General features: G+C 61.9%; 55 protein-coding genes (2 of these 55 running past the window's edge). 34 read left to right on the top strand and 21 right to left on the bottom strand.

All coding sequences use genetic code 11. The features are described 5' to 3' along the window. The 10 genes from mraZ to murD form a co-directional block, all read left to right on the top strand. Positions 1-485, top strand: partial view of a division/cell wall cluster transcriptional repressor MraZ gene (gene mraZ / locus Q1A32_RS13910; protein WP_299654235.1) — the 3' portion only. It extends 40 nt beyond the left edge of the window; 485 of the gene's 525 nt are visible here — the last part of the coding sequence; its start codon lies off the left edge, out of view; the stop codon is at positions 483-485. Beyond that, entirely contained in the window at positions 486-1451 is a 966-nt protein-coding gene (rsmH, locus tag Q1A32_RS13905) for a 16S rRNA (cytosine(1402)-N(4))-methyltransferase RsmH (RefSeq protein ID WP_299654232.1), read from the top strand. Next, on the top strand, positions 1451-1798 hold the full coding sequence (locus Q1A32_RS13900; RefSeq protein WP_299654229.1) for a cell division protein FtsL: 348 nt from the start codon (positions 1451-1453) through the stop codon (positions 1796-1798). Before rsmH ends, Q1A32_RS13900 begins: the two co-directional genes overlap by 1 nt. Continuing rightward, the gene (locus Q1A32_RS13895) at positions 1795-3582 is read left to right on the top strand and encodes a penicillin-binding protein 2 (RefSeq protein ID WP_299654226.1); all 1788 of its coding nucleotides are present in this window, start codon (positions 1795-1797) and stop codon (positions 3580-3582) included. Before Q1A32_RS13900 ends, Q1A32_RS13895 begins: the two co-directional genes overlap by 4 nt. 34 nt (positions 3583-3616) lie before the next feature. After that, the gene (locus tag Q1A32_RS13890; RefSeq protein ID WP_299654223.1) at positions 3617-5092 is read left to right on the top strand and encodes a UDP-N-acetylmuramoyl-L-alanyl-D-glutamate--2,6-diaminopimelate ligase; all 1476 of its coding nucleotides are present in this window, start codon (positions 3617-3619) and stop codon (positions 5090-5092) included. Then, positions 5089-6537, top strand: coding sequence for a UDP-N-acetylmuramoyl-tripeptide--D-alanyl-D-alanine ligase (gene murF, locus Q1A32_RS13885; RefSeq protein WP_299654220.1), 1449 nt, complete (start codon positions 5089-5091; stop codon positions 6535-6537). Before Q1A32_RS13890 ends, murF begins: the two co-directional genes overlap by 4 nt. A gap of 11 nt (positions 6538-6548) precedes the next feature. Beyond that, positions 6549-7631 (top strand): phospho-N-acetylmuramoyl-pentapeptide-transferase, encoded by a 1083-nt coding sequence (gene mraY, locus Q1A32_RS13880; protein WP_299611959.1) that lies wholly within the window; start codon positions 6549-6551, stop codon positions 7629-7631. A 168-nt stretch (positions 7632-7799) separates the two neighbouring features. Further along, entirely contained in the window at positions 7800-9014 is a 1215-nt protein-coding gene (locus Q1A32_RS13875) for a tetratricopeptide repeat protein (protein WP_299654217.1), read from the top strand. A gap of 455 nt (positions 9015-9469) precedes the next feature. Continuing rightward, positions 9470-10123 (top strand): SDR family NAD(P)-dependent oxidoreductase, encoded by a 654-nt coding sequence (locus tag Q1A32_RS13870; RefSeq protein ID WP_299654214.1) that lies wholly within the window; start codon positions 9470-9472, stop codon positions 10121-10123. 64 nt (positions 10124-10187) lie between these two features. Next, positions 10188-11582 carry a UDP-N-acetylmuramoyl-L-alanine--D-glutamate ligase gene (murD, locus tag Q1A32_RS13865; RefSeq protein WP_299654211.1) on the top strand — a complete coding sequence of 465 codons (1395 nt, stop codon included), beginning with the start codon at positions 10188-10190 and terminating at the stop codon, positions 11580-11582. A 674-nt stretch (positions 11583-12256) separates the two neighbouring features. Here murD and Q1A32_RS13860 read toward each other — a convergent pair. Then, positions 12257-13429 carry an NAD(P)/FAD-dependent oxidoreductase gene (locus Q1A32_RS13860; protein ID WP_299654208.1) on the bottom strand — a complete coding sequence of 391 codons (1173 nt, stop codon included), beginning with the start codon at positions 13427-13429 and terminating at the stop codon, positions 12257-12259. 106 nt (positions 13430-13535) lie between these two features. On the opposite strand from Q1A32_RS13860, the gene Q1A32_RS13855 reads away from it, so the two are divergent. The 18 genes from Q1A32_RS13855 to Q1A32_RS13770 all read left to right on the top strand — a co-directional run bounded on the left by Q1A32_RS13855 (position 13536) and on the right by Q1A32_RS13770 (position 30672). Further along, the gene (locus tag Q1A32_RS13855) at positions 13536-14063 is read left to right on the top strand and encodes a peroxiredoxin-like family protein (protein WP_299654204.1); all 528 of its coding nucleotides are present in this window, start codon (positions 13536-13538) and stop codon (positions 14061-14063) included. A gap of 121 nt (positions 14064-14184) precedes the next feature. Further along, on the top strand, positions 14185-15348 hold the full coding sequence (gene ftsW / locus Q1A32_RS13850) for a putative lipid II flippase FtsW (protein ID WP_299654201.1): 1164 nt from the start codon (positions 14185-14187) through the stop codon (positions 15346-15348). After that, positions 15345-16445 carry a UDP-N-acetylglucosamine--N-acetylmuramyl-(pentapeptide) pyrophosphoryl-undecaprenol N-acetylglucosamine transferase gene (locus tag Q1A32_RS13845; RefSeq protein WP_299654198.1) on the top strand — a complete coding sequence of 367 codons (1101 nt, stop codon included), beginning with the start codon at positions 15345-15347 and terminating at the stop codon, positions 16443-16445. Before ftsW ends, Q1A32_RS13845 begins: the two co-directional genes overlap by 4 nt. After that, complete coding sequence (murC, locus tag Q1A32_RS13840) at positions 16442-17848, top strand: UDP-N-acetylmuramate--L-alanine ligase (protein WP_299611974.1); 1407 nt, start codon at positions 16442-16444, stop codon at positions 17846-17848. Before Q1A32_RS13845 ends, murC begins: the two co-directional genes overlap by 4 nt. Continuing rightward, a complete protein-coding gene (locus Q1A32_RS13835) occupies positions 17849-18112 on the top strand; it encodes a hypothetical protein (protein WP_299611975.1) in 264 nt (87 codons plus the stop codon). 30 nt (positions 18113-18142) lie between these two features. Next, on the top strand, positions 18143-18373 hold the full coding sequence (locus tag Q1A32_RS13830; protein ID WP_299611976.1) for a hypothetical protein: 231 nt from the start codon (positions 18143-18145) through the stop codon (positions 18371-18373). Further along, positions 18373-18633: a DUF2484 family protein gene (locus tag Q1A32_RS13825; RefSeq protein WP_299654195.1), complete on the top strand. Its 261-nt coding sequence runs from the start codon at positions 18373-18375 to the stop codon at positions 18631-18633. The genes Q1A32_RS13830 and Q1A32_RS13825 overlap by 1 nt, the downstream gene beginning before the upstream one ends. Next, positions 18630-18878 carry a DUF2484 family protein gene (locus Q1A32_RS13820; RefSeq protein WP_299654192.1) on the top strand — a complete coding sequence of 83 codons (249 nt, stop codon included), beginning with the start codon at positions 18630-18632 and terminating at the stop codon, positions 18876-18878. Before Q1A32_RS13825 ends, Q1A32_RS13820 begins: the two co-directional genes overlap by 4 nt. After that, positions 18875-19132, top strand: a complete 258-nt coding sequence (locus Q1A32_RS13815; protein ID WP_299611979.1) for a hypothetical protein — start codon at positions 18875-18877, stop codon at positions 19130-19132. The genes Q1A32_RS13820 and Q1A32_RS13815 overlap by 4 nt, the downstream gene beginning before the upstream one ends. Before the next feature lie 31 nt (positions 19133-19163). Next, on the top strand, positions 19164-20087 hold the full coding sequence (gene murB / locus Q1A32_RS13810; RefSeq protein ID WP_299654189.1) for a UDP-N-acetylmuramate dehydrogenase: 924 nt from the start codon (positions 19164-19166) through the stop codon (positions 20085-20087). Positions 20088-20162: 75 nt separating this feature from the next. Continuing rightward, the gene (locus tag Q1A32_RS13805) at positions 20163-21083 is read left to right on the top strand and encodes a D-alanine--D-alanine ligase (protein ID WP_299654186.1); all 921 of its coding nucleotides are present in this window, start codon (positions 20163-20165) and stop codon (positions 21081-21083) included. Continuing rightward, on the top strand, positions 21071-21937 hold the full coding sequence (locus tag Q1A32_RS13800) for a cell division protein FtsQ/DivIB (protein ID WP_299654183.1): 867 nt from the start codon (positions 21071-21073) through the stop codon (positions 21935-21937). Before Q1A32_RS13805 ends, Q1A32_RS13800 begins: the two co-directional genes overlap by 13 nt. 5 nt (positions 21938-21942) lie before the next feature. Continuing rightward, positions 21943-23277 (top strand): cell division protein FtsA, encoded by a 1335-nt coding sequence (ftsA, locus tag Q1A32_RS13795; protein ID WP_299654180.1) that lies wholly within the window; start codon positions 21943-21945, stop codon positions 23275-23277. A 175-nt stretch (positions 23278-23452) separates the two neighbouring features. After that, entirely contained in the window at positions 23453-25096 is a 1644-nt protein-coding gene (gene ftsZ, locus Q1A32_RS13790) for a cell division protein FtsZ (protein WP_299654177.1), read from the top strand. Between the two features lie 196 nt (positions 25097-25292). Continuing rightward, complete coding sequence (lpxC, locus tag Q1A32_RS13785) at positions 25293-26216, top strand: UDP-3-O-acyl-N-acetylglucosamine deacetylase (RefSeq protein ID WP_299611985.1); 924 nt, start codon at positions 25293-25295, stop codon at positions 26214-26216. A gap of 111 nt (positions 26217-26327) precedes the next feature. Continuing rightward, positions 26328-27197, top strand: a complete 870-nt coding sequence (locus Q1A32_RS13780) for an outer membrane protein assembly factor BamD (protein WP_299654174.1) — start codon at positions 26328-26330, stop codon at positions 27195-27197. Between the two features lie 40 nt (positions 27198-27237). Continuing rightward, on the top strand, positions 27238-28887 hold the full coding sequence (gene recN, locus Q1A32_RS13775) for a DNA repair protein RecN (protein ID WP_299654170.1): 1650 nt from the start codon (positions 27238-27240) through the stop codon (positions 28885-28887). 96 nt (positions 28888-28983) lie between these two features. Continuing rightward, positions 28984-30672 (top strand): chloride channel protein, encoded by a 1689-nt coding sequence (locus Q1A32_RS13770; protein ID WP_299611988.1) that lies wholly within the window; start codon positions 28984-28986, stop codon positions 30670-30672. Here the strand turns inward: Q1A32_RS13770 and Q1A32_RS13765 are convergent. From Q1A32_RS13765 to cobS, 5 genes are all read right to left on the bottom strand, one after another. Further along, positions 30669-31013, bottom strand: coding sequence for a DUF427 domain-containing protein (locus tag Q1A32_RS13765; protein WP_299654167.1), 345 nt, complete (start codon positions 31011-31013; stop codon positions 30669-30671). The genes Q1A32_RS13770 and Q1A32_RS13765 overlap by 4 nt on opposite strands. A 76-nt stretch (positions 31014-31089) precedes the next feature. After that, positions 31090-32880 (bottom strand): aminopeptidase P family protein, encoded by a 1791-nt coding sequence (locus tag Q1A32_RS13760; RefSeq protein ID WP_299654164.1) that lies wholly within the window; start codon positions 32878-32880, stop codon positions 31090-31092. Between the two features lie 46 nt (positions 32881-32926). Continuing rightward, on the bottom strand, positions 32927-34804 hold the full coding sequence (cobT, locus tag Q1A32_RS13755) for a cobaltochelatase subunit CobT (RefSeq protein ID WP_299654161.1): 1878 nt from the start codon (positions 34802-34804) through the stop codon (positions 32927-32929). Further along, positions 34801-35505, bottom strand: a complete 705-nt coding sequence (locus tag Q1A32_RS13750) for an aspartate/glutamate racemase family protein (protein ID WP_299654159.1) — start codon at positions 35503-35505, stop codon at positions 34801-34803. The genes cobT and Q1A32_RS13750 overlap by 4 nt, the downstream gene beginning before the upstream one ends. A gap of 15 nt (positions 35506-35520) precedes the next feature. Beyond that, positions 35521-36507 (bottom strand): cobaltochelatase subunit CobS, encoded by a 987-nt coding sequence (gene cobS, locus Q1A32_RS13745; RefSeq protein ID WP_299612943.1) that lies wholly within the window; start codon positions 36505-36507, stop codon positions 35521-35523. Between the two features lie 190 nt (positions 36508-36697). On the opposite strand from cobS, the gene Q1A32_RS13740 reads away from it, so the two are divergent. Further along, complete coding sequence (locus tag Q1A32_RS13740; protein WP_299654156.1) at positions 36698-37171, top strand: hypothetical protein; 474 nt, start codon at positions 36698-36700, stop codon at positions 37169-37171. On the opposite strand, the gene Q1A32_RS13735 is transcribed toward Q1A32_RS13740, so the two are convergent. Next, positions 37164-37790, bottom strand: coding sequence for a J domain-containing protein (locus Q1A32_RS13735; protein ID WP_299611996.1), 627 nt, complete (start codon positions 37788-37790; stop codon positions 37164-37166). The genes Q1A32_RS13740 and Q1A32_RS13735 overlap by 8 nt on opposite strands. An 87-nt stretch (positions 37791-37877) precedes the next feature. On the opposite strand from Q1A32_RS13735, the gene Q1A32_RS13730 reads away from it, so the two are divergent. After that, a complete protein-coding gene (locus Q1A32_RS13730; RefSeq protein WP_299655593.1) occupies positions 37878-38135 on the top strand; it encodes a BolA family transcriptional regulator in 258 nt (85 codons plus the stop codon). Positions 38136-38143: 8 nt separating this feature from the next. On the opposite strand, the gene Q1A32_RS13725 is transcribed toward Q1A32_RS13730, so the two are convergent. After that, positions 38144-38632: a DUF4177 domain-containing protein gene (locus Q1A32_RS13725; protein WP_299654153.1), complete on the bottom strand. Its 489-nt coding sequence runs from the start codon at positions 38630-38632 to the stop codon at positions 38144-38146. Between the two features lie 66 nt (positions 38633-38698). Continuing rightward, the gene (locus Q1A32_RS13720; protein WP_299654150.1) at positions 38699-39169 is read right to left on the bottom strand and encodes a thioesterase family protein; all 471 of its coding nucleotides are present in this window, start codon (positions 39167-39169) and stop codon (positions 38699-38701) included. Between the two features lie 81 nt (positions 39170-39250). Between Q1A32_RS13720 and Q1A32_RS13715 the strand changes: the two genes are divergently transcribed. Next, positions 39251-40429, top strand: a complete 1179-nt coding sequence (locus tag Q1A32_RS13715) for a bifunctional 2-polyprenyl-6-hydroxyphenol methylase/3-demethylubiquinol 3-O-methyltransferase UbiG (RefSeq protein WP_299654146.1) — start codon at positions 39251-39253, stop codon at positions 40427-40429. Positions 40430-40538: 109 nt separating this feature from the next. Here the strand turns inward: Q1A32_RS13715 and gatB are convergent, their stop codons facing one another. Continuing rightward, a complete protein-coding gene (gatB, locus tag Q1A32_RS13710) occupies positions 40539-42053 on the bottom strand; it encodes an Asp-tRNA(Asn)/Glu-tRNA(Gln) amidotransferase subunit GatB (protein WP_299612002.1) in 1515 nt (504 codons plus the stop codon). A 104-nt stretch (positions 42054-42157) separates the two neighbouring features. Here gatB and Q1A32_RS13705 point away from each other — a divergent pair, with 104 nt between their 5' ends. Next, entirely contained in the window at positions 42158-42661 is a 504-nt protein-coding gene (locus tag Q1A32_RS13705; RefSeq protein WP_299654143.1) for a hypothetical protein, read from the top strand. On the opposite strand, the gene Q1A32_RS13700 is transcribed toward Q1A32_RS13705, so the two are convergent. Beyond that, positions 42649-43956, bottom strand: coding sequence for a hypothetical protein (locus Q1A32_RS13700; protein WP_299654141.1), 1308 nt, complete (start codon positions 43954-43956; stop codon positions 42649-42651). The two genes, Q1A32_RS13705 and Q1A32_RS13700, sit on opposite strands and share 13 nt — an antisense overlap. A gap of 139 nt (positions 43957-44095) precedes the next feature. On the opposite strand from Q1A32_RS13700, the gene Q1A32_RS13695 reads away from it, so the two are divergent. Beyond that, a complete protein-coding gene (locus Q1A32_RS13695; protein ID WP_299654139.1) occupies positions 44096-45049 on the top strand; it encodes a transglycosylase SLT domain-containing protein in 954 nt (317 codons plus the stop codon). 91 nt (positions 45050-45140) lie between these two features. Here Q1A32_RS13695 and Q1A32_RS13690 read toward each other — a convergent pair whose 3' ends face one another. The 10 genes from Q1A32_RS13690 to Q1A32_RS13645 form a co-directional block, all read right to left on the bottom strand. After that, the gene (locus tag Q1A32_RS13690; protein ID WP_299654137.1) at positions 45141-46040 is read right to left on the bottom strand and encodes an alpha/beta fold hydrolase; all 900 of its coding nucleotides are present in this window, start codon (positions 46038-46040) and stop codon (positions 45141-45143) included. Beyond that, positions 46037-46468 carry a hypothetical protein gene (locus Q1A32_RS13685; RefSeq protein ID WP_299654135.1) on the bottom strand — a complete coding sequence of 144 codons (432 nt, stop codon included), beginning with the start codon at positions 46466-46468 and terminating at the stop codon, positions 46037-46039. The genes Q1A32_RS13690 and Q1A32_RS13685 overlap by 4 nt, the downstream gene beginning before the upstream one ends. After that, the gene (locus Q1A32_RS13680; RefSeq protein ID WP_299654133.1) at positions 46465-47208 is read right to left on the bottom strand and encodes an SDR family oxidoreductase; all 744 of its coding nucleotides are present in this window, start codon (positions 47206-47208) and stop codon (positions 46465-46467) included. Before Q1A32_RS13680 ends, Q1A32_RS13685 begins: the two co-directional genes overlap by 4 nt. 19 nt (positions 47209-47227) lie before the next feature. Further along, a complete protein-coding gene (locus Q1A32_RS13675) occupies positions 47228-47743 on the bottom strand; it encodes a DUF1993 family protein (RefSeq protein WP_299654131.1) in 516 nt (171 codons plus the stop codon). 80 nt (positions 47744-47823) lie between these two features. Next, on the bottom strand, positions 47824-50367 hold the full coding sequence (gene pepN / locus Q1A32_RS13670; protein ID WP_299654128.1) for an aminopeptidase N: 2544 nt from the start codon (positions 50365-50367) through the stop codon (positions 47824-47826). Between the two features lie 157 nt (positions 50368-50524). After that, positions 50525-51520, bottom strand: a complete 996-nt coding sequence (locus tag Q1A32_RS13665; RefSeq protein WP_299654125.1) for an ABC transporter ATP-binding protein — start codon at positions 51518-51520, stop codon at positions 50525-50527. Further along, positions 51517-52464: an ABC transporter ATP-binding protein gene (locus Q1A32_RS13660; RefSeq protein ID WP_299654122.1), complete on the bottom strand. Its 948-nt coding sequence runs from the start codon at positions 52462-52464 to the stop codon at positions 51517-51519. The genes Q1A32_RS13665 and Q1A32_RS13660 overlap by 4 nt, the downstream gene beginning before the upstream one ends. 42 nt (positions 52465-52506) lie before the next feature. Then, entirely contained in the window at positions 52507-53445 is a 939-nt protein-coding gene (locus Q1A32_RS13655) for an ABC transporter permease (RefSeq protein WP_299654119.1), read from the bottom strand. Continuing rightward, positions 53442-54374, bottom strand: a complete 933-nt coding sequence (locus tag Q1A32_RS13650) for an ABC transporter permease subunit (RefSeq protein WP_299612018.1) — start codon at positions 54372-54374, stop codon at positions 53442-53444. The genes Q1A32_RS13655 and Q1A32_RS13650 overlap by 4 nt, the downstream gene beginning before the upstream one ends. A 77-nt stretch (positions 54375-54451) precedes the next feature. Continuing rightward, the gene (locus tag Q1A32_RS13645; RefSeq protein ID WP_299612949.1) at positions 54452-56017 is read right to left on the bottom strand and encodes a peptide ABC transporter substrate-binding protein; all 1566 of its coding nucleotides are present in this window, start codon (positions 56015-56017) and stop codon (positions 54452-54454) included. Positions 56018-56497: 480 nt separating this feature from the next. On the opposite strand from Q1A32_RS13645, the gene Q1A32_RS13640 reads away from it, so the two are divergent. Beyond that, on the top strand, positions 56498-56727 hold the start of the coding sequence (locus tag Q1A32_RS13640) for an ABC transporter ATP-binding protein (protein ID WP_299654116.1). 799 nt of this gene lie beyond the right edge of the window; only the first 230 of its 1029 coding nucleotides appear in the window; the start codon lies at positions 56498-56500; its stop codon lies off the right edge, out of view.

Raw genomic sequence — 56727 nt, 5'->3', positions numbered from 1 at the left:
GCAGGTTCAGAGGCGAAAGCGACCACAAGGTGGACGCAAAGGGGCGGGTGTCTATCCCGGCCTCGTTTCGTCGTGTGATCGAAGCCTGCGACCCTGACTGGACCGACGGCCTGCCACCCCGCATCATCATCGTCTATGGCGGCGCTACACGCGACTACCTTGAAGGCTTCACCATTGAGGCCATGGATGAGGTGGACGACAAGATTGCAAAATTCCCGCGCGGCTCGGCCAAGCGGAAGGCGATGGAGCGGTTGTACTCCGCGCAATCCATAGAGACTGTTGTGGACGACACGGGCCGCATCGTGCTGCCCGCCAAGCTGCGCCAAAAGATTGGTCTGGACGGCATGGCGCGTTTTGTGTCCTCGGGCGATACGTTCGAGATTTGGCAGCCCGACGCCTATGACGAGAGCATCGCGGCGCTGGACGATGACGGGTTCGACCCGGATCTGGACCCGTCCGCCTATTTGGACGGGGATCTGGGTTAAATGTCGGCTGGGGGGCCACATATTCCGGTTCTGATCAACGCGATCCTGAAGGAATGCGCGCCCATCGAAGGCGTTTGGCTGGATGGCACCTTTGGGGCCGGGGGCTATACCCGAGCATTGCTGGAGGCCGGTGCGGACCGCGTGATTGCGGTGGATCGCGATCCTTTGGCCTTTGAGATGGCGGCAAGCTGGGCGGATGCTTATGGCGACCGGATCACCATGCAGCCCGGCGTGTTTTCCAAGCTGGACGAGTACGGTCAGGTTCTTGATGGTGTGGTCTTGGACCTTGGCGTGTCCTCCATGCAGTTGGATCAGGCAGAGCGTGGGTTCTCCTTCATGAAGGACGGGCCACTGGACATGCGCATGTCACAGGACGGGCCGTCGGCTGCGGATATTGTCAATGAAGCGGATGAGGGTGTTTTGGCCGACATCCTGTTTCAGTATGGCGAGGAACGCGCCTCGCGTCGCATCGCGCGGGCGATCATCACGGCGCGTCCGATCACCACCACACTGGAATTGGTGGCTGTGGTCGAAAAATGCCTGCCGCGCCCCAAACCCGGCCAGTCGCATCCCGCCACGCGCAGTTTCCAGGCTCTGCGCATTGCGGTGAACAATGAATATGATGAGCTGTATCAGGGGCTTATGGCCGCGGAGCGCGCGTTGAAACCCGGTGGCAAGCTGGCTGTCGTGACCTTTCATTCGGTTGAGGACCGGATGGTCAAACGGTTCATGACCGCGCGCGGCGGACGGCAGGCCAATGCCAACCGCTATGCGCCAGAGGTGGAAAGCGCCCCGGCTCAGTTCGAATTGCGGACCCGCAAGGCGATTGGTCCGGACAAGGACGAGTTGGAGATGAACCCGCGCAGCCGGTCGGCCAAGTTGCGGGTGGCGGTGCGCACGGACGCAGCACCCGGAGAGATTGACGCGAAGTCTATTGGTATGCCGCAGGTCAGAGGGGCCATTTGATGCGCACGGTTTTGTATATTTTGACCACGTTGGGTGTGATCGGTCTGGCGTTCTGGGCCTACCGCGAGAACTACGCCACGCAGGAGTCGCTGGCTGAAACAGACCGGCTGCACCGCGATATCCGTGCGGCGCACTCTCGTTTGGCCGTGCTCAAGGCCGAGTGGGCGTATCTGAACCGCCCCGACCGTTTGCGCGATCTGGCCGACATCAACTTTGACAGCCTTGGCCTGTTGCCGTTCCGGCCTGATCAGTTTGGTCACGTGGATGAGGTGGCATACCCCGCGCCGCCCACGTTGATCATCGACAATGCCGTCGAAGTGTCCGGCGAGTTGGAGCAGCAACCATGACCCGCACCCCCCTGCGCCCTCTGGCCCGTATCCTGCCTGCCCGTGCGGCGGGTGAAAGCACCGAAGCCATCGAGCGTGAGAACCTGCGCGCCCGCCATGAAGAGATGCGCGACCGGTCACGCCAGCGCGCCGAGGGGCGGCTTCTGGTCCTAGGTCTGTTTTTCTTTTGCGCCTTTGTCACGGTCGCCGTGCGCATGGGGCTATTGGCCACGTCCGAGCCGGTTGAGCCGCGCGCCAGTGCCCAAGGGGCGGCCATTTCTGCGGCCCGTGCCGACATCGTAGACCGCGATGGGCGGCTCTTGGCGACGAATTTCGAAACCCACGCTTTGTATGCCCAGCCGCCGCACATGGTGGACCCTGCGGCTGCGGCCAAGGGGTTGGCGGCGGTCTTTCCCGATCTGAAGGAAGAGGACCTGCTGAAGGATTTCACCGGCAAGCGTAAGTTCCTGTGGATTCGCAAGAAAATTAGCCCCGAGCAGATGCAGGCCGTGCACGAGATCGGCGATCCCGGCCTGCTGTTTGGCCCGCGTGACATGCGCCTTTATCCCAACGGCTCGCTCGCGGCGCATGTGCTGGGTGGCGCGTCCTTTGGCAAAGAGGGCGTGAGTGCCGCCGAGGTGATCGGCGTGGCCGGTGTTGAAAAGCAGTTTGATGACTATCTGCGCGATCCCGCCAATGGGCAAAAGCCATTGCAGCTGTCCTTAGATCTGACGGTGCAGGCCGCGTCCGAGCGGGTGCTGTATGGTGGCATGAGGCTGATGAACGCCAAGGGGGCGACGTCTGTTCTGATGGATGTGCATACGGGTGAGGTGATCTCGGTCGTGTCGCTCCCGCATTTCGACCCGAACAACCGCCCACGTCCTGCCACCAAGGGCGATCAAAGCGACAGCCCTCTGTTCAACCGATCGGTGCAGGGAGTGTACGAGCTGGGTTCGGCCTTCAAGATCTTTACCGCGGCGCAGGCTGTGGATTTGGGGCTGGTGTCCCCGTCGACCATCATCGACACGTCGGGTCCGATGCGCGTGGGCGGCCACCGGATTGGTGAGTTCCGCAACAAGAATTACGGCAAGCTGAGCGTGGCCGATATTATCGTGAAGTCGTCGAACCGGGGGACAGGCCGCATGGCCTTGCAGATCGGGATCGAGCGGCAACAGGAATTCCTGAAATCACTGGGCTTCTTTGAGGCCACGCCGTTCGAGATTGTCGAGGCGCGCACTGGTAAGCCGTTGCTGCCGAAACGCTGGACCGATCTGAGTGCGGTGACGGTGAGTTACGGGCACGGACTGTCGTCGTCGCCCATGCATCTTGCGGCGGGCTATGCGGCCATTGCCAATGGCGGGCATGTGGTGGCGCCTACGATCCTGAAACAGCACGGCCCCCGTCTGGGCGAACGCGTGATGAGTGAGGGCGCTGCCCGCGCAGCACGTGACATGCTGCGCAAGGTCGTGACCTCTGGCACCGCCAGCATGGGCGAGGTGCCGGGCTATGCTGTCGGTGGCAAGACCGGAACCGCGGACAAGCCAAAGCCACGCGGTGGGTACTATGACGACAAGACCATCGCGACCTTTGCCACGATGTTCCCCGCGCATGATCCGAAATATGTGCTGGTGGTGACGCTGGATGAGCCGGTGGAAACCTCCGGCGATAAGCCGCGCCGCACCGCTGGTTGGACGGCTGTGCCAGTGGCTGCTGAAATGATTGGCCGGATTGCACCGCTTCTGGGCCTGCGGCCAAGCGTTGAACCTGCCACCCTCGCTGATATAACGCTGACCAGCAGCAACTGAGGTGCGCATCGCACCCAAAACCTAGGGCCAAGACATGGGCGCGCAGGCACGATCACTTTCATCGCTGGGCCTGACGGCCCGGGGTGGGGCCAATCCCGACATCACCGGCATTGCCGTCGACAGCCGCGAGGTGAAGGACGGGTTCCTGTTCGCCGCCATGCCCGGCAGTCGCGTGCATGGGGCGGAGTTTATTCAGTACGCGGTGCGCATGGGCGCGTCAGCCGTTCTGACCGATGCCGAAGGGGCCGCTTTGGCCGCCGATTGGCTGGGGGACGTGGCCGTTGTCATCACCGACGCCCCGCGCGAGGTATTGAGCCGGACGGCAGCGCTGTGGTTTGGTGGACAGCCCGAGGTTATGGTCGCCGTGACCGGCACCAATGGGAAAACCTCCGTGTCCACGTTTGTGCGCCAGATCTGGCTTGAGATGGGTCTGCCTGCGGTGAACCTTGGCACGACGGGGGTGGAAGGGGCCTGGACTGCGCCGCTGGCCCATACGACGCCCGAGCCGATCACCTTGCACCGAACCTTGGCCGAAGCAAAGGCAAACGGGATCACCCATGCCGCGATGGAGGCATCCTCGCACGGGCTGGACCAGCGGCGGCTCGATGGTGTGACGTTGAAGGCAGCTGGGTTCACAAACTTTACCCAGGACCACTTGGACTATCACGAGACGTTCGAGGCCTATTTTGACGCCAAAGCGGGGCTGTTTGCACGTGTGCTGCCCGAGGATGGCATAGCGGTCATCAATCTGGACGATGCGCGCGGCGTGGACATGGCGGCCATTGCGCGGGCGCGCGGTCAGACCGTGCTGGCCGTGGGCCGCGATGGTGGTGATCTGCACCTTACGGCGCAACGTTTTGACGCGACCGGGCAGGACGTGCGGTTTGAATATGAGGGCAAGGCCTATACCGCGCGGTTGCCGCTGATCGGCGGCTTTCAGGCCGACAACGTGATGCTGGCCTGTGGCTTGATCATTGCCTGCGGGGCGGAGCCTGCGCGTGTGTTCGAAACCCTGCCGCATCTGGGCACTGTACGGGGGCGGATGCAACTGGCCGCCACGCGTGAAAACGGCGCGGCGGTGTTCGTGGACTACGCCCACACGCCGGATGCGGTCGCGACTGCGCTTAAGGCGATGCGCCCGCATGTGATGGGCCGTTTGGTTGCCGTCGTGGGCGCGGGTGGCGACCGGGATGCAGGCAAGCGACCCCTCATGGGGGCGGCGGCGGCAGAAAACGCCGACCTCGTGTTCGTGACGGATGATAACCCGAGGTCCGAAGATCCGGCTCTGATCCGGGCTGCGGTGATGGAGGGTTGTCCTGACGCGACCGAAGTTGGCGACCGGGCCGAGGCGATCCTGCGCGCAGTCGATGCGCTTGGCCCCGGCGACGCACTGCTGATCGCGGGCAAGGGGCATGAGACCGGGCAGATCGTGGGCGATGATGTGCTGCCCTTTGACGATGTTGAGCAGGCCAGCGTGGCGGTGGCCGCTTTGGAAGGACGACTGACATGACGCTTTGGACAGCGGCTGAGGCTGCGGACGCAACGGGTGGGCGCGCGACGACCGATTGGGCCGCAACAGGCGTGTCGATCGACACACGCACCTTGCAACCGGGCGATCTGTTCGTGGCCTTGAAAGCCGCGCGCGACGGGCACGATTTTGTGGCGCAGGCGTTGGAGAATGGTGCGGCGGCCGCCCTTGTCACCCATGTGCCTGAAGGTGTGGCCGAAGATGCGCCGCTTTTGATCGTGGAGGACGTGCTGGCGGGTCTGGAGGCATTGGGCCAAGCAGCTCGCGCCCGGACAGAGGCGCGCGTAGTGGCGATCACGGGGTCCGTGGGCAAGACATCAACCAAGGAAATGCTGCGCGCGATCCTCTCGGATCAGGGGCGCACACATGCGAGCGTGGCGAGCTACAACAACCATTGGGGTGTGCCGCTGACACTCGCGCGCATGCCTGCCGAGACTGAATACGCGGTGATCGAGATCGGGATGAACCACCCCGGAGAGATTGCACCGCTTGCAAAAATGGCGCGGCCCCACGTGGCGATGATCACCACCGTTGCGGCGGCACATCTGGAGGCGTTCGAGAATATCGAAGGGATTGCGCTGGAAAAGGCGTCGATCATCGATGGGCTGGAATATGGCGGCACGGCAGTGCTGAACAACGACTGTTCCACGGCGGCCATCCTGCAGGCCAAGGCTCATGATGCCAAGCGGCGCGACATTGGCTTTGGCGAACACGGCTTTGATTTCAAACTGAAATCGGTTGATCTCGGGCGTGACACAACCGTGGTGCAGGCAGAGGCGCATGAGGCGCCGCTCCTGTTCAAGATAGGGGCGGTTGGCAAGCACTATGCCATGAACGGCCTTGGCGCATTGGCCGCAGCAGAGGCGTTGGGCGCCGATTTGGCTTTGGCTGCGCAATCGCTGGGCCGGTGGTCGCCCTATGAGGGACGCGGGGCGCGCGAGGTGATCGTGCTGGACCCGGTGGAAACGCATCTGACACTTGAGTTGATCGACGACAGCTACAATGCCAACCCGACGTCCATGGCGGCGGCATTGGAGGTGTTGGCGGCGGCAGAAGTCACCCACGACATCGGCCGCGTCAGCAAAGGGCGGCGCATCGCTTTTGTGGGCGATATGAAAGAGTTGGGCAATGATGGTCCAGCGATGCATGCAGAGATCTCGGCGCTTGAGGCGGTCGCGGCAATAGACATGATCCACTGCGTTGGGCCGCTGATGAAACACCTGCACGATGCTTTGCCTACGGAAAAGCGGGGCCTTTGGACCGAAACCTCGGACGAGATGGCGGCAGAGGTGCGGAGGCGTCTGGACAGTGGAGATGTGGTTTTGGTCAAGGGTTCGCTCAGCATGAAATTGGCCCGCGTCGTTGACGCGATCCGTAAAATGGGCCATCCGGTGGACAAGGGCGAAGACCCACAAGATAAAGCGTAGGACAGGCAGGCATGCTCTATTGGTTGACGGCACTTTCGGATGGCGGGGACTTTTTCAACCTTTTCCGCTACATCACGTTCCGGGCCGGGGGCGCATTTCTGACGGCTCTGATCTTTGGGTTTCTGTTTGGTCGTCCACTGATTGCAGTGCTGCGGCGCAAGCAGGGCAAGGGGCAGCCCATTCGCGATGACGGTCCTGAAGGGCATTTTTCCAAGGCGGGCACTCCGACCATGGGGGGCTTGTTGATTGTAGGAGCTTTGGCGACATCCACGCTCTTGTGGGCGCGGTGGGACAACCCGTTCATGTGGATTGTCATCGGCGTCACACTGGCCTTCGCGCTGATCGGTTTTGCCGATGACTATGCCAAGGTGTCGAAGCAAACCACAGCCGGGGTGCCGGGCAAGGTACGGCTGCTGCTGGGGTTCTTGATTGCTGGCATAGCCGCCTATTTCGCCACGATCAGCCACCCTGAGGCGCTGCAGAACCAGTTGGCGGTGCCCGTTCTCAAGGACGTGCTGATCAATATGGGTGTGCTGTTCATCCCGTTCTCCATCATCGTGATCGTGGGGGCTGCAAATGCGGTCAACCTGACGGATGGGCTGGATGGTCTGGCGATCATGCCGGTGATGATTGCGGGCGGCACGCTGGGGATCATTGCCTACGCTGTGGGGCGGGTGGATTTCACCGAGTATCTGGATGTGCATTACGTGCCGGGAACGGGCGAATTGCTGATCTTTGCGGCCGCCTTGTTTGGCGGGGGGTTGGGGTTCCTGTGGTACAACGCGCCGCCTGCGGCCGTGTTCATGGGCGACACCGGGTCGCTGGCGCTTGGCGGGGCATTGGGGGCGATCGCGGTGGCGACCAAACATGAACTGGTGCTGGCGATTGTGGGCGGGCTGTTCGTGGTCGAGGCGCTGTCGGTGATCATTCAGGTCCTCTATTTCAAGCGGACGGGCAAGCGGGTGTTTTTGATGGCACCCATCCACCACCACTATGAAAAAAAGGGCTGGGCGGAGCCTCAGATCGTGATCCGGTTCTGGATTATTTCGCTGATCCTCGCGATGATTGGGCTGGCCACTTTGAAGGTCCGATAAGGGTGCGTCCCACGCTGGGACAGCACGCGCCATATTGAATTTCAAGGACTTACGGCGGCGTCTTTAGACGTTGTTAAGGATTGGGGCCCCGGAGAACGCGGGTTGAAAACGGCTTTGCGGTGCGCGTTATGCTGGTATGGTGCCTTTGGGGAATTGAGGGCGTTACAAGTGGATTGGTTCGTAGAATTTGGCTTGGCCGTTTGGTCTTGGTTCGGTGTTGAAGACAACCAGAACCGTGTCTCGGCAATCGCAGCCGCATTTGGTGTATTCGCGGTTGTTGCAGGGGCAATCCTGTCTGCGATTTGGTGGCTTGTTCAACGAAAACCATCTGGTGAACGCGGCAGTGACACAGGCGGCAACCCACTAAACTCCTCCAATGGTCCGATTGTGACCTTATCACTGGAAGAATTCGAACGCCGTTTGGACGCCCGCGCAGAGGAAGTTCGAAAAGAGATCGCAGAGTCGCCGGATGGGCAAGGTGAAGTATTGCGCCAACAGTTGGCCGAACTGGAGCGCCAGATTGCCGATCCTGAACCGGCTTTGGCCGAAGCCAAGGCGCGCATCGCTGACTTGGAAACCCGGCTGGAGCGGCTGGGCAACGAGATTGGCGGGGATCGGTTGGCAGAGGCGCGGGCTGCGTTGGAGAAGGGCGACTATTCCGTCGCGGATGACCTTTTTGCCGAGGTCGAAGCGCGCGCTGATCTGGAGGTGCAGAACGCAGCACGAGCTGCGTTCGGGCGGGGAGAGATTGCCGAGGCCGAGGTGCGGTGGGGCGAGGCGGCGGAGCATTACGCAAAGGCGGCGCGGTTAGACCCATGCTATGACACGCTGATCGCGGCAGGCAGGCTTCTGCAGTGGTCGGGGCGCAGCGTGGAAGCCGTGGCAGTGGAGGAGATGCTTGTTTCACTGGCGCGACTAGAATTTGGAGAGCAAGACCCCAAGACCGCCACTGCGCTGAACAACCTTGCGGAAAGCTACCGGTCGCTTGGACGGTTTGAGGAGGCGGAGCCGCTCTACCGTGAGGCGCTGGAGATTGATCGAGACGTATTGGATGAGCGGCATCCGGACTATGCGATCCGGCTCAACAACCTTGCGGGTCTGCTCCGGGACACGGGGCGGTTTGAGGAGGCGGAGCCGCTCTTTCGTGAGGCGCTGGAGATTGGCAGGGAGGTGTTGGGTGGTCGGCATCCTGATGTGGCGGTCCGGCTCAATAACCTTGCGGATTTGCTTCAGGACACAGGACGGATTGAGGAGGCGGAGCCGCTCTTTCGTGAGGCGCTGGCGATGTCCGAGGCGGTATTTGGATCGGACCATCCGCAGACGCAGACCGTTCGGAAAAACCTCGACATTCTGTTGGCCGGGCGCGCAGGTGGTGGCGCTTGACCTGTGTGGGGGTCGCGATTTTGCACTGTCGCGGCGGGCTGAAGCCCGCCCTACTGACTTAAGCGGGGTTGCGCTGGGGTGTTAAGGCGCACCCTGCGTGAGGTCGTTTGCCTGTTTGGCACCGCGCGGATGGTGGGCTGAAAGCCCACCCTACGGGGTTGCGCGGGGTTGCGCTGGGGGGCGTGAAGCGCGGTGGTGTGGTGGCTTGCGTACAGAACGCCTGTTGTGGGGGCGTTTTGCTGTTTGGTGTCTGGTGGATGGCGGGCTGAAGCCCGCCCTACGGGTTGATGTTTTGAATGAGTGGCGTGTTTTGCACCGGGGGGATGGTGGGCTGAAAGCCCACCCTACGGACCTTCCGGAAAACACATTGGGCCTGCGTGCCGCTGCCGCCCCCTCTTGCCGAGGCGCGGGTTTCGTGAGACCTCTGACATCCAAATAAACGACGGGACGACATCATGCGGGCATTGGTGACCGGGGGCAATCGGGGGATTGGCTATGCCATGGCCCAAGGCCTGATCGCGCGGGGCTGCGATGTGGTCATCGGTGCGCGCGATGCGCAGGCCGGGGCCAGCGCTGCAGCCGATCTGGGCTGCACTTCAGTGCATCTGGATTTGGAAGCGCCTGACACGTTTGCCCCGGCCATCGACGCGGCAGGCCCGGTGGATATTCTGATCAACAATGCCGGTATCCTGATCGAGGACAGCATGATTGCGTATCCCGAGGGGCTGCGCCGATCCATGCAGGTGATGTTTCACGCACCCTTCGAGCTGATCCTGTTGTGCCTGCCGCATATGGCACAGGCCGGGCAAGGGCGGATCATCAATGTCAGTTCCGGGTGGGGCGCCTATGACGAGGGGCTGGAAGGCCCCGGCGGGTACGGTGTGGCCAAGGCGGCGCTGAACGCGTTGAGCCACGCTTTGCCCCGTGATCTGCCCAAAGGTGTCAGCGTCAATGCCATGTGCCCCGGTTGGGTGCACACGCGCATGGGGGGTCAGGCCGCGCCGCGCACGCTGGAAGAGGGTGCTGATACGGCCCTGTGGCTTGCCTTGGATGCCCCTGCGGACCTGACCGGCAAGTTCTTTCGCGACCGGCACGAAAAGGCGTGGTGATGATGTTTCTTCTGACTGGAAATACCATGGGGGTCTGGGGGCAAAGCCCCCGGGGGCTGCTGCGATGATCCCTGTCCTTGGTTTGTCGGGCGCCAAGGTTGCGGTGCTGGGGCTGGGCCGGTCCGGTCTGTCGGCGGCGCGGGCGCTGGAGGCCGGGGGTGCTGTGCCGATCTGTTGGGACGACAACCCGGATGCGCGCGCGAGGGCCGAGGCCGAGGGCTTTGCCTGTGCCGATCTCAGGACCCACGGTGCTTTTGAGGATGTCGCGCGGCTGATCGTGTCGCCCGGTATCCCGCATTTGTACCCGGCTCCGAACCCGGTGATTGTGGCGGCCTGGGCGGCTGGTGTGCCGGTGGACAACGATATTGGTCTGTTCTTTCAATCCTTTGCGACGTCCGAGTGGAACCGCTTTGACACCGCCCCGCGCGTGATTGCGGTGACCGGGTCGAACGGCAAGTCCACCACCTGTGCGTTGATCCATCACATCATGGAGGTGGCGGGCCGACCCAGCCAGTTGGCCGGCAATATCGGGCGCGGTGTGCTGGATATCGAGCCGCCCCATGATGGCGAGGTCGTGGTGCTGGAGTTGTCCAGCTATCAGACCGATCTGGCCCGGAGCCTGACCCCCGATGTGGCCGTTTTTACCAACCTGTCCCCCGATCATCTGGATCGTCATGCGGGCATGGGCGGGTATTTTGCAGCCAAGCGTCGGCTTTTTGCCGAAGGGGGGCCGGACCGCGCTGTCATCGGTGTGGATGAGCATGAGGGGCGGTTCCTGGCGGGGCAGTTGTCCGAGGGCAATGGCGATGACCGGGTTATCCGTGTGTCGGTTGAGGAGAAGCTGACCGGGCCGGGGTGGCAGGTCTTTGCGAAGAAGGGGTTTTTGGCCGAGTTTCGCAAGGGTCGTCAGGTGGCGTCGGTGGATTTGCGCGGTGTTGCGGGCTTGCCGGGGGCGCACAACCATCAGAATGCCTGTGCCGCTTATGCCGCTGCCCGTGCCGTGGGGGTGGCGCCAAAGGTGATTGAGCAGGCGTTTCATGAGTTTGCAGGTCTGCCGCATCGCAGTCAGACCATCGCTGAGGCGGCGGGCGTGCGGTATGTGAACGACAGCAAGGCTACGAATGTGGACAGTGCGGCCAAGGCTTTGTCCGCCTTTGAGAACATTCGGTGGATTTGTGGCGGGTTGCAGAAAGAGGGCGGGTTGGACCCGTTGAATGCTGTGTCGGGTCGAGTGAAGAAGGCCTATGTCATCGGGCGCGAGGCGGCGCAGTTTGCGATGCAGTTGGATGTTGAGGCGCAGGTGTGTGGGACGATGGCGGAGGCTGTCGCTGCTGCCATGGATGATGCGGAAAGCGGCGACGTGGTGTTGTTGGCGCCTGCGGCTGCGAGTTTTGATCAGTATGACAGCTTTGAGCGGCGCGGTGAGGATTTCGTGGATCAGGTGACGCGGCGGTTGTGACAGCCCCTTTTCGCGTCGCGAAAAGGGGGCGGTGGGGTGAGCGTATGCGCGAGGCGCATGCGCGGCCCCACACCATTGATCTGTAGAAAGAGACGGATGTGATCCAGCGGAGCGCGCTTCGCGCGCACGACATTATTGATTTGGGATGAGCTTCACGCTCACCAAGACAGAACTCTGCCTCGTATCCACGCCCGCCTGATCCGTGCCTGACTGGGGCTGGTCTGCCGCTCAAGCTGAAATACGGTTTCCGCTTGCACGGACCCTCCGCATTTCAGCTTGCCCGTCAGCCCATCCCCAGTCTGTTCGGTCTCAGGCGAACGCGGCTCCGAGACAGATCGATTGCGACTGCGTAGGCAGGCGCAATCAGTGGCAGGGACTGCTTTTGCTTGCAAAAGCTGTCAGCCACACTGTGGAGCTTCCGGGTGCACCGGCTCCCGACTGCGAAGGCAGACGCAATCAGTGGCAAGGACTGCTTTGCATGCAAAAGCTGTCAGCCACACCGTGGAGCATCTGGGCGCATAGTCTCCCGACTGCGAAGGCAGGCGCAATCAGTGGCAGGGACTGCTTTTGCTTGCAAAAGCTGCCAGCCACACCGTTGATCCGACGGGCGCAGCGCGGCAAAAGCTACCAGCCGCACCGTGGAGCAACCGGGTGCTGCGCGCTTTCGCGGCCGGTCAGTTTTGCGAGGCGAGATGGCGGGCGGTGGCCATGGCGGACGACCAGGCCCATTGGAAATTGTAGCCCCCCAGCCAGCCTGTCACGTCGAGCGCTTCGCCGATGAAATAGAGACCGGGCGTCGTTTGGGATTCCATGGTCTTGGAGCTGATCTGGTCTGTGGCCACACCGCCGCGGGTGACCTCTGCCGTGCGGTAACCTTCGGTGCCGCCGGGGGTGAGGTGCCAGTGGCTGAGGTCGTGGGAGAGCGCGTCGATGCGGGCATCGGACAGGTCACCCAAGCGGCCCGAGAGGTCCATCTGCGTGCTGAGATGATCGACGAGGCGGGCGGGCAGGTGGCGGGAGAGTTCGGTTGTCAGGGCCTTCTTGCCGTCGCTGGTGCGTTTGTCGCGCAGGATCGCGGCGAGGTCGGTGTCCGGGGCGAGGTGGACGGTGATCGGATCGCCCGCATCCCAGTAGCTGGAGGCTTGCAGGATGGCAGGACCGGACAGGCCGCGATGGGTGAAAAGCAGTGCTTCGTCGAAACCGGGGCCGTTTGCAGTGACACGGGCCGGACAGGCGACGCCCGAGATGTCGGCGAAGCGGCGGTCGGGGAAGGTGAAGGGCACTAGTGCGGGGTCCGTGGGCGTGACCCGGTGGCCAAACTGGCGGGCGATGTCATAGGCAAAGCCGGTGGCGCCCATCTTGGGGATGGACTTGCCGCCCGTGGCGATGACCGCATTGCGGGCAGTGAGTTCTCGGGTGCCGTTGAGGGTAAATGTGAAGCCTTCGTTACTCTTTGCAAATTCCGTAACCTCGGTTTGCAAATGCGTCTCGACCCCTGACGATTGCAGCAGGCCGCGCAGCATGGCGATGATGTCCTTGGCGGAGGTGTCGCAAAAGAGCTGGCCCAGCGTTTTTTCATGCCAGGGGATGCCGTGCTGGTCCACCAGCGCGATGAAATCCCATTGGGTGTAGCGGGCAAGGGCGGATTTTGCGAAATGGGGGTTCTCGCTGATGAACGCATTGGCGTCGCAATAAATGTTGGTGAAATTGCAGCGCCCGCCGCCCGAGATGCGGATTTTTTCGCCCGGCGCCTTGGCGTGATCCACAAGCAAAACGCGCCCGCCCGCGTGGGCGGCGCACATCATGCCAGCCGCTCCGGCCCCGATGACAAGCGTGTCGTAGTCCATGACGTCCCCGTGCAGCATCGCACAGAAAGGGTCAAGCGGATGGGGTTGCAGCCTTGGGATGTCCGCATAGGTGGGATGCAACGCAAATTTACACGGGGTTCCCGATATGACTGCTTTGGCCGCTGGCTCTGACTTTCCGAAATTCGAGGTTGCCCAATTGGGCGGCGGGACGTTGACATTGGGTGCGCCGCAAGGTGGGCACGATTGGCAATTGGTGGTCGTGTACCGCGGTCTGCACTGCCCCTTGTGCAAGAAATATCTGGCGCAGTTGCAAGAGCTTGAGAGCCAGTTCAATGAGGCGGGTGTGGATGTTGTGGCCGTATCGGGCGATCCGCAAGACAAGGCGCAGACCATGGCCGAGGAAAAGGGGCTGAGCATCAGGCTGGGCCATGGGATGTCCGTGGAGCAGATGAAGACGCTGGGACTGTATGTGTCCGACCCGCGCAGTCCGAACGAAACCGACCGCCCGTTTGCGGAGCCCGGCCTGTTTGTCGTAAACGGGGAGGGCAGCATCCAGATGGTCGATGTGTCCAACGCGCCGTTCCTGCGCCCCGACCTGCAAGGCGTGCTGAACGGCATCAACTTTGTGCGTGCCAATGACTACCCGATCCGGGGCACCCACAAGGCGGCGTAAGCCTGCCTGCGGGCCAGTAAACTAAGGCTGGCCCGCGCGGCTGTTTGTCGCTATGCTGCGCCCCATGCACGTCGGGTCAACCGTCGGCATGAGGCAGAGACAGGCAGCAAGGCGGCAGATCATGACTGAGATGGTCTATGGTGCGGTTCCGGTTCGGGACGGCGAACCCATTCTTCCAAAGTGGTGGCGCACAGTCGACAGGTGGACGTTGAGCTGCGTGCTTTTTCTGTTCGCCATTGGCCTGTTGCTGGGTTTGGCGGCATCCGTGCCGTTGGCCGAGAAGAACGGCTTTCCCCCCTTTCACTATGTGACCCGGCAGGCGTTTTTTGGTGTTGTCGCGCTTGTCGTCATGATCATCACGTCGATGATGTCGCCCGTTGTGGTGCGCCGTCTGGCGGTGCTGGGGTTCTTGGTGTCCTTTGTGGCCCTTGCCCTGTTGCCGTTCTTTGGCACCGATTTTGGCAAGGGGGCTGTGCGGTGGTATTCCATGGGCTTTGCATCGATCCAGCCGTCGGAGTTTTTGAAGCCCGGTTTTGTTGTCGCTGCTGCATGGATGCTGGCCGCCAGTCAGGATCTGAATGGCCCGCCGGGGCGGACGTGGTCCTTTGCCCTGTGTATTTCCATTGTTCTCATGCTCGCCCTGCAGCCGGATTTTGGCCAAGCCTGTCTGGTCCTGTTTGGCTGGGGTGTGATGTATTTTGTGGCCGGTGCGCCCATGGTTCTGCTGGTCGGTATGGCCGGTTTGGTCGTGGCTGCGGGCACCATCGCCTATTCCAATTCGGAGCACTTTGCCCGCCGCATTGATGGCTTTCTGAGCCCCGATGTCGATCCGCGTACGCAGCTTGGCTATGCCACCAATGCAATTCAGGAAGGTGGGTTGTTTGGCGTCGGTGTGGGCGAGGGGCAGGTGAAATGGTCCTTGCCCGATGCCCATACGGATTTCATCATTGCCGTGGCGGCGGAGGAGTATGGTCTGATCCTCGTTCTGTGTATCATTGCGCTTTATTCCGGCATCGTGGTCCGGTCGTTGATGCGTCTGATGCGCGAGCGTGATCCGTTCATTCGGTTGGCGGGCACGGGCCTTGCCTGCATGTTTGGGGTGCAGGCCATGATCAATATGGGCGTGGCCGTGCGGTTGCTGCCAGCCAAGGGCATGACCTTGCCCTTTGTCAGCTATGGTGGGTCCTCTGTGATTGCGTCGGGCATCGCCGTGGGCATGTTGCTGGCCTTTACGCGGTCGCGTCCGCAGGGCGAGATTTCGGATTTGCTGGGGCGGCGCAGATGAGCCAGCCGCTTCTTCTGATCGCTGCGGGCGGCACGGGCGGGCATATGTTCCCGGCCCAGGCGCTGGCCGAGGCGATGCTGGCGCGGGGCTGGCGGGTGAAGCTGAGCACCGATGCGCGGGGCGCGCGCTATACCGGGGGCTTTCCCCATACCACAGAGATCGAGCAGGTGTCTTCGGCCACGTTTGCGCGTGGCGGTTTGGTCGCAAAGGCCGCCGTGCCGTTTCGCATTGCGGGCGGTGTGCTGGGGGCTGTGACCAAGCTGATGCGCGATAAGCCTGCGGTCGTGGTGGGCTTTGGCGGGTATCCGACCATTCCGGCGATGGCTGCGGCGACGGTGCTGCGCCTGCCGCGTATGATCCATGAGCAGAACGGGGTGCTGGGCCGGGTGAATGAGCTGTTGGCCAAGCGTGTCGATGCCGTCGCCTGCGGGACGTGGCCCACGGCCTTGCCCGAAGGGGTTGAGGGTGTGCATGTGGGCAACCCGGTGCGTGGTGCTGTGCTGGAGCGGGCGGGGGCCGCCTATATCCAGCCGGGCGACTATCCGATGGAAATACTGGTCATTGGCGGCAGTCAGGGCGCGCGCATCCTGTCCGATGTCATTCCACCTGCCATTGCCAGCCTATCTATGGAGCGCCTTCGCAATATCCGTGTGAGCCATCAGGCCCGGGGTGAGGATGAGGAGCGGGTGCGGGCGTTTTATGCCGAGAGCGGGATCACGGCCGATGTGCAGCCGTTCTTTCAGGATGTGCCGCGGCGGATGTCGGAGGCGCAGTTGATCATCAGCCGGGCGGGGGCGTCGTCAGTTGCGGATATCTCTATTATTGGGCGTCCGTCTATTCTGGTGCCGTTGGCGTCCGCCATTCGCGACGAACAGACCGCCAATGCGCGGGGGCTGGTGGACGCAGGCGCGGCCATTCTGATCCCGGAAAGTCACATGAACGTTCAGAACGTCACGGAACAGATCAATGCGGTGCTGGACAATCCCGGTGGCGCATTGCAGATGGCGAACGCCGCGTTGAGCGTGGCAAAGCCCGACGCCACAGAACACCTTGTCCATATGGTCGAAACCCTCAGCCAGAAAGGGAATGCCGAATGAATGCCGCAACCAAACTGCCCGGAGACGTGGGGCCCATTCATTTTGTCGGCATCGGCGGGATCGGCATGTCGGGTATTGCAGAGGTGCTGTTGAACCACGGGTACAACGTGCAGGGCTCGGACCTGAAGCGGACACCCATCACGGACCGGTTGCAGGAACTGGGTGCGCATATCTTTGTCGGTCAGAACGCCAAGAATGTTGAAACAGCCGAGGTTGTCGTGATCTCGTCCGCGATCAAGCCGGGCAATGCGGAACTGGATGCGGCGCGGGCGCTGGGCCTGCCCATTGTCCGGCGGGCCGAGATGTTGGCGGAACTGATGCGGCTGCGGTCGAATATTGCCGTGGCTGGAACACACGGCAAAACCACCACGACCACCATGGTCGCGGCCCTGCTGGACGAGGGCAAGTTTGACCCCACGGTCGTGAATGGCGGCATCATCCATGCCTATGGATCGAACGCGCGCAAGGGGGACGGCGAATGGATGGTGGTTGAGGCCGATGAGAGTGACGGCACCTTCAACCGGCTGCCCGCGACCATCGCCATCGTGACCAATATCGACCCCGAGCATATGGAGCATTGGGGCACCGAAGAGGCGCTGCATCAGGGCTTCTATGACTTCGTGTCCAACATTCCCTTCTATGGTCTGGCCGTGTGCTGCACCGATGATCCGGATGTGCAGGCGCTTGTGGGCAAGATCACCGACCGCCGTGTGACCACCTATGGGTTCAACGCGCAAGCGGACGTGCGGGCGATGAACCTGACCTATGAAAATGGCGTGGCGCATTTCGATATCGCGTTGCAGGCTGAGGATCAGGTGATCGAAGGGTGCAGCCTGCCCATGCCCGGCGATCACAACGTCTCCAACGCCCTGTCTGCCGTCGCCGTTGCCCGACATTTGGGCATGAAAGCAGATGAAATTCGCACCGCTTTGGCCAATTTCGGGGGCGTTAACCGCCGGTTTACCCGTGTGGGCGAAGTTGAGGGCGTTACGATCATCGACGATTACGGCCACCATCCAACCGAGATTGCCGCCGTGTTGAAAGCTGCACGTCAAGCCACATCAGGCCGCGTTATCGCGGTTCACCAGCCGCATAGGTATACGCGGCTGCACCATCATTTCGAGGATTTCTGTTCCTGCTTCAACGACGCGGATGTCGTAGGCATTGGGGATGTGTTTGCTGCTGGCGAAGACCCGATCGAGGGTGCCAGCCGGGACGATCTGGTGGCGGGCCTGATCCGTCACGGCCACCGCCATGCGCGCGCCGTCGTGGACGAGAACGATCTGGAGCGGCTGGTCCGCGAACAGGCGCGGCCCGGTGATATGGTCGTGTGCCTTGGGGCCGGGTCGATCAGCGCCTGGGCGAATGGTTTGCCCGCGCGGTTGCACAAGGGGGCTGCTTAGGTGACCCTAGGCTTGGAGCATGTATTGATAATGGGCATTGGTTCACTTGGGTTCGGATATTTTTTCCGTCTGAATGGCGCGCGGGCATGGCTCAAGCTTTTACTGCTCGTGTGGGGTGCTGGCATTGTCATGGTCAGTTTGATCGCCTTGTTGGCTACGAAAGTTGATGAGCACGCATGGACGTTTGTCAGCATGCTTGCGATTTCGATTGTCGGGCTGCTGGTGGGCTGGCATCGGAGTTGGCGCTTTTGGACGTGGCCGTGATGAAACCATTCATGTGTTTGGATCGGTGACATGATCACCTTGGCAATCATATTCGCCCTCTTGATGCTGCCGATTGGCATCCTGCTGCGTATGCGAAATCTGCCCATGGTTCTTGGCGCTCTTGTCGTGCTGTGTCTGATCCTGAGCGTCTACAACCTGATCGCGGGCACGCAGGGATCGCCCCTGTTTTTCGCAGGCCCTGCGGCCCTTGCGCTGATGGTGGGCTGGACGTTGGGCAAACGGTTTGGCGGGGGTGTGTGATGCTGTTGTGGGCGTGTATCGCATGGGTGTTTGCCGCCACCGTCGTGGCCATGCTGCCGATGCGGCATCAGTATTTTCCGGGCATTGCGTTGCTTGTTGCGGCGCCTGTCCTGATCCTTTGGGTTGGCATCAGCATTGCGTGGTGGGCGGGTCTGTTGGCCCTGGCTGCGTTTGTGTCGATGTTCCGCAACCCGCTTCGTTACCTCTGGGCCAAGGCCCGTGGTCAAAATCCATCTCTTCCGCCGGAGCTGCGCTCATGAGCATTTCCCTTATTCTTGCATGCCTTTGGGCCGTGATTGCCAATGTGCTTGCCATGATGCCAAGCCGGGACAACCATTGGACCAACGCCTATGTCCTGATTGCAGTCGGTATTCCAATCATCGGCTACGTGACATGGCAACACGGGCCGTGGGCTGGCATTGCCGTCATGGTGGCCGGCATGAGCATTCTGCGCTGGCCCGTTATTTATCTGAGCCGCTGGGTGAAAGGGAGAATGGTCCGATGATCTATGTCGTGACGTTGAGTGCGTTGGCCATTGGCATTGCAGGTGGCTGGATGCTGGCCAGCAAGGCGATGTTGCGCACGCTTGGTGTGGTTGTGATCGCTTTGGCGACGACCATCGTGTTGATTTTGAACATTCCTTCGGAGGATTGGGGTGCGCCGTATCTGGCCGCAATCCTGTGCACGCCGCCGCTTTTGGCGGGTGTGATCGGGGGCTCTGTCTTCCGTTGGCTGGCGCGGCAACGCAGCACGGCTTGACCTTGGCCTGACGGCGCGGCATTGCGGCGCCATGAGCTATGACCTGCCTGCCGTGCGCGGAACCCTGACCCCCGACAAGGACCTGTCCGGCCTCACTTGGTTGCGTGTGGGCGGCCCGGCTGACTGGTTTTTCCAACCTGCCGATGTTGAGGATCTGAGCGCTTTTCTGAGCGCCCTTGATCCATCCGTGCCGGTGTTTCCCATGGGCGTGGGCAGCAATCTGATTGTCCGCGATGGTGGTTTGCGGGCTGTGGTGATCCGCTTGGGCCGTGGGTTCAACGGGATCGAGGTCGAGGGCGATACTGTGACGGCCGGGGCTGCCGCGCTGGATGCTCATGTCGCCCGCAAGGCGGCTGATGCCGGTGTGGACCTGACCTTTCTACGCACCATTCCCGGTGCCATTGGTGGCGCTGTCCGGATGAATGCGGGGTGCTATGGCAGCTACACCGCGGATGTGTTTGTCGAGGCCCGCGTGGTGTTGCGTGACGGGACTGTGACCACCATCAGCGCGAGGCAGTTGAATTTTCAATACCGTCAGAGCGATCTGCCCGAGGGCGCTGTGTTGACCCATGTGACTTTGCGTGGGCCCAAGGCCGACCCTGAGGCACTGCACGCGCGCATGGCCGATCAGTTGGCAAAGCGTGATGCGACCCAGCCCACCAAGGACCGCAGCGCGGGCTCGACCTTTCGCAATCCGGCGGGGTTCTCGTCTACCGGGAAGGACGACGATGTGCATGATCTCAAGGCCTGGAAGGTCATTGATGATGCGGGTATGCGCGGCGCGCGGCGGGGTGGGGCGCAGATGAGCGAGAAGCATTCCAACTTCCTGATCAACGCGGGCGGGGCCACCGCTGCCGATCTGGAAGGATTGGGCGAAGAGGTGCGAAAAAAGGTTTACGATTCAAGCGGTATCACGCTAGAATGGGAAATTATGCGGGTTGGTGATCCTGAATAGGATCTGACGCGCAGGCAGGCCGAAAATCGGCACATAATTGAGGGTCCGCAAAAGGGCTCCGGGACTTAGAGGCACATGGCGGGTCAGTCGAGCAGGGCTCCCAAAGTGGCGGTGTTAATGGGTGGACCCTCGGCGGAACGCGAGGTGTCCTTGTCGACGGGACAGGCCTGCGCAGCCGCGCTACGGGACATGAAACATGAAGTGGTCGAGGTCGATGCTGGCCCCGACCTGTGCGCTGTTTTGCAATCCATTGCCCCCGATGCCGTTCTGAACTGCCTGCATGGCCGTTGGGGCGAGGATGGCTGTGTGCAGGGCATGCTTGAGTGGTTGGGCATCCCCTATTCCCATTCGGGTGTTCTGTCGTCGGCTTTGGCGATGGACAAGCAGCGCACGAAGGACGTGTACCGCGCCGCGGGTCTTCCGGTCGTGGACAGCGTGATCCGCGCGAAGGACGAGGTGATGGCGGGCCATGTGCTGCCGCCCCCTTATGTCGTCAAGCCCAACAATGAAGGATCGAGCGTCGGCGTCTATCTGGTGGAGGAGGGGGCCAATTCCCCGCCACATCTGGATGATGACATGCCCGAGTTCGTGATGGTCGAGGCATTTGCCCATGGCCGCGAGTTGACCACCACCGTGATGGGCGACCGGGCTTTGGGCGTGACGGACATCATCACCGATGGCTGGTACGACTATGACGCCAAGTACAAGCCCGGCGGGTCGCGCCATGTGATCCCCGCCGATGTGCCGACCGAGATTGCCGAGATGTGCCTCGACTTTGCCATCCGCGCCCACAATGCGCTCGGGTGCCGTGGAGTGAGCCGCACTGATTTCCGTTGGGATGAAGCCAAGGGGCCTCAGGGCCTGATCCTGCTTGAGACCAACACGCAACCCGGCATGACGCCCACATCGCTGACGCCGGAACAGGCGGAGGCGGCGGGTGTGTCCTTTGGTGAGCTGTGCGCCTGGATGGTGGAGGACGCGTCATGCCCACGATAAAACGCTCCGATCCCGCCCCGTCGCGCTGGTCCTGGCGCTTTCAGCGGATGATGCTGACGCCGGGCATCCGTTTGCTTTTGCGTGCGGGCATCCCGTTTGCCCTTTGTTTCGGGACGGCAAGCTGGTGGTTGTCCGATCCTGACACCCAAGCGGCCATTCAGGCCACGGTGGCCGAGGCGCAGGCGAGCATCGAGGAACGCCCTGAATTCATGGTCAACCTGATGGCCATTGACGGCGCCGACACTGAACTTTCAGAAAACATCCGCACCGCTGTCCCGCTGCATTTTCCGATCTCTTCGTTCGACCTCGACCCGGCGGCCATTCGCGCCACGGTGCTTGAGATGCCGCCGGTCAAGGAAGCCTCCGTCCGCATCCGTCCGGGCGGGGTCTTGCAGGTGGACATCACGCCGCGCGTGCCCGTTGCGATCTGGCGGCGTCCCGAAGGCTTAACCCTGATTGATGATGGTGGCGCTTTGGTGCGCCCGATTGCGCGGCGTGGCCTGCGCACCGACCTGCCTGTGATTGCAGGCGACGGGGCGGACAAGCATGTGGACGAAGCCATGGCCCTGATCGACGCCGGTGCGCCTTTGGGTGACCGGTTGCGCGGGCTGGTGCGCTTGGGCGACCGCCGCTGGGACGTGGTGCTGGACCGCAATCAACGCATCATGCTGCCCACCGAAGGGGCCGTGCAGGCGTTGGAGCGTGTGATTGCGCTGGACGGCGTGGACGAGGTGCTGAAGCGCGACATCGCGCGGATCGACCTGCGTCTGCCGGACCGTCCTACCGTCCGCATGACAGAACATTCCACCGAAGAATGGTGGCGTATCAGACAGTTGAATACCGGGACCGAGTGACAGTGATGACCGACCTTTATGCCAGCCAACGCAGTATGCGGAACATGCGCAAGATCGCGATGCAGCGGGGTGTGGTGGCCATTCTGGACGTGGGCAGTTCCAAGATCGCGTGCCTTGTGCTGCGCTTTGACGGCACGACGCAACTGGGCGAGGAGGGCGAGATCGGCTCGCTTGCCGGTCAGTCGGGGTTTCGTGTCATTGGTGCGGCGACCACCCGGTCGCGCGGTGTCCGTTTCGGTGAAATCTGTGCAATGCAGGAAACCGAGCGTGCCATTCGCACCGCCCTTCAGGCCGCGCAAAAGATGGCCGGTATCCGCGTCGATCATGTCATTGCCTGTTTTGCGGGGGCCGAGCCACGCAGCTACGGCCTTGATGCGCGGCTTGAGCTGGAAGGGGACATGGTCAGCGAGCAGGACGTGGCGCGTGTGTTGTCGCGTTGCGATGTGCCGGATTATGGCGAAGGGCGCGAGGTGCTGCATGCGCAGCCTGTGAATTTTGCGCTCGATCACCGCTCGGGCCTGTCGGACCCGCGCGGGCAATTGGGCAATGAATTGGCGGTGGATCTGCACATGCTGACGGTCGAAGCCTCTGCCGTGCAACACCTGGCCCACTGCATCAAACGCTGTGATCTGGAACTGGCGGGCATTGCATCGTCGTCTTACGCGTCGGGCATTGCCGCTTTGGTCGAGGACGAGCAGGAACTGGGCGCGGCCTGCATTGATCTGGGTGGCGGGTCGACCGGCGTGTCGATCTTTATCAAGAAGCACATGATCTATGGCGATGCGGTGCGCATGGGCGGCGATCATGTCACCAGCGATATCTCCATGGGCCTGCAGGTGCCCATGACCAATGCCGAGCGGATCAAGACATTCTATGGCGGTGTGCATGCCACGGGCATGGATGATCGCGAGATGATCGAGATTGGCGGTGATACGGGCGATTATGAACATGACCGGCGCACAGCAAGCCGCGCCGAATTGATCGGCATCATGCGCCCGCGTGTGGAAGAGATTCTGGAAGAAGTACGCGCCCGTCTGGATGCGGCAGGCTTTGACCATCTGCCGAGCCAGCAGATCGTGCTGACCGGCGGTGGCAGCCAGATCCCCGGCCTTGATGGGCTGGCGTCGAAAATTCTGGGCCAGCAGGTGCGTCTGGGCCGGCCCTTGCGCGTGCATGGTTTGCCGCAGGCGGCCACGGGCCCCGGCTTTGCCTCTGCCGTGGGCCTCGCGCTGTTTGCAGCGCATCCGCAGGACGAATGGTGGGACTTTGACATCCCGCACGACCGCTACCCGGCCCGCAGTCTGCGCCGCGCGGTCAAATGGTTCCGCGACAACTGGTGATCCCCATATCTGGGGTCCGCGTGGACATCCGGTAAAAAACAGCAAGAAATCGCCCATATTTTGCGGTAAAATCGCGATTAATAGGTGACGTTGGGGCGTTGAATCGCTAGGATTGGGGCGATTTAGGCACAAAAACACCCGCGAATGCGGCAAACCAGACAGGCGGACCTGACCTATGACCCTCAATCTCTCCATGCCCGGACATGACGAGCTGAAACCGCGTATCACCGTCTTTGGTGTTGGTGGCGCAGGTGGCAACGCCGTCAACAACATGATTGAAAAACAACTGGATGGCGTTGATTTCGTCGTGGCCAACACCGATGCGCAGGCGCTGCAGCAGTCGGCCGCAACGAACCGGGTCCAGTTGGGCATCAAAGTGACCGAAGGTCTGGGGGCAGGGGCGCGCGCAAGCGTCGGTGCCGCCGCGGCCGAAGAATCAATCGAACAGATCGTCGATCATCTGGCGGGCGCGCACATGTGCTTTATCACCGCCGGGATGGGCGGGGGCACCGGTACCGGAGCCGCGCCCATCATCGCCCAAGCCGCCCGCGAGCTGGGTGTTCTGACCGTCGGCGTTGTGACCAAGCCCTTCCAGTTCGAGGGGGCCAAGCGGATGCGTCAGGCCGAGGACGGCGTGGACAGCCTGCAAAAGATGGTCGACACGCTGATCATCATTCCGAACCAGAACCTGTTCCGTCTGGCCAATGAAAAGACGACCTTTACCGAGGCGTTCAGCATGGCCGACGATGTCCTGTATCAGGGCGTCAAAGGTGTGACCGACCTGATGGTCCGTCCGGGACTGATCAACCTCGACTTTGCGGACGTCCGTGCCGTGATGGACGAGATGGGCAAGGCCATGATGGGAACGGGCGAGGCGGACGGCGACGATCGCGCCATTCAGGCCGCCGAAAAGGCCATCGCGAACCCGCTGCTGGACGAAATCTCGCTCCGCGGGGCGAAAGGCGTGCTGATCAACATCACTGGCGCGCACGACCTGACCCTGTTCGAACTGGACGAAGCCGCCAACCGCATCCGCGAGGAAGTGGATCCGGACGCCAACATCATCGTGGGGTCGACGCTGGATACCGAGATGCAGGGCATGATGCGCGTGAGCGTGGTCGCCACAGGCATCGATGCGACCGACGTGCAAAGCGACATTCCCGTGCCGCGCCGTTCGATGGCCGCGCCCTTGACGCAGACAGTTGCAGTGGAAGAACCGGCGCAAGCTCCGGTCGCCGCCCAACAGCCCGTGCCCGAAGCGGTTCCGGCCCCCGTCGCAGCCGCTGCCGAAGAGCCGTCGCTGTTCCAGGGTCTGGATGTGCAGCAGGCCGCAGCACAGGACATGGCCGAAGATATCTTTGCAGAAGAAGCGCCCGTCGCCGCGACTGACGACCTGCCGCCCCCGGCCTATCAGCCGCAGGTCGCGGCGTTTGAACCGACGCAGGACACCGACATGCCCCCGGCGGAAGAGTTTGTAGCCCCCCGTGCCCCGGCACCGGGCACGCCATCCCCCGAAGCATTGGCGCGCCTGCGTGCCGCAACGCAAAAGGCGGCACCCTCCGCAGCGCCGCAGCAGCCTGCGCCCGAAGCGCATACAGCAGCGGACAAGCCGCGCTTTGGCATCAACTCCTTGATCAACCGCATGACGGGTACAACCGAGGGTGGCCAACCCGCTGAACGCCCCGCGCGCCAGCAGCCACCGGTACAGGCGCGTGCCGCCGCACCAGCGCCCGCACCGGCCCCACGGCCCACCGAAGCGGTGGACCCAGATCAGGAGCGGATTGAAATTCCAGCCTTCCTGCGCCGTCAGGCGAACTAAATTCCGGTCACAAACTAAGCCAAGGGTCGCGATTTCGCGGCCCTTTTTACGTCATTATTTCAAATGCTTGGCTGGTTGTGCGCGCATTGCCGCGCACCTGTTACACCCATGTTTCAGACCGTTGCAAAGAGTGAGTTGAGTGTTTGGCCGCATCCGCTTAGCTCTCAGTCCAACGAAATAGAACTGGGTGAGGCCCGTGCAAACAACTGTCAAAAGCGCTGTCGTATTTACCGGATGCGGACTGCATTCCGGTAAGCCTGCGCGTTTGACCATTCGTCCAGCGATGGCCGAGCACGGTATCTGGTTCCGCCGCACCGACATCACGGACCGCGATGCCCTGATCCCGGCCCGCTATGACGTGGTCCGTCAGTCGCCGCTTTGCACGACATTGGTGAACGACGCAGGCGTGTCCGTCAGCACCGTGGAACATATCATGGCGGCCATCGCAGGCTGCGGCGTGCACAACGCATTGATCGAAATCGACGGCCCCGAAGTGCCGATTGTTGACGGGTCGGCCTTGCCGTTCGTGCGTGGCATCATGCAGCGCGGATTGCGCCGCCTTCCGGCACGTGTGCGCGCGTTCGAAGTGCTCAAGTCCGTGACCGTGACCCAAGGCGATGCGACGGCGACAATCTCGCCATCCGAGGTGATGCGCATTGATTTCCAGATCGACTTTGCCGATCAGGCCATTGGCCGTCAGGCGAAGTCGCTGAACATGTCAAATGGCAGCTTTGCCCGCGAACTGAGCGACAGCCGCACCTTCTGCCGTCAGGATGACGTGAAGAACATGCAAGCCAACGGGCTGGCCCTTGGCGGCGCGCCCGGTGTGAATGCTGTCGTATTCGATGGCGACCGTGTGTCGAGCCCGGGCGGTCTGCGCCATTCGGACGAGCCTGTGCGCCACAAAATGCTGGACGCGCTGGGTGATTTGGCCTTGGCCGGGGCACCGTTGATCGGGCATTACTCGGGGACACGGGCAGGGCACACCCTGACCAACCAATTGTTGCGCGAACTTTTCGCGACACCGGATGCGGTGCGCATGGTGACGTGTGATCCGGAAATGACGGCACGCCTGCCGGGGTCTGGCCTTGTGTGGGATGAAATTCCTGAAGTCGCCTGATCCGACCGGCTCACACGTGAAATCGTCATTTCATCCTACCAAAGCTTTATGCTAGAGACAGGCAAACAGCCCGGAATGGGCGGTGCCAAAGCATCTTGGGGGTGGCAAGGGATGATCCGCGGAAAATCCATCGCGCGACTTGCGGCGATCGTGACAGTCACGGCGCTGGTAGCGGCTTGCAGCAACGGCAACGGGCGTCCGACCACGGGCAGCTTCTTCAATCGTCAGGAAGTGCCGCTGGAGAACTTCAGCGCCGAACAGATCTTCGAACGCGGTGAGTTCGAGCTTGAGCAGGGCGATCTGCCCGAAGCGGCATTCTACTTCTCGGAAATCGAACGTCTTTATCCGTATTCCGATTTCGCGCGTCGTGCCCTGATCATGCAAGCCTTTGCGCATCACCGCGACAAGGATTATCCCAACAGCCGGTCCGCGGCGCAGCGCTTTATCGATTTCTATCCGGATGACGATGATGCGGCCTATGCGCAGTACCTGCTGGCGCTCAGCTATTATGATCAGATTGACGAAGTGGGGCGGGATCAGGGGCTGACATTTCAAGCGCTCCAGTCCCTGCGCGAAGTGATCGAACGCTATCCCGACAGTGAATACGCCAAATCGGCGATCCTGAAATTCGACCTCGCCTTTGACCACCTTGCGGGCAAGGAGATGGAGATCGGGCGCTATTACCTGCGTCGCGACAACTTCTCGGCTGCGATCAATCGCTTCCGCGTTGTGGTTGAGGATTTCCAGACCACCAGCCATACGCCCGAGGCGTTGCATCGTCTGGTAGAGGCGTATCTGTCACTTGGCCTGACCGACGAGGCACAGACCGCAGGTGCGATCCTGGGTTACAACTACCAGTCGACCGAATGGTATCAGGACAGTTTCGCCCTGTTGACCGGCGCAGGCCTTGATGCGCGTCCGCGTGGCAACAACTGGCTGAGCCAGGTCTATCGTCAGATGATCAAGGGCCGGTGGCTGTAACCGCTCGGGCGGGCACGCCGCACCGTTCAAGGGGCCACTGATGCTGCGTGGGTTGGACATTTCCGACATGCTGATCATCGATCGGCTGGAATTGCAGTTCCAGCCGGGTCTGAACGTGTTGACCGGCGAGACGGGCGCGGGAAAATCCATTCTGCTGGACAGCCTTGGCTTTGTGCTGGGCTGGCGTGGGCGTGCTGATCTGGTTCGCCAGGGGGCCGCACAGGGTGAGGTGACGGCGTGGTTTGACCTGACCGATGACCACCCCGCCCGCGCTGTCATGGAAGAGGCGGGGCTGCCGGTGGATGACGAGTTGATCCTGCGCCGTGTCAACGCCGCGGACGGCCGCAAGACGGCATGGGTCAATGATCGACGCTGTTCGGGCGAGGTACTGCGTGCCCTGTCCGAAACGTTGATCGAATTGCATGGGCAGCATGATGATCGCGGCCTTTTGAACCCGCGCGGGCACCGTGCCATTCTGGATGAGTTTGCCGTTCTGGACGGCGCGCGGGACAAGACCCGCAAGGCGTGGCGGGCCATGGGACAGGCCCGCAAGGCTCAAGGAGAGGCCGAAGCCGCAATGGCCGCAATCCGGGACGAAGAGGAGTTCCTGCGCCATGCGGTGGCAGAGCTTGATACGCTTGATCCGAAGCCGGGCGAGGAAGCTGCGCTCGATACAAAACGTCGGTTGATGCAAGGGGCGGAGCGCATTCGCGAGGATGTGCAGCGCGCCCATCAGATCCTGGGTCACAATGGCGCCGAAGGGGCCATGGGCGATGCGATCCGTTGGCTGGATGGGGTGGCCGAAAGCGCCGAAGGCCAGCTTGATGCGCCGCTGGCCGCGTTGGCGCGTGCCATGGTGGAACTGGACGAGGCGACCGATGGCATCGTGTCGGCGCTTGAGCATCTGACCTTTGATCCGACGGAGCTGGAAGACACCGAGGAACGGCTTTTTGCCATTCGCGGACTGGCCCGCAAGCACAGTGTGGCACCGGACGAGCTTGCCGATTTTGCCGAAGGTCTGCGCACGAAACTGTCGGCGCTGGATGCGGGTGATGCTGATCTGGGTCGCTTGCGTGCTGCTGTGGCCGAGGCCGAAGCGGCCTATGACACCGCCGCCGAAAAGCTGGGCGCTGCGCGGCGCAAGTCTGCCAAGGCGCTGGACAAGGCCGTAATGGCCGAGCTTGCCCCGCTCAAGATGGAGCGGGCGGTATTTGAGACCCAGATCACCGACGACGATCCCGGCCCGGATGGGCGTGATGCGGTGGCCTTTACCGTCGCCACCAACCCGGGCGCACCGGCAGGGCCACTGAACAAGATCGCATCGGGCGGTGAACTCAGCCGCTTTTTGTTGGCGTTGAAGGTCTGCCTGACCCGCGAACAGACGGGCCTGACCATGATCTTTGACGAGATTGACCGCGGTGTGGGCGGTGCCACGGCAGATGCGGTGGGGCGCAGGCTCAGTCAGATTGCCGAGAACGGGCAGGTTCTGGTGGTCACTCATTCACCGCAGGTCGCAGCCCTTGGCGCGCATCATTGGCGGGTGGAAAAACAGGTGGCCAAGGGGATGACCACGTCGCAGGTGGTGCCGCTCGCGGCCCCTGACCGCGTGGACGAGATTGCGCGCATGCTGGCGGGTGACACCATCACGGACGAGGCACGCGGCGCGGCCCGTGCCCTTCTGGGCGGTTAGGGCCACACTTGCGTCCCTGTGACATCACGGGGGCTTTCGCAGGCGCAGCAAGTGACATAATGCTGGGAAATACCCTGTAATTTGCGACTGTTCCGCATGTCTGCCCCGCAACGACCCATCCTTTCCAAGCAACTCGACCTCGCGGTCACCGCGTGCAAGGACGGCTGGCACGTGCTGCGGCACCGGGGGCCGAACCAGCTTCAGTTCTGGTTCATCGCTCTGGCCATCGGGATTGCGGCGGGCGTGGCGGCCTTGTTCTTTCGCAAGGGGATCGAGGCGTTGCAGGCCTGGCTCTATGGCACTGATGATGTGCAACACCTGCACAGCTTCGCGTCGTCCCTGCCGTGGTACTACATCCTTGTCATCCCCATTGTCGGCGGCTTGTGCACGGGCCTGATCCTGCACAACTTCACCAAGGATGGCGTGGCGCGCAGTGTGGCCGACGTGATCGAAGGGGCCGCCTTGCGCGATGGACGCGTGGGCACCAAGGCGGGGGTCGCCTCGGCCTTTGCCAGCTTCATCACCCTGTCCACAGGCGGCTCAACGGGGAGAGAGGGGCCGGTGGTCCACATCGCGGCCGTCATCTCGACCAAGGTGTGCCGGTTCATCAAGGCCGATGGGGTTACGGGGCGTGATCTGCTGGGCTGTGCGGTGGCCGCTGCCGTGTCGGCCAGCTTCAATGCGCCCATTGCGGGCGCGCTCTTTGCGCTCGAAGTGGTCCTGCGCCATTTCGCAGTGCACGCCTTTGCGCCCATCGTGATTGCGTCTGTCGCAGGCACCGTCATCAACCGATTGCAGTTCGGGGACGTCACCGAATTCATGGTGCCCGATACCAACGAATTGGTGTTCTACCAGGAACTGCCGGCCTTCCTGCTGCTTGGGCTGATGTGCGGTCTTGTGTCCGTGGTGCTGATGCGCGCGATCTTCTGGACAGACGACATCGGCTCGTCCTTTCAACGGCGCACGGGGATGCCACGCTGGCTGCGCCCCGCTGTGGCGGGGGCGCTGTTGGGCGGCATGGCGATTTTCTATCCTCATATCATCGGCGTCGGGTACGAAACGACGTCGCTGGCACTGACCGGACAACTGGCCCTGAACGAGGTGATGGTCTTTGTGATCCTGAAAACCGCTGCTGTGGCCATCACCATGGCCGGACGGATGGGGGGCGGGGTGTTTTCGCCGTCACTTATGATCGGAGCGCTGACGGGGCTTGGCTTTGGCCTTGTAGCAACGGGGCTGTTTCCGGATGTGTCCGGTTCGGTCACGCTCTATGCGCTGGCAGGCATGGGGGCCGTGGCCGCCGCCGTGTTGGGCGCGCCCATTTCGACCACGCTCATTGTCTTTGAACTCACGGGCGACTGGCAGACGGGTCTGGCCGTCATGGTGGCCGTGTCCATGTCCACCGCCTTGTCATCGCGCCTTGTCGACCGGTCCTTTTTCCTGACGCAGCTCGAACGGCGCGGTGTGCATCTTGCTGCGGGGCCGCAGGCCTACCTGCTGGCCATGTTCCGCGTGGGAACGGTGATGCGCAAACCCGATGATCCTAGGGCCGCGGACGAAGACGAGTGTTGGGAGATGATCGCGGATGGCATCTATGTGGACGAGAAGGCAACCCTTGAAACCGCAATGCCCGTGTTCGACCGCACCATGGTCCGGTTTATTCCGGTGGTCACACTGACAGGCGAAAACGCAGCACCCGAGTTACAGGGCGCGCTGTTTCATGTTGATGCGTTGAAGGCCTACAACCGCGCACTGGCCGCCACTGCAGCCGAAGAGCACAGTTAGATCTGTTCGACCGCGATCCCGTCACCGACGTAGAATGCGAGGTGGTCCTTGATCCGTGCCACACCATCCTTGGGCGACTCGTAGGTCCAGACGGCATTGGTCAGGGTCTGCGATTTTGTCACCACGGAATAGTAGTTGGCGTCACCCTTGTGCGGGCAATGCGTGGTCTTGTCCGTCCGGTCGAGGAAGGCGGTCGCGATATCTTCGCGCGGGAAATAGATCACAAAGGGATAATCGCCTTCGCTCAGTTCAAGCGCGTTGCTGCTTTCGCCCAGAACGGCCCCACCTGCGCGCACGGTCCATGTGCCGGGTGCTTTGCGGATCGTGATGTGATCAGCCATGGCTGAGCCTCCTGTCTTGCGTCTGTCTTCAGTGATGAAGCGTCGGTGTACCAGATCGGTGAGGGTGGTGCCAGTGTCAGAGCGGCGCACAGGCCTGCGCCAGCCAGGCCCTTGCCTCGTCCGACACACGCGGCCCAATTTTCTCAATCGTTTCGGCGTGATAGGCATTGAGCCATGCGCGCGAGGGCGCATCCAGCATGTCCACCACAATCAGCCGCCGGTCGATGGGCGCAAAGGTCAAAGTGCGCCAGGACAGCATCTCGCGATGGGCGTCACCGCCGGGCGGGCACTCGGCCTGTTCCACGACAATCAGGTTCTCGATCCGGATACCGAACCCACCCTCGCGGTAATACCCCGGCTCGTTCGACAGGATCATGCCGGGCAGGAAGGGCACGGTGCTGATCCGGCTGAGCCGTTGCGGCCCCTCATGTACCGACAGGTAAGCGCCAACGCCGTGGCCCAGCCCGTGGTCAAAGTCCTGATGCGCATACCACAGCGGCGCGCGTCCGATGGCCTCGATATCGCGGCCCGCCAGCCCTTTGGGCCAGATCAGGCGCGACATGCCGATCATGCCCATCAGCACGCGGGTAAAGGCGGCGCGTGCCTCCTCGGGCGGTGTTCCGATGGGAATGGTGCGGGTGATGTCGGTGGTACCGTCCAGATATTGCCCGCCGCTGTCGAGCACGATCAGATGCCCGTCCTCAAGCGTGCTGTCCGTCTCTTCGGTCACGCGGTAGTGCATGATGGCACCGTTGGGACCGGTACCGGCAATGGTCTCAAAGCTGATATCCTGCAGGGCATTGTCGCGGCGGCGGTAGGTCTCGAGTTGTGTCACCACCTGCGTTTCTCGTACGCTGCCGGGCGCTTGGGCATCGAGCCACGCCAGCAATTCAACCACCGCGGCCCCGTCGCGCAAATGCGCCTCCGCACTGCCCGCAATCTCGGCCTCGTTCTTGCAGGCCTTGGGCAGCGCACAGGGATCATCGCCCCATTGCACCCGGTCCCCGATAGTGTCCGCAACGATCACGGGGACGGAGGATTTGTCGAGGCAGACGGGACCGTCCAGCCCTTTCAACCTACCCAGAAAGGCGTCGGGCGCATGGCAGGTCACGTCGGCCCCAAGGTGGTCGCGCACCTCGTCCAGCTTTGCCGGGTCCATGAACAGATCAACAGTGCCAGAGGCGTGCAGCACGGCAAAGCCTTGCGCAATCGGATTGCGGGGAATGTCAGAGCCCCTGATGTTCAACAGCCAGCACAGCGAGTCGGGCAGGGTGATCATCGCTGACTTTGCACCCGCTTTGGTCAGCGCCTCTGCCAAACACGCGCGCTTGGCGTCATGGCTTTCGCCAGCGAACTCAATGGGATGCACCTTGGCAGGCTCGGCGGCTGGCCCCGGCTGGTCGTCCCAGATCCGGTCCACGAGGTTGGCACATTGCACCAACTCGACACCGCTGCCGGTCAAGCTGTCTTCGGTTTGCGAAATCTGCCCCGGCGTGTGCAGCCAAGGATCGAAGCCAACCTTGCCGCCCTCCGGCAGTTGCTCTTTCAACCAATCGGCAAGCGACGTTTCAGGCCACGGCACGGGCGAATAGACGTCCGCCACCTGCGCCTTCACCTGTGTGCGATACCGCCCATCAATAAACACACCCGCCACATCGCGCAGCACGGCGCAGAACCCGGCGGACCCGGTAAACCCGGTCAACCAAGCCAGCCGCTCATCGCGGGCCGAGACATACTCGCCCTGATGCGCATCCGCCCGCGGCACCAGAAACCCGTCGAGCCCCTCGCGGTTCAATTCAACACGCAAAGCAGCCAACCGTGGTGGACCTTGTTCCGGGCGTGCAGTGACCTCAAAACTCTGGAACATGATCCACCTTCATCTTGCCAAATAAACTCTCCCCGAAGGGCCGATCTCAACCCGCGCGTCGCATCCCCATGACACGCGCCCGCGCCCGGGGATCACTGTCAAAAAGAGCCGCCAGCTGTTCGGTCATCGCCCCCGCCAACTGCTCTACATCCGTGATGGTCACAGCGCGGTCATAGTAGCGGGTCACATCATGGCCGATCCCGATGGCCAGCAGTTCAACGGCCTTTTTCCGTTCCACCATGGCGATCACATCGCGCAGGTGTTTCTCAAGGTAATTGGCCGGGTTCACCGACAGCGTGCTGTCATCCACAGGTGCGCCATCGGAAATCACCATCAGGATCTTGCGCGCCTCGGGGCGGCTCATCATCCGGCGATGCGCCCATTCCAGCGCCTCCCCGTCGATGTTTTCCTTCAACAGACCCTCTTTCATCATCAGCCCAAGATTGGGACGCGTCCGGCGCCATGGCGCATCTGCCGACTTGTAGACGATGTGGCGCAGATCGTTCAGACGGCCGGGCTGGCTGGGGCGACCCTCGTTCAGCCACGCCTCACGGGCCAGACCGCCTTTCCACGCGCGGGTGGTGAAGCCAAGAATTTCGACCTTCACATTGCACCGCTCCAGCGTGCGGGCCAGAACGTCGGCACAAATGGCGGCGATGGAGATAGGCCGCCCGCGCATGGACCCGGAGTTATCGAGCAGCAAGGTCACGCATGTATCGCGGAACTCGGTGTCCTTCTCGACCTTGAAGGACAGGGGCGTTGTCGGGTTCGCCACGATCCGCGCCAGACGGCCCGCGTCCAGCGTGCCCTCTTCCAGATCAAACTCCCAGGATCGGTTCTGCTGCGCCTGCAAGCGGCGCTGCAACTTGTTGGCCAGACGCGATACGGCGCCCTTCAACGGTTCCAACTGCTGATCCAAATATGCGCGCAAGCGTTCCAACTCGATCGGCTCGGCCAGATCCTCGGCCCCGATTTCCTCGTCATGGGTGTCCAGATACACTTTGTAGTCCGGATCAGCCTCTGACACGGGCTGCGGGGCAGGGGGTTCCAGCGGGGCTTCACCCTCGGGCATCTCCGCCTCTTCGCCCATCTCCTGATCGGCCATGTCGTCCATGGAGACCTGTGCCTCTGACGCATCCTGCGTCTCGTCCTGCGACGATTCCGGCGTTCCTTCGGCGTTTTCCTCGTCCTGATCATCCTGGCCCGTGCTGTCGGGCTCCTGATCCTCTTCCTGGCCGTCCTCGGCCTCGTCTTCCATGTCTTCGTCCAGCTGATCGGGGTCATCCCCCAGCTGATCGCCATAGCCCAGATCGCTGATCACCTGCCGCGCGAACTTCGCAAACGCAGCCTGATCCTCCAGAATGTTGTCGAGGTTCTCTAGCGTGCCCCCGGCCTGATCCTCGATAAATCCGCGCCACAACTCCATCGCGTTCTCGGCCCCCTTGGGCAGGTCACGCCCGGTCGCCAGATGGCGCACCAAATAGCCCGCAGCGGCGGCCAAGGGCACGTCCGAGGCCTGCTTGCACTGATCATATCCCTTGCGCACCGCGTCATTCGCGATCTTGGCGTCGATATTGCCAGCGGTGCCCGGCATGTCGCGTGCGCCCATCGCCTCGCAGCGCGCCGTCTCCATCGCTTCGTAGAGATCCCGCGCCATCTCGCCCTGTGGCGAGTACCGCGCATGGGTCTGCCCATTGTGATAGCGACGGTGCAGCGCCAGCGCATCGGCTGTCCCGCGGGCCAGCAGCACTTCCTCTCGCGTCATGCGGCGGGACACCTGCGGCAGGCGCATGGAATCGCCCGACACACCCGCCGGATCTACCGAGTAGGAGACGTTCAATTCAGGGTCATTCGCCATGACCTTGGTGGCCTCGGCGAGCGCCTTCTTGAACGGATCGGCAGGGTTGTCGTTTTGAGTGCTCATGCAGAACCGCCTACGGAATGGTCAGTCAGGGTGGCGCGCCCGGTCGCCAGGGCAACCAGAACGTCCACATGGATATCAAGCGCGTCGATGACTTCATAGCCTACGTCGCGCCCATCGAAGGCAAGGTTTTGATCGGTGCCTGCCAGAACAATGGCCTGCGCCCCCTGGTCCCTAATCAATTTGCGCCCTTCTTCGACAAAGAACGCCCGTTGCGTATCAGTGCAAGCGCCGACGATGGCCATGTCGGTGTAGGCCTTGCCAACACCTTCGATGTCGTCCGGCTCAACAGCGCGCGTCCGCTCAAGCTGTCCATAAAGCTGCGTACGCATCACCACGCCAGTGCCCAGCAGACCGACCGTCCCGTATCCCTTCGCCACAAAGAAGGCGTCGAGCGGAGCGACTGCACTCACAAGAGGCAAAGAAGACAATGGAACCGTCTCCTCAAAGCAGAAATGTCCACCCAGCGAGGTGATAGCAGCGCAGTCAGCGCCCGCTGCCTTGAGACGGTCGATCAAGCCCGCATAGACCTGCGCCTGCGCACGCTTGTCGCCTGCGGTGTTATTGGCCAACAGCGTGTCCACGTCGGCGTTGACGATGGTCAGCTCAAGCGGATGACCCTCAGAACGCATCGCAGCACTCAGGCGCTGGTAATACGAAATGGTCGCTGCCGGACCAATGCCGCCAATCAGGCCGATATGCATCGTGCCTCCTTCGGCTTACCCCAAGCTCACGCTTGCCGCGCTTTCCGGCAGTTCCTCGTCAAACAAACGCTGGTAGAACTCGGCGACCGTCTGCCGCTCCAGCTCGTCACATTTGTTCAGGAAGGACAGGCGGAACGCATAGCCTACGTTGCGGAAAATCTCGGCATTCTGCGCCCACGCGATCACCGTGCGCGGCGACATCACGGTCGACAGATCGCCATTCATGAACGCCGTGCGCGTCAGGTCCGCCACAGTCACCATCTGCTTGACCTTTTTGCGGCCCTCGGCGGTGTTGTAGTGGGGGTTCTTCGACAGAACGATGGCCGTCTCTGCGTCAATCGACAGGTAGTTCAGAGTCGCCACCAGCGACCAGCGGTCCATCTGGCCTTGGTTGATCTGCTGGGTCCCGTGATAAAGACCCGTCGTATCGCCCAGACCAACCGTGTTGGCCGTCGCAAAGATGCGGAAATAGGGGTGCGGCTCGATCACCTTGTTCTGGTCCAGAAGCGTCAGTTTGCCGTCCACTTCCAGCACGCGCTGGATGACGAACATCACGTCTGCACGGCCCGCATCGTATTCGTCGAACACGATGGCGGTCGGCGTGCGCAGGGCCCAAGGCAAGATACCTTCTTGAAAATCAGTGACTTGCTTGCCGTCTTTCAACTTAATGGCATCCTTGCCGATCAGGTCGATGCGCGAGATGTGGCTGTCGAGGTTCACACGCACCGTGGGCCAGCTCAGACGCGACGCCACCTGTTCGATGTGGGTTGACTTGCCTGTCCCGTGGTACCCTTGGATCATCACGCGGCGGTTGTGGGAAAAGCCCGCCAAAATCGCCAGCGTCGTGTCGGGATCAAACTTGTAGGTGCTGTCCAGATCGGGCACGCGGTCAGACCGGTCAGCAAAGCCTTTGACCACCATGTCCGTGTCGATGCCGAACACTTCGCGGACCGAGATTTCCTCGGTTGGTTTTGCATTGATGTCCATCGCGCCGTCCGCCATCTCGAATTGTCCTTCAGCATAGAAAACGCGCCCCGAATGGGCGCGCTGATCGTGGTGCAACATATAGCGGAAAAGGGCAAGGGGAAGGGCGGATGGACGGGCGGAATTTGCACACCACCTGCACAATTGGCCCGGGCACATCTGCACATCGCGCCGTCACAATGTCATCACCAATCAAGGAGACGTGAACGTGACACATCTGAAATCCCAATCCCTGACCACCCAAAGCGCGCTTTTGACCGGCTTGGCCGGGGGCGCAACCGCACAAGCGATGAGCCTGTGGGGCGGCGATTTGGCGCGGTTCCTGCCGCCTTTGCCATTTCTGACGCTTGCGGCAGCCTTTGGTGGTGCATGCGCGGGTGTTGTTCTGGCAAAAGCGCTGGGGCGCAGTGGCTGGATCGGCGTGATGATCAGCGCCTTAGCCTGGCCCGTTGCCACCTTGCTGGGGGCCGTTCTGGCGGCAATCCCGTTCGGGTTGGTTGATGCGGCCACGCACGTCAGCGCCACTGAGATGCTGTTTACGGCTGTCGAAAGTGCCGCGCCGCTGGGTCTGTTGGCGATCGGGGACGGCATCGCAAACAGCCCCTACGTCGCGACGATCTGGGTGTTGTCGGCGACGTGTATTCACATCATCCTTCGACGTGAGCGGTCTCTATCTACTTGAAATTACGGCTGTCCTTGATCTGGTCCCAGGCCCAGACAACCTCTTGCAGCTGCTCCTCCTGGCTCCGGTCCCCGCCGTTCATGTCGGGGTGGAGCACCTTGATCAGCGCCTTGTAGGCCTTGCGCACCTCGGCCTTTGTGGCATCCGGCTTGGCCTCCAAAATGTCGATGGCGCGCTTTTCGGTCGGGGGCAGGCGACGCGCGGACACGGTGCCGCCGCGGCCGGGGTTCTGGGTCGCGTTCTTGCCCAGCACCTGATGGGGGTCTTCGATGCCCAGCCGCGCCCACGCGCGGGCCTCGGGGTCGCCCATGGGCTTGGTCTGACGCTCCCACACCTTGTCCTTGGACTGCTGCGCGTTGATCTCGGCCTCGGTCGTGCCGTCAAAGAAATTCCACTTGGTGTTATACTCGCGCACGTGCTGCTGGCAGAACCAGAAAAAGTCATCGAGCACGTCGGGTGCCTTGGGCGCGCGGAACTTGCCGGCCTCTTCGCAGCCCTCGTGATCACACACCCGCGTGGACGTCTCGGATGCACCTGACATGCCCCGACGCCCGCGCGGATTTTTCTTCTTTGCAGAAGACACGGACATATCAAAACCAAAAGGATCAGGTTTGGGCATGGAAGGGGTCCTTTCCGACTCAGGCCCACAAGTTTAGAGTCTGGCGACAGAGATTGAAGGGGGTGGACGAAAAAAATGTCAGGCAAATTGACCGTACGGCAGGAAATCGAGGACAAACTGCGCGCAGCCTTTGCCACGCGCGACATCGTGGTGGTAGATGACAGTGCCAGCCATGCAGGTCATGCGGGTGCGCCTGCAGCAGGTCAAAGCCACTTTAATGTCATGCTGCGCAGTGCTGATTTCGAAGGGAAAAACCGGGTTGCACGTCACCGCGCCGTGCATGCAGCCTTGGGCGCAGAACTGATCGGGCGCATCCACGCCCTTGCCCTCGATCTGGACGTCTGAGCCGCGTGTTAGTCCTTCGGCTCTGATGCACCGCGTTGCGAGGCGAGGTTCTTGAGCGATGTTGTCATGCCGGACACGGGGCTTGTCTCTTCGACGCCGTTGTCCCGCGCCATATGTGTGGCCCCTTCACCGGGAACAAATTCGGCATCTGTTTCAGTGACTTCCGCGGCGTTGTTCACCGGTTCAGCGGCCTCAGGCGCAATCGCGTCCGGCGTTTCGGCCGGTGGCGGCAATAACTCCGGTTCGAAATCATCCATGGGTGCGCTGACGGCACGGCGAAAGACCATCACATTGCGCCACTCTGTCGTGCTGCCCGTCAGGCCAGACCGCTCGATGGATGGCAACGTCTCGGCCCGCTGAAATTCCCAGCCCTCGGCGCCCATGTCGTTCATCAATGCCTCAAGTGCAAAGGCAAAGCGCGCCTCTGGCCCCTTGATACCTTTGCCCTTCTGCCCCTTGGTGGGGGCCGGCACGACCTTGTATTCCCAGCTGCCCATGTGGCGTCCCTTTATCCTGCTGCGCGCGGATATATCCGGCAGGGCCACAAGTGGAAAGCCCATGGCTCAGCGACGAATGCCAATGCTGGCATTTACACCATCAGGCCGCGGCAACACGGCGTGTGCCTGCCCAATCGCGGCCACGCGGCTCTGCACATCGTCGGGCATAGGTGCCACGCGCGGTCCCGATTGATCCACATGCAGCGTCATCGTCTCGCCCGTGGCAGCAAGCCAGCCATCGGCATGGCGCAATTCCTGGAATGAATGCAGGCGCTTGGCGTCGTAATCAATCAAGTGGTAGGTCACGACCACCGGATCCTCCACATGCAACTCGCGCAGGTATCGGACATGGAACTCGGCCGCATATGTCGTGTTGCCCGTACGCGCCTGATAGTCAGGGCCAAAGCCGAAATGATCGAACATCTGATCCGCGCCCATGTCGAACAGGACACCATAGTAGGCCATGTTCAGATGGCCGTTGAAGTCGATCCACTCTGGCTTGACCGTTATCACGGTTGACTGAAATGGCGCTTGCATGGGATCTCCGTTGATACGCTCTTCGGATTGCATGGACCGGCAGGGGTGGTAAAGCTGAAAACGCCCAAGACCGGATACCCAATGACCGACACCGTCCGCGCCCAGTACGAGGCGTTTCCCTATCCCGAACGCAAACCGACGGACGAGCGCAAGCGCCTGATCACCGGCTCCCCGTCGCTGCCGGTCGAAATGGACCATTGGCTGTGGGGCGGCGCGCGCAATTGGTCGCAACCGCTCAAGGCGCTGGTTGCGGGTGGCGGTACCGGCGACGCGCTGATCCAATTGGCGCAAAAGCTGACGGATGCCGGGCGGCCTTACGACATCACTTATCTGGACCTGTCCCAAGCGTCGCGCCGGATTGCGGAAAAGCGGGCAGAGGTGCGCAAACTGCAAGGCATCACCTTTATCACCGGGTCGCTGCTGGATGCGGGGGAGTATGGCCCGTTTGATTACATCGACTGCTGCGGTGTGCTGCACCATCTGCCGGACCCGCAGGCGGGGTTCGATGCCTTGTCGGCAGCTCTGAAACCGGATGGTGGCATGGGGTTGATGGTCTACGCTCCGCACGGGCGGGCAGGGGTCTACCCGCTGCAGGACGCCTTCAACGCAGCGCTCAAAGACCTGCCACCCGAAAAACAGCTCAAAGCCGCAAAGCGCATATTCGACCGCTTGCCAGACGCGCACCCGTTCAAGCGCAACACGCGTGTCGTGGATCACAAGAACGGGGATGCCGGGTTCTATGATTTGCTTCTGCACAGTCAGGACAGGCCCTTCACCATCACCGAATTGGTGGGCGCGCTGAACATGGCAGGTCTGGATTATGCGGGCGCGCCTGAGCCCATGCTCTACGATCCCGTGCCATTGCTTGGGGCCACGCCAGACTTGGACCCTGTGCAGCAAATGCAACTGGCCGAAGACCTGCGCGGGACCTTCAAGACCCACATCGCCTATGCCCGACCCAAGGGACAGGTGATTGCGCCACCTTACAATGATCCAGAGGCAATCCCGCATCTGCGCGATGTTGAGGCCAGCGTGCTGGCCGCCCATGTGGCGAAGGGCAAAGGGGTTACGATTGATACGGCGGGTGAGGCGTTCAGCTTCGACATTCCGGCGCGGGCGGCAGAATTGATCGCACGGGTGGACGGCAAGCGCTCAATTGCGGATATCGCACGCTCAGACGCGGATCGTGATGTCTGGGTCACGGTTGAGAGCGCACTCTGCGGCGCGGGTATGATGCACTATTCAAAGGTGCTGGTGTAGGGTGGGCATCCTGCCCACCGCCATGGCGCGAGAACTTTGACCGAGTGCCGCTCTCGCGCATCCCGTGCGGGATACGCTGCCGCGCACGGATCGTTGCTGTGAAACGGGGCTAAAGCCCGAGTTTCCCGGCAACGATCTCATTCACAGCCTTCGGATTGGCTTTCCCACCCGTCGCCTTCATTACCTGACCCACAAACCAGCCCGCCAGCTTTGGGTTCGCCTTGGCCTTCTCGACCTGCGCGGGGTTGGCGGCAATCACTTCGTCCACAGCGGCCTCGATGGCGCCGGTGTCCGTCACCTGCTTCATGCCGCGGGCCTCGACCACCTCAGCCGGATCGCCACCTTCGGTATAGATAATCTCGAACAGGTCCTTGCCGATCTTGCCCGAGATGTCGCCCTTGCCGATCAGATCAATGATGCCGCCCAATTGCGCGGGCGACACGGGGCTGTCGGTGATGCCCTTGTCATCATCGCGCTTCAGACGGCCAAAGAGCTCGTTGATCGTCCAGTTCGCCGCCTGCTTGCCGTCGCGGCCCTCGGCCACAGCTTCGAAATAGGCCGCCGTGTCCACATCCGCCGTCAAAACGGACGCATCATAGTCGGTCAAACCAAAGTCGCCCATAAAGCGGGTTTTCTTGGCATCGGGCAACTCGGGCAAAGAGGCGGCGATATCATCTACCCACGCTTGCTCAATCTCCAACGGCAGCAGGTCGGGATCGGGGAAGTAACGGTAGTCATGCGCCTCTTCCTTGGACCGCATCGACCGGGTTTCCTGCTTGTCGGGATCGTAAAGACGCGTCTCCTGATCGACGGACCCACCGGCCTCGACAATCGCGATCTGACGGCGGGCCTCAACATCAATGGCCTGCTGGATAAAGCGCATGGAATTCATGTTCTTGATCTCGCACCGCGTGCCCAGATGGGAAAAATCCTGAGTTTCCTGATACTTTTCATACTGACCGGGCCGACAGATCGATACGTTCACATCCGCGCGCAGGTTGCCGTTCTGCATGTTGCCGTCGCAGGTTCCCAAATACCGCATGATCTGGCGCAGCTTCACGATATAGGCGGCAGCCTCTTCCGGCCCGCGAATGTCGGGGCGGCTGACAATCTCCATCAGGCAGACGCCCGTGCGGTTGAGATCCACAAAGGACATGTTCGGGTCCATGTCGTGGATCGACTTGCCCGCGTCCTGTTCCATGTGGATACGTTCGATGCGCACCATGCGGGCGGTGCCGTCGCCCAGTTCCACCAGCACCTCACCTTCGCCCACAATGGGATGATACAGCTGCGAAATCTGGTAGCCCTGCGGCAGGTCAGGGTAGAAATAGTTCTTGCGGTCAAAGGCTGACATCAGGTTGATCTCGGCCTTCAGGCCCAGCCCGGTGCGCACGGCCTGCTCCACGCAATATTCGTTGATGACGGGCAGCATGCCGGGCATGGCCGCGTCCACAAAGGCCACGTTGGAATTGGGCTCGGCCCCGAAGGTGGTCGAGGCACCCGAAAACAGCTTGGCGTTGGATGACACCTGCGCGTGCACCTCCATCCCGATCACCAGCTCCCAATCGTGCTTGGCACCGGAGATGACTTTGGGTTTGGGCAGGTCGTAGGTCAGGTCAAGCATAGTGTCACCGATCAGGATCAAGGGGCTTTTTGGCGGTGTAATGCGGCACCGCACGTGCTGCAAGAGGGCGCGACGATGCGGCGTCTTTGCGACTGCGGGTTGCCGTGCAAACTACAGCGATGAAGATCGACGAAATTCCGCTGCCCGACGGCACATTGATTGCGCCCTTCGCGACGAAAGAGGCGCACTATACCGATTGCTTTGAGACGCCGGTGGCGCAGCCCGTGTCCTTGCGGGCCTTCATCCGCGCATTTTACACCCAGCCGCTGTTCAAAGCAGAACGGTTGGTCCTGCGCATCGCGGCCAAGCAGCCCTCGTCGGACGACGACGTGATGGCGCTTGCCAAGGGCACGGCTGACAGGTTCGCCGTCTGGGACGTGGCAAACCGAACGGGCACAGAGTTGCTGATGGCGGACCGGTCGGGGCGGACGATGTCATGGCTGATGACCACGCCGGATGCGTTGCGCTTTGGGTCTGTTGTCGTGCCGCAGCGCACCAAGTCGGGCAAGCTGACGCTTGGGCCGGTCTTTCACAGCCTGCTCACTGCACACAAGGTCTATTCCCGGGCACTTCTGGCCGGGGCGGCGCGGCGGGTTCAGCCAGACTGAAGCTCTGGTCCGTCATCGGTAAACACCACGCTTTTGCCAGCAGCCAGTTCGCGACGGAAAAGCTGGCTGAGATAGCGCACCGCATCAGCATGGCCGGACGCCGCGAATTTGTCGGCGCAGCGCACACGTAAACCGTTGTCAAAACCGCGCGCGGGATGGGCCCACAGCATCGGGTGCAATTCGGTCAGGTATTCGCGCACAATCTCGTCGGCGGCGGCGGCGATCTGGATGCGGATATAGTCGGTTTCGTCGTGTCCTGTTGGCGTGGCACCCATCGTGTTGGCACAATAGGCCGCGAGCAGGTTCACCGTGTGCTGGTCCGACGCGCGCTTGAGGATGTCGGTCAGCCCATCGAGGAAGAAATCGAGATCCAGACGGGCGCAGGCTTCGCTGTCCTGCGCAATGGCATCGAACATGACCCAGGCATACGCACCTGAGCCCCACAGATCATAGGTCCGGCCAGCAGCACGGCGCGCCTCAAGCTCCAGCCGCTCGTAAGACCCATGCCAGCGCGGCAGCAAATGGGTGCCCATGGCGCGAAAAGCGCGGGCATTCTTTGGATCAAGCTCCATCCACATGTCATAGCGTGAGACCACCTCGCGGACCGAACCGCCACGACCGGTGATCAGCGCGCAGTGGGCAGCGGCCAGAAGGGGGGAATCCTCGTCCTTGGGGTCAAATTCCATCAGGATGTCGCCCGCGCGATCAAAGTGCGCGGAAAAGGCCTCGCGGTTGCGCAAGGGAACTTCGACATCCCATCCCGTTCCTCGCCAGGCCCAGCCCAAGTCCATATGGGTCTGCGCCACGATGGTTGCGATGACCGGGTTGTCGGGATGATCAGCCAGCACGCGTTCCAAGGCTTCGATACCTGCCATCAGCGGTGCCTTTGGATCCGGGCGGCCCGAGATAAGGGCGTGTTCCGCAGCACTCACCACGTCGGAGCGGGCACCGAACGCCAGCAGGTCCGCAACGGGTGTGCCGCCAAGCGTTTTTTGTCGGGCTTTTCCGGTGCGCGTGATCTCGGCGCTCAGGCGGGTCCAGTCGTCCAGCCGGGCCAGTTTCAGCCCTCGGGCCTGGTGAATATCACGCGCGCGCTCTTCTGCGGTTGGATCGGGGCAGGGGATCGAGAGGTCGCCGACACCTGCATCCGTTGACACAGGTGTCGTGTCGCGTGCGCGCGGAGCAGCCGGTTCATGGGTCTGCAGAACGCCATCCTGGGCCAAAGACAATTGCGGTCCCGTGATCTTGTCACGGAGCTGCGCCAAGGGCGCCATGAGGCGTTCTGCAAATGCCATCGTTACCTATTCCATCACTCGTTACAGCTGCGAAAATGGCCTGTAATTGGGACCTAAAAGGGGCAGGCCCAAGACATGTTCAGGCCATGTCCGAGATCATTTTAGAGAAATTCTATTCATAGTTTTAACAATGCTCTCGATGCGTGCAGATTGTTGCCGAAGCACGGGCGACAAGTCGCTTTTTCTCGAAACGCCGGGTGGACAGGTCGGGGCGCGGATCAACATACTGAGCGTCATGTTCCGCCTGTGCTACAGTCTTTGTCTTTTCCTTGCGATGGCGGTTCCAGTGCCGTCGGCAGCACAAGGCATCGTGCCCGTTGGGGATGCCGCAGTGGATCAACTTGCCAGCGATGTCCGTGAGGGCGATGAATACGGTCAGAGCGGGCTTGATGGCTCCGACGACGGACGTCTCGCGAAGGACACATCCAACGCGCTTCGCGCAACCGACCCATCTAACGGGCTTCGCCCGGGTGATCCATTCAACGGGCTTCGCCCGATTGATCCATTTAACGGGCTTCGCCCTCCGGCCCGCACGAGTGATGTACCAAGCACACGCTGGACGCATCAGCCAGACCATATGCTGTGGAATCGCTCTACTCTTTCTGCGCTGAAAGCGCATGGCGCACCGTTGGTCGATCTGGTGCCAGCGGATGTTACCGACTGGTGCCCGCGTTACCCAAGCGCAAATGACGCCGACCGGCGTGCCTTCTGGCTCGGGTTCCTGTCGGCGCTGGCCAAGCACGAAAGCACCTACAAGCCCCGCGCGGTGGGCGGAGGAGGCAAATGGTACGGGCTTTTGCAGATCTTGCCCGCGACGGCACGGGGGTATGGCTGCAACGTCGGCACGGGCGCCGCGCTCAAGAACGGGGCGGCGAACCTCAGCTGTGCGGTGCGCATCATGGCTGTGACCGTGCCACGCGACGGTGTGATCTATGGCCGGGGCGGCAAGGGGGTCGCGGCGGACTGGGGGCCGCTGCGCTCCAAGTCCAAGCGGGCGGATATGGCAGGATGGCTGCGACGTCAGCGATATTGCGCACCTCTGGATTCAGTGCGCCCAGTGTCCCGTCCGGCCGTGCCGACCATCATCGATTGAACGGAGCGCCCTTGCGGGCGCACATCACGTTTTGCAGCCCCCTCCGGGTGCTGCGATCAGGCGAGGCTCTGCCTCGCGCTCCGTGGTATTTCTAGTCAGAAGAAGAGGACAGGAGCGATGCACCAATCCGGTCCCAGACTTGCGGGTAGGTCAGAAGCAGCAGGTGTCCGTTGCCTGCGATGAAGTTCAATTCGGCATCCGGCAGGGTTTCGACAAACCGCCGCGTCGGGCGCGGCGGGAAAACGGGGTCGACCGCACCGTGGAAAAACGTGATCTCAGTGCCCTTGAGCGTCTCGGGGTTCGGGTTTCTCCATCGCCGCAGATCGCGCGTGTGACGGCGGTACAGCCCGTCCTTGGGCAGTGTGATCCGGTCGGAATTGGCTTCGACCAGAGCATCAGCTGCGTTTGCGCTGGCGGGGGTCGTTTCGACATCTGCTCCGAAGGCAAGGCGGCGGTAATATTCCAGCCACACCGTGCGTGGGTTCAAACTGCCGGTGCGGGCGGCAGCTGCGACCGTTCCCATGGCGCCGCGCACCCCGGCCAACAGGGGTTGCGGTGCTGGCAGGGCGGTGGCGATGCCAAAGACGTGCACATCGACATGGGGCAGCTCTGTGCGCAGGTCCTTGGCCGCTTCCAGTGCGATCACCGCGCCGGTGGAGTGCCCGATGAGGTCGATCCGATCCAGGTCGTAGGTGCGTACCAGATCGACGATGCGTTGGGCCGCGCGATCTATGACAATACTCTCTTCGGAGGGGCGCCCGTCGAACCCGGGAAGCCTGAAATAGGCAATCGCGCGGTCCGGGGTTTCGAACGCGCCGATGGGCTGGAGCACGTTTATCGACGTCATCACCCCGGGGATGCCAACAACCACGCGGTCAGCCCGTGCCATCGCCCCCATATCGAACAGTAGGGGATCGGAGGGGTCTGCCATATGTGGTGCTGCACAGGCGGCCATCCACAGGCACAGGATCAGGGTGCCCAGCCGTGTCATCCCAGCAATGAGAAGTGATGCCGCCGCACGGTGATCCCCCGATCTGTCAGCGTCGTTTCGAAGCCTTCGGAGGGCGGGGTCGCCTCCAGCGGGATCCGGACCTTGCGACCCGACACCAGCACCGCACTTGCCCGCACCGAAAAGTCGAGGCGTGTGTCGAGGCGGATGTGATCGATCTTGTTCCACGCAATCTCTCCGGTCCGGCGACCCGCGAACCAACTGAGCCCGTCCGATCCCAAAACCAGCCCAGATCTGCGTCCCGAAATCAGGTCATACAGGGCGGGTGCGGTACACAACGCAATCAGCGCCATCAGGATCACAGACGCATCAAGCAGGGCAATTGCCAAAAAGATCACGCCCCACACCAGCCCCAACGCCACAAGCGTGCGCCGGTTCCGACCGGTCGTCTCGTAACGGTATGGCGTCATCGCCCGCCGGTCACATCAAGCGCGGAGCCGGTGACATAGCTGGCGTCGTCCGAGGCAAGCCACAAGATCGCCTTGGCCACTTCTTCGGCCGAGCCTTCGCGGCGCATCGGCACCATGTGGGCCAGTTTCTGGGCGCGCCCGGGTTGGCCGCCCTTGGCATGGATTTCCGTGTCGATCAGCCCGGGGCGCACCGACATCACGCGGATGCCGTCGGGGGCCACCTCGTCCGACAGCCCCTTGGTGAAGGTGTCGATGGCAGCCTTTGAGGCGGCATAGTCAATATACTGGTTGGCTGATCCCAGCCGTGCGGCGGCCGAAGAGACGTTGATGATGGCCCCGCCGTCGCCCTGTGCCTGCATGCGCAGCACTGCCTCTTTGGCGACCAGCATTGCGCCGATGACATTGACGTTCATCATCCGGGTCAGACGATCGTGGTCCATTTGCGTCAGGGTTGCCGACTGATCCACGATGCCCGCGTTGTTTATAAGCACGTCGAGACGACCAAAGCTGTCATCAACGGCCTGAAAGATAGAGGCGATGTCAGTGGGGTCCGCCACGTCGCCCTGAACGGTGATGGCTGTTGCGCCCTCTGCCTCGACCGCGGCCTTGACGGCGTTGGCCCCTTCCAGATCGGTCCGGTACCCCAGCACAAAATCATACTCCGCGGCCCCGAGGCGGGCGCAGGCCGCACCGATCCCGGCAGAGGCCCCCGTGATCAGGCAAACAGGGCGTTTGGTCATTGCGTTATTCCTTTCGACTTCAATTCAGCGGTGTGTCCGACACCAGCGATGTGCCGGGGGCGTAGACGTGAAACCCGTCCAGATCACCCTTGCCGACCTGCGCCCCGGCCATCCGCACGGTGGCATAGGCAAGCGTCAGGTGAAACTGGGCGTTGGGCAATGCGTAAAGCAGGGCATAATCGCGGCCCGATTGGGTCAATTCCGCTTCGCCGGCGACATGGGTGATGTGGCGTGCTTCTGCCCCTTCCAGCGCGGCCCTGTCCAGTTGGTCGAGCACAAAGCGCATGTCCTGCGCCAGCGCCAGGATGGCGCCGGGGTCGGTATCCATCGGCATCTCGGGCACCTCGTCCCCCGTCAGGGGCATGACGGTGCGGGCGACGTATCCAAGGGCGACACAGAAATGTTCAGCCGCGGTGAAGCCATCCGGTGCCAGCCGCGCCTCAAGCTGCGCGGGCGCATCAAGGCAGGACAGCAGGCGTTGCACTGCATCGGTGAGACGCTTCAAGGGCGGTACGGTTGCGTCGTAAAGGTCCATGGTCTGTCCGGTTGAGAGGGCGGGAACGAGGGGCCAGCCCCTCGCGCTCCCCGAAGTTTATTTGGCAAGATGAAGGTGGATCATGCTTCCCGGATGCGGGTGATCATTTCGGTTGTGTCGCGGCTAAGGTTCGGGGTGGCCGCGATGCGCTCAAGCTCCTTGCCGATCATGGACTGACGGATCGCGTCATAGCGCCGCCACGTCTGGAAGGCCGAGCACATACGCGCCGTGGTTTGCGGGTTCACCGGATCGAGGGTGATCAGCCAATCAGCCAGCAAGGTGTAGCCTGACCCGTCCTTTGCATGGAAACCGGCGTGATGCCCTGCGAAGCTGCCCAGCGTCGCACGGAAGCGGTTGGGGTTTTTCCAGTTGAAATCCGCGTGCTTTGTCAGCGCCTTGGCCGTGTCAGCGGCGTCATCGGGCTTGGCTTCCATCACTTGCAGGCCGAACCACTTGTCCATGACCAGCCGGTCGTCTTTCCATTGCGCTTCGAACCGTGCCAGTGCTGCGTCGCCGCGCCCCGCACGGATCAGATAGCCAAGCGCGGCCAGCTGTTGGGTCATGTTGGTGGCCTCGTCGAACTGCGCTTGCGCCGCGTCGCCGCCATCCTGCCGCGTGAGCATGGCCAGCACGGCGTTGCCGAGGGCGCGGTGCCCGGACTGTGCCGCGTCGGGGGCATAGGGGGCATCGACCTGATGCGCCGCGTAAAGCCCCTGCAGCGCATCTGCCATACGGTCCGACAAGGCCTGCCTGTGGTCCTCGTGTGCCGTCCAGATCGCGTCCGGGTCCGGCGTCGTGCCCGCCCCGTGCAATTCGGCAGCCAGTTGCGATTGACCGGGCAGGGCCAGGCAGTAGGCCCGATAGGCCGGGTCCAGAGCCTCATCGGTCAAAAGACCTGCCACGCCATCCAGCCACGCGGCATCCGGCCAGGTGCCCTTGGTAACAGCGCCCAGAAGCGATGCCTTGCCGAGGTTCCGCGCCGCCTCCCAGCGGTTGAACGGATCGGTGTCATGGGCCAGCAGGAACGCGTGGTCGGGCGTGTGGTCCAGCACCACAGGGGCCGAGAACCCGCGCAGGATCGACGGCACCGGCTTGGCGCTCAGACCCGGAAAGCTGAAGCTTTGGCTGTCTTCCGTCAGTTCCAGCACCTGCGTTGGCAGCACCTCGTCCCCATTGGGACCAAGCAATCCCACGGCAATCGGAATGACCTGTGCTTGCGGGTCCGGCGTGGCTGCAGACGGTGGTGTATGTTGCGCGAAGTTCAGGGAGTAGGTGCCGTCCTCGAAACGCTCAGACACCACGACACGGGGTGTGCCCGCTTGGGAATACCAGCGTTTGAACTGCGTCAGATCGCGTCCCGTCGCCTCCTCGAAAACAGCCAGCCAGTCTTCGATCGTCGCGGCATCGCCGTCATGACGGTCAAAGTAGAGATCCAGCGCCTTCTTGTACCCCTCATCACCGACAAGCGTTTTTAGCATGCGGATGACCTCTGCGCCCTTCTCATATACGGTTGCGGTATAGAAGTTATTGATTTCCTGAAAGCTCTCGGGTCGCACCGGGTGGGCCAGCGGCCCCTGATCCTCGGGGAATTGACGGCCACGCAGGTCGATCACGTCACTGATACGTTTCACCGGTTCCGACCGCATATCGGCCGTGAACTGGCTGTCGCGGAACACGGTCAGCCCTTCCTTCAGGCACAGCTGGAACCAGTCCCGGCAGGTTATCCGGTTACCCGTCCAGTTGTGGAAATACTCATGCGCGATGATCGCCTCGATCCGTTCGAAATTCCCGTCCGTTGAAGTCTCGGGCGAGGCGAGCACAGCCGAGGCGTTGAAGATGTTCAGCCCCTTGTTCTCCATCGCGCCCATGTTGAAATCGTCGACGGCCACGATGTTGAACACATCCAGATCATAGGCGCGGCCATAGACATCCTCGTCCCATTTCATCGAATCCTTCAGCGCCTGCATCCCGAAGGCGCATTTGCCCTCATCCCCCGGACGCACGTAAAGCGCCAGATCAACCTTGCGCCCTTCCATCGTGGTGAAGCTGTCGCGATGGGCGATCAACTCGCCTGCCACCAGTGCGAACAGGTAGGCGGGCTTGGGCCACGGATCATGCCATTCCGCCCAGCCATCGCCAGACGCCACCGGATTGCCATTGGACAGCAAGACGGCATGCGGCCCGTTGATGCGGACCGAGAAGACCGACATTACGTCAGGGCGGTCGGGATAATACGTGATCTTGCGGAAGCCTTCTGCCTCGCATTGAGTGCAATACATCCCGTTCGACTGGTACAGCCCCTCAAGGGCCGTGTTGGCCGCCGGGTCGATCTGCACCTCCGCCTCCCAGGTAAAGGGCATATTGGGCACGTCGCACGTCAGCCCTTCGTCCGTGAGGGTGGGCGTCACCGCCTCTCCGTCGATCTTGGCCGAGATCAGGGACAGGTTTTCGCCATGCAGGAAAAACGTCCTGTCGGCAGCGTCGGGGTTTGGCGCGAACCTGATACGCGACGTCACGCGCGTGGCCGACGGGGCCAGGTCGAATGTCAGGTGGACCTCTTCGACCTTGAAGCCGAAGGGCGTGTAATCCTTGAGGTAAATCGTCTGGGGGGTCGCGTCGCGCATTTGGTACTCTCAATCAAGGGGCTGAGGGTCACGTTAGGTCCGCGACCGGGTGACTTCAATGGCGAGCGTTCCTCTGCGGGGCGGGGAACTGCTGATTGGCAGTGATCAGAACGCCCAAGCGTTTTCCAAGTCGCCGCATGCCCCCCAGACCAAACGCTCAATGAACGTCGCTCGCCGCGACCGCTCTGTCCTCCAACAAAAAACAGGCCGCTTGATGCTGACCGTGCCAGATCGCGGGCGGCCGTGACGTATGACACTTCGGCATCGCCTTTGGGCACCGTGACGCAAACAGGCATCCGGGCGGAAGGTCCATGGGGCTTGGCAAGTCGCCTTCAAGCATCTGCGGTGTGATGCGCGTGCGCGGATCGGGGACGGGGACGGCAGACAGCAGGGCCTGTGCATAGGGATGTTTCGGCTCCCGCACGAGGTCGGCGGCAGATGCACGCTCCATCTGGGCCCCCATATACATGACCAGCACCTCGTCCGAGATATGGCGCACCACGCCCAGATCATGCGCAACAAAGACAATGGCCAGCCCCATTTCGCGCTGCAAGTCCTTCAGCAGGTTCACGACCTGCGCCTGAATTGATACGTCAAGCGCCGACACAGGCTCGTCACACAGCAAGACCTTCGGTTCAGCGACAAGCGCCCGTGCGATGCCGATCCTCTGGCACTGCCCACCGGAAAACTCATGGGGAAAGCGGTTGGCCTGCGTCGCAGGGATGCCGACCCGCTCAAGCATCGCCATGGCGGCAGTTCGCCGCTCTTCCATGCTCATGTCCGTTCGAAAAAAGGTCAGAGGTTCCACGACGATTTCCCGAATGGTCATGCGCGGATTGAGAGAGGCAATCGGGTCCTGAAAGATCATTTGCATGGTCGCCCGCAACCGCTGCACCGAGGCGCGATTTTCATAGGCAACAGGTTCGTTGTTCAGGGTCACAGTGCCAGACGCCAGAGGTGTGAGGCCAGCAACCGCACGGATCAACGTGGATTTGCCGCATCCGGATTCGCCGACAATCCCAAGTGTCTTTCCCGCCTCCAGATCGAAGGAGATGCCGTTCACCGCGCTCACCACGCCCGGACGGGACCATGGCCATTTCTTGGTCTGGGCCGCGGTGAACGAGACATGGGCATTCTGGACGGACAGCATCATGTCAGCTCCTCGACGGGGCGCAGGCAGGCGCGCCCCTGACGCAAGGCGGGCAGGGTGTCGCGACAGATGTCCACCGCGTCAACGCAGCGCGGCGCGAAAGGGCAGGCCTGCGGAAAACGGTGTTGGTTTGGTGGGCTGCCGGGGATGGCCGTCAGCGCGTCGGAAGGGTCCTTGATATTCGGGACAGCGGACAACAGGCCGCGCGTATAGGGATGCGTGGGCTGGTCAAAAAGGGCGATCGTCTCAGCCTCTTCCATGATCCGCCCGCCATAAAGAACCACCACCTCTTCGCAAAATCCGGCAACGACGCCCAGATCGTGCGTGATCAGCACAACGGACGTGCCAAGATCACGTTGCACGTCTGCCAGAAGCTGCATGATCTGGGCCTGAACCGTCACATCAAGCGCGGTTGTCGGTTCATCGGCAAGGATCAGTTTGGGTTGGCACATCAACGCCATGGCGATGACGATCCGCTGCCGCATGCCGCCTGAGAACTCGTGCGGATAAGCACGCAGGCGCGCTTTTGCGTCAGAGATGCGCACCGCATCCATCACTTGCAACGCGCGGGCGCGGGCGTCACGTCGGGACAGCCCCTCGTGATATTCGACAATCTCGGTCAGTTGCCGTTCGATGGTCATGTAGGGGTTCAGCGACGACATCGGATCCTGAAACACGATCCCGATCTCGCGGGCGCGGATGCGGTTCATCTCTCGGTTGGACGCGGCCAGCAGATCCTGCCCGTTCCACATGATGCGGCCCTCGACCTCGGCGTTCTTGGCGAGCAGGCCCATGATGGCCAGCGCGATCTGCGACTTGCCGGACCCGCTTTCGCCGACAACCGCAATTTGGCGGCCAGCACCAACCTCGAACGAAACATCGTTGACCGCATGGACCATCCCATCGCCAGTGCGAAAGCGGATGTGCAGGTTTTCGACACTCAGCATGGGCGCGTGCGCCGGGCAAGCATTGGGAATTTCTGGCTCAACTTATCTCTCCTTGGGGTCCAAAGCGTCCCGCAACCCGTCCCCGATGTAGAACAGCGAAACCTGCGCGATGACAAAGATCGCCGCAGGGAACCCCAACTGCCACAGCGTGCCGAATGTCATGGTGGACGCCCCTTGGGACAAGAGCGCCCCGATGGATGTGTTCGGCTCTTGGATACCGACCCCCAGGAAGGACACGAGGCTTTCCATCATGATGACCTCGGGAATGACGAGGGAGGTATAGATCACCACCACCCAAAGGACGTTCGGCGCGAGGTGACGAAAGATGATCTTGGTGTCCGACATGCCCAGCATCCGGGCTGCGTCCACGAATTCGCGGTTCTTCAGCATCATGACCTGCCCGCGCACAATCAGCAGCCCGGCGGTCCAGTTCACGAGGATGATGACCATGATCATCTGGCTCATGGACCGGCCAAAGAAGGCCTGCCAGACCACAAAGAAGATGATGTAGGGGATCGCAAGCCAGATCGTGTAGGCCCCAAGCACCGTCCGGTCAAAACGCCCGCCATAATAGCCCGACAGCGCGCCCAGCGTCGCACCCAGAAGAACAGAGACAGGGCCCGCGATGAACCCCACCAGCAGCGAGGTCCGCGTGCCCTGCACCACGCGCGCATAAAGATCTCGGCCCAACTCATCGACGCCGAACCAGTGACCGTTTTCAAGCGAGGGGCCGCCGTCTTCCTTGATGCGGCCCAGAACGTTCCAGTCGATCTCTTCGAAGGACCAACGCGAAAACAGGTTCCCGAAGATCGAGAACAGGATCAGAAGGCCAAGCATCCCGACCGAAAAGATCGCCATGCGGTTGCGCATGAACCGTTGTCCGGCATCGGCCCAGAAGGATCGGGACGCAACCATCTCTGGCGCTTGTTCTTCGGCGAAGGCACGGGATTGCAGGCGGCGGCGCGCCGCGGACAGGATCATGACAGCCCCGCCCGCACCTTGGGATCGATCCACGCATAAAGCAGGTCAACCATCAGCGTCAGCACAAAGGTCAGCACGGCATAGAGGATCGCAAGGCCAAGAAGGATCGCATAGTCGCGGCTATAGGCTCCGTTGATGAAATCCTGCCCAATGCCGCCCGTCGAAAAGAACACGTCCACAAACACCGATCCGGTGATCATGTAGACAAAGACCGGCCCCATATAGGTCAGCGTCGGCAGCAGCGCCGGTTTCAGGGCATGGCGCAGGATGATGGTCCGCTCCGGCAATCCCTTGGCGCGCGCCGTACGGATGTAGGGCGAGCCCAGCACCTCCAGCATTGACCCGCGCGTCAGCCGTGCAACCGACGCCATGTAGGACGTTCCGAGCGCTATGGCGGGCATCACGATATATTGCCATTGCCCCCCGTTCCATCCACCACCCGGCAGCAAGCCCCAGGACAGCGTGAAGAGCAGCACCAGCAGCGGTGCCAGCACGAAATTTGGAAAGATCTGCGAAAAGATGGCAAGGCCGGTCATCGTGTAGTCCCAGAACCCGTTGTGCCGAAGGGCCGCGATGATACCCAGCGGCACCCCCAGCAACAGCACGAACACCGCTGACCAGAACCCGTAGGTCAACGTGACGGGAAACCCTTGGGCGATGACGTCATTCACCGACCGATCCTTCTGGGAAAAGCTGGGCCCAAAGTCGAAACAGCAGACAATGTTGCTCACATAGGTCCAAAGCTGCACATGCAACGGTTCATCCATGCCATAGCGTTCCAGCACATTGGCCATGACGGCCGGGGGCAGGGGACGTTCCGAGGTGAACGGCCCGCCCGGTGCCAGCCGCATCAGGTAGAAGGCAAAGATCACCAGAATGAGAAGGGTGGGCACCACCATCAGCAGGCGGCGGAGCGTGTAGTTGAGCATAAGGCGTTCCCGGATTTGAGCGATGGGTTACCGCGCATCGCGCCCCGGACTGACACCGGGGCGCACACGTGGTCAGGTCACTCGGCGACCCGGTAGAGGTCCTTGGCGTACCAGTTCTGCTCAACATTGTTGATGGGCCAACCCTGGATGGCATCGGACAGCATCAGGTTCGTGGAATAGTGATAGATCGGGATCACCGGCATCTCGGCGGCCAGGATCTGTTCCACTTCGGTGTAAAGGGGCTGCGGGTCGCTGGACGATTTCGCATCGGCCATCAACTCATCCACACGGGCGTTCGAGAATTTGGCGTCGTTGTAGCCGGACTCGGTGGTCAGAAGATCAAGAAACGTAGACGCCTCGTTATAGTCGCCACACCACGCACCACGGGCCATGTCAAAGTTCTGGGCCCCCCGGGTCTCAAGGAAAACCTTCCATTCCTGGTTCTCCAGCGTCACGTCGACACCCAGCTTCTGCTTCCACATCTGCGTGGCGACAATGGCAACCTGCTGGTGCGCCTCGTTGGTGTTGTAAAGATAGGTAAAGCTCAGCGGCTCACCGCCCTCGCCATAGCCTGCCTCGGTCAGCAATTCCTTGGCGCGCGCGTCCCGATCGGCCTGGGTCATCGCTGCGATGTCCACATCCGGCACGTCGAACCCGGCGGTCGCGGCAGGGGTAAAGGTAAAGGCCGGGAACTGACCGCCCTGCAAGACGCGGTCCACGATCACTTCGCGGTCAAGGGCCATTGCCAGGGCCTGACGCACGCGCACGTCCTGGAATGCCTCGGGTCCGGAGGCCAGGTTGAAGTTGAAATAGTAGTTGCACAGGCGCGGCACGGCAAAAGCCTCGTCCGGGAATTCGTTGGCCAATGCCGGATACTGACCTGCAGGAATGTCGGTCATGTCGACCTCGCCTGCGCGCCAACGGGTCAACCCTTGCGCATCGTCACCGATCACAAGCGTCGTGACCGTTTCCAGAACGGTGTTTTCGTTGTCCCAGTACATCTCGTTTCGCGCGCGCACGGACCGTTCCTTGGGCACATGCTCTTTCAGGACATAGGCACCGTTGCTCACCAGATTTCCGGGGCGGGTCCATTGGGCGCCATGCTCTTCGATCGCCCATTTGGGGGCCGGAAAGGTCGTGGCATGGGTGACCATCTTGTTGAAATAGGGCAGCGGCTGGGACAGGTTCACGACCAGCGTGGTGTCATCGGGGGCCGAAACGCCCAATGCGGTCGGCTCCATCTCGCCTGCGATGATGGCGGCGCCGTTCTCGATCGACATCAACTCCATGTACCACGCATAGGGCGAGGCGAGTTCGGGCGTCACAGCCCGTTGCCAGGCATAGACAAAATCACCTGCGGTCACGGGCGTGCCGTCGGACCATTTGGCGTCGTCGCGCAAGGTAAACGTGTAGGTCAGGTTGTCCGCAGACGCCTCATGGTTCAGCGCGACACCGGGCACGATGTTGCCGTCGGAGTCCTGATTATAAAGCCCTTCGAACAAGTCACGGGCGATGTCGGATCCATACGTGTCTTCGATAAGCTGCGGATCAAAGGACGAAAATTCGTCGAGGATGCGGTAGGTAAACGTCTGCTCCTCGGCCAAAGTGACCCCTTCGGGCACGTCGGCGGCAAACGCAGGCATGGTCAGGAATGTCGTGGCAAGGGCCGCGACGAAAAACGAACGGCGTTCCATGGGTGATCTCCTCGGTCGATTGCAATTCATTCGATGGTTGTATTGTGACCCATGCGCGACCAAGGCCAAAGCGATCTTGGGCCGGGGTGACGTCAAGGTATGCGCCGGTCGGCGGACTTCCGCCGCGCGACATGGTCTTCGCACCCGCCAAGCTGCCGCATCGCTGACCGCAGAATAGCCATATCGCACATGCTTTTGCTGCCTGAGTGCTGCACCACGGGTCGTAACGCACCGGGACGTCAGCGCGCCGAAGCGCCAGCGATTGGGGATCATCCGGTCGATGCCGGTATTGCAAGCGCGCTTTGCCTTTTTGCGTGCCCCGATCACGAAAACGGGTCTGTAAACCTTGACAGGGCGCGGCATTGCGTCAGCTTAACCAATATCGAATTGGTTTTTCGTTCAGTTGCAGAAGGGGTGATGCAGCAAGCGATGAAGGCAGACAGCACCGATCATTCAGCGCCACAACCAGTCGGGGAACGTCCCCTGCTGCAATTGCAAAACTTGGTTCTCAGGTTTCGTGGTCAGGCAAATGATGTTGTAGAGGACGTCTCCCTCACCGTTCACCGGGGCGAAGTGCTGTGCATTGTCGGCGAATCCGGGTGCGGCAAGAGCGTGACAGCGATGGCGCTTATGGGGCTGCTTCCGCCGGACGCGGCTCA

The organism is uncultured Tateyamaria sp., assembly GCF_947503415.1.
Classification (GTDB): Bacteria; Pseudomonadota; Alphaproteobacteria; order Rhodobacterales; family Rhodobacteraceae; genus Tateyamaria.
This window is presented reverse-complemented; position numbering and strand designations above follow the sequence as displayed.

Coding starts and splice junctions, on each gene's coding strand:
- rsmH (WP_299654232.1), top strand. CDS start 486: ATGTCGGCTGGGGGGCCACATATTCCGGTTCTGATCAACGCGATCCTG.
- Q1A32_RS13900 (WP_299654229.1), top strand. CDS start 1,451: ATGCGCACGGTTTTGTATATTTTGACCACGTTGGGTGTGATCGGTCTG.
- Q1A32_RS13895 (WP_299654226.1), top strand. CDS start 1,795: ATGACCCGCACCCCCCTGCGCCCTCTGGCCCGTATCCTGCCTGCCCGT.
- Q1A32_RS13890 (WP_299654223.1), top strand. CDS start 3,617: ATGGGCGCGCAGGCACGATCACTTTCATCGCTGGGCCTGACGGCCCGG.
- murF (WP_299654220.1), top strand. CDS start 5,089: ATGACGCTTTGGACAGCGGCTGAGGCTGCGGACGCAACGGGTGGGCGC.
- mraY (WP_299611959.1), top strand. CDS start 6,549: ATGCTCTATTGGTTGACGGCACTTTCGGATGGCGGGGACTTTTTCAAC.
- Q1A32_RS13870 (WP_299654214.1), top strand. CDS start 9,470: ATGCGGGCATTGGTGACCGGGGGCAATCGGGGGATTGGCTATGCCATG.
- murD (WP_299654211.1), top strand. CDS start 10,188: ATGATCCCTGTCCTTGGTTTGTCGGGCGCCAAGGTTGCGGTGCTGGGG.
- Q1A32_RS13860 (WP_299654208.1), bottom strand. CDS start 13,429: ATGGACTACGACACGCTTGTCATCGGGGCCGGAGCGGCTGGCATGATG.
- Q1A32_RS13855 (WP_299654204.1), top strand. CDS start 13,536: ATGACTGCTTTGGCCGCTGGCTCTGACTTTCCGAAATTCGAGGTTGCC.
- ftsW (WP_299654201.1), top strand. CDS start 14,185: ATGACTGAGATGGTCTATGGTGCGGTTCCGGTTCGGGACGGCGAACCC.
- Q1A32_RS13845 (WP_299654198.1), top strand. CDS start 15,345: ATGAGCCAGCCGCTTCTTCTGATCGCTGCGGGCGGCACGGGCGGGCAT.
- murC (WP_299611974.1), top strand. CDS start 16,442: ATGAATGCCGCAACCAAACTGCCCGGAGACGTGGGGCCCATTCATTTT.
- Q1A32_RS13830 (WP_299611976.1), top strand. CDS start 18,143: ATGATCACCTTGGCAATCATATTCGCCCTCTTGATGCTGCCGATTGGC.
- Q1A32_RS13825 (WP_299654195.1), top strand. CDS start 18,373: ATGCTGTTGTGGGCGTGTATCGCATGGGTGTTTGCCGCCACCGTCGTG.
- Q1A32_RS13820 (WP_299654192.1), top strand. CDS start 18,630: ATGAGCATTTCCCTTATTCTTGCATGCCTTTGGGCCGTGATTGCCAAT.
- Q1A32_RS13815 (WP_299611979.1), top strand. CDS start 18,875: ATGATCTATGTCGTGACGTTGAGTGCGTTGGCCATTGGCATTGCAGGT.
- murB (WP_299654189.1), top strand. CDS start 19,164: ATGAGCTATGACCTGCCTGCCGTGCGCGGAACCCTGACCCCCGACAAG.
- Q1A32_RS13805 (WP_299654186.1), top strand. CDS start 20,163: ATGGCGGGTCAGTCGAGCAGGGCTCCCAAAGTGGCGGTGTTAATGGGT.
- Q1A32_RS13800 (WP_299654183.1), top strand. CDS start 21,071: ATGCCCACGATAAAACGCTCCGATCCCGCCCCGTCGCGCTGGTCCTGG.
- ftsA (WP_299654180.1), top strand. CDS start 21,943: ATGACCGACCTTTATGCCAGCCAACGCAGTATGCGGAACATGCGCAAG.
- ftsZ (WP_299654177.1), top strand. CDS start 23,453: ATGACCCTCAATCTCTCCATGCCCGGACATGACGAGCTGAAACCGCGT.
- Q1A32_RS13780 (WP_299654174.1), top strand. CDS start 26,328: ATGATCCGCGGAAAATCCATCGCGCGACTTGCGGCGATCGTGACAGTC.
- recN (WP_299654170.1), top strand. CDS start 27,238: ATGCTGCGTGGGTTGGACATTTCCGACATGCTGATCATCGATCGGCTG.
- Q1A32_RS13770 (WP_299611988.1), top strand. CDS start 28,984: ATGTCTGCCCCGCAACGACCCATCCTTTCCAAGCAACTCGACCTCGCG.
- Q1A32_RS13765 (WP_299654167.1), bottom strand. CDS start 31,013: ATGGCTGATCACATCACGATCCGCAAAGCACCCGGCACATGGACCGTG.
- Q1A32_RS13760 (WP_299654164.1), bottom strand. CDS start 32,880: ATGTTCCAGAGTTTTGAGGTCACTGCACGCCCGGAACAAGGTCCACCA.
- cobT (WP_299654161.1), bottom strand. CDS start 34,804: ATGAGCACTCAAAACGACAACCCTGCCGATCCGTTCAAGAAGGCGCTC.
- Q1A32_RS13750 (WP_299654159.1), bottom strand. CDS start 35,505: ATGCATATCGGCCTGATTGGCGGCATTGGTCCGGCAGCGACCATTTCG.
- cobS (WP_299612943.1), bottom strand. CDS start 36,507: ATGGCGGACGGCGCGATGGACATCAATGCAAAACCAACCGAGGAAATC.
- Q1A32_RS13735 (WP_299611996.1), bottom strand. CDS start 37,790: ATGCCCAAACCTGATCCTTTTGGTTTTGATATGTCCGTGTCTTCTGCA.
- Q1A32_RS13725 (WP_299654153.1), bottom strand. CDS start 38,632: ATGGGCAGCTGGGAATACAAGGTCGTGCCGGCCCCCACCAAGGGGCAG.
- Q1A32_RS13720 (WP_299654150.1), bottom strand. CDS start 39,169: ATGCAAGCGCCATTTCAGTCAACCGTGATAACGGTCAAGCCAGAGTGG.
- Q1A32_RS13715 (WP_299654146.1), top strand. CDS start 39,251: ATGACCGACACCGTCCGCGCCCAGTACGAGGCGTTTCCCTATCCCGAA.
- gatB (WP_299612002.1), bottom strand. CDS start 42,053: ATGCTTGACCTGACCTACGACCTGCCCAAACCCAAAGTCATCTCCGGT.
- Q1A32_RS13700 (WP_299654141.1), bottom strand. CDS start 43,956: ATGGCATTTGCAGAACGCCTCATGGCGCCCTTGGCGCAGCTCCGTGAC.
- Q1A32_RS13695 (WP_299654139.1), top strand. CDS start 44,096: ATGCGTGCAGATTGTTGCCGAAGCACGGGCGACAAGTCGCTTTTTCTC.
- Q1A32_RS13690 (WP_299654137.1), bottom strand. CDS start 46,040: ATGACACGGCTGGGCACCCTGATCCTGTGCCTGTGGATGGCCGCCTGT.
- Q1A32_RS13685 (WP_299654135.1), bottom strand. CDS start 46,468: ATGACGCCATACCGTTACGAGACGACCGGTCGGAACCGGCGCACGCTT.
- Q1A32_RS13680 (WP_299654133.1), bottom strand. CDS start 47,208: ATGACCAAACGCCCTGTTTGCCTGATCACGGGGGCCTCTGCCGGGATC.
- Q1A32_RS13675 (WP_299654131.1), bottom strand. CDS start 47,743: ATGGACCTTTACGACGCAACCGTACCGCCCTTGAAGCGTCTCACCGAT.
- pepN (WP_299654128.1), bottom strand. CDS start 50,367: ATGCGCGACGCGACCCCCCAGACGATTTACCTCAAGGATTACACGCCC.
- Q1A32_RS13665 (WP_299654125.1), bottom strand. CDS start 51,520: ATGATGCTGTCCGTCCAGAATGCCCATGTCTCGTTCACCGCGGCCCAG.
- Q1A32_RS13660 (WP_299654122.1), bottom strand. CDS start 52,464: ATGCTGAGTGTCGAAAACCTGCACATCCGCTTTCGCACTGGCGATGGG.
- Q1A32_RS13655 (WP_299654119.1), bottom strand. CDS start 53,445: ATGATCCTGTCCGCGGCGCGCCGCCGCCTGCAATCCCGTGCCTTCGCC.
- Q1A32_RS13650 (WP_299612018.1), bottom strand. CDS start 54,374: ATGCTCAACTACACGCTCCGCCGCCTGCTGATGGTGGTGCCCACCCTT.
- Q1A32_RS13645 (WP_299612949.1), bottom strand. CDS start 56,017: ATGCCTGCGTTTGCCGCCGACGTGCCCGAAGGGGTCACTTTGGCCGAG.